The 57,671-nt window shown below is 39.9% G+C and carries 62 protein-coding genes and 1 pseudogene (2 of these 63 cut by a window edge); 3 read left to right on the plus strand and 60 right to left on the minus strand.

The annotated features are described in order from the left end of the window. From KP78_RS14440 to KP78_RS14460, 6 genes are all read right to left on the minus strand, one after another. Window positions 1-74 carry the start of an SLOG family protein gene (locus KP78_RS14440; protein ID WP_041090071.1) on the minus strand. The gene continues 493 nt to the left of window position 1, outside the view, so the window shows 74 of its 567 coding nt (coding positions 1-74); it begins with the start codon at window positions 72-74; the stop codon falls past the left edge of the window. Between the two features lie 93 nt (window positions 75-167). Next, window positions 168-383 (minus strand): CotD family spore coat protein, encoded by a 216-nt coding sequence (locus KP78_RS19395; RefSeq protein WP_084220096.1) that lies wholly within the window; start codon window positions 381-383, stop codon window positions 168-170. A gap of 476 nt (window positions 384-859) precedes the next feature. After that, window positions 860-2,092, minus strand: coding sequence for a ribonuclease H-like domain-containing protein (locus KP78_RS14445; RefSeq protein ID WP_235420952.1), 1,233 nt, complete (start codon window positions 2,090-2,092; stop codon window positions 860-862). A 23-nt stretch (window positions 2,093-2,115) separates the two neighbouring features. Next, window positions 2,116-4,401, minus strand: coding sequence for a DEAD/DEAH box helicase (locus tag KP78_RS14450; protein WP_041090073.1), 2,286 nt, complete (start codon window positions 4,399-4,401; stop codon window positions 2,116-2,118). 85 nt (window positions 4,402-4,486) lie between these two features. Next, a complete protein-coding gene (locus KP78_RS14455; RefSeq protein ID WP_041090074.1) occupies window positions 4,487-4,969 on the minus strand; it encodes a YppG family protein in 483 nt (160 codons plus the stop codon). Between the two features lie 54 nt (window positions 4,970-5,023). Continuing rightward, window positions 5,024-5,386, minus strand: a complete 363-nt coding sequence (locus tag KP78_RS14460; RefSeq protein ID WP_041090075.1) for a DUF1798 family protein — start codon at window positions 5,384-5,386, stop codon at window positions 5,024-5,026. Window positions 5,387-5,588: 202 nt separating this feature from the next. On the opposite strand from KP78_RS14460, the gene recU reads away from it, so the two are divergent. Beyond that, window positions 5,589-6,206, plus strand: coding sequence for a Holliday junction resolvase RecU (recU, locus tag KP78_RS14465; protein ID WP_041090076.1), 618 nt, complete (start codon window positions 5,589-5,591; stop codon window positions 6,204-6,206). Between the two features lie 35 nt (window positions 6,207-6,241). Further along, window positions 6,242-8,950 carry a penicillin-binding protein 1A gene (locus KP78_RS14470; RefSeq protein ID WP_041090077.1) on the plus strand — a complete coding sequence of 903 codons (2,709 nt, stop codon included), beginning with the start codon at window positions 6,242-6,244 and terminating at the stop codon, window positions 8,948-8,950. Between the two features lie 45 nt (window positions 8,951-8,995). Here KP78_RS14470 and KP78_RS14475 read toward each other — a convergent pair whose 3' ends face one another. From KP78_RS14475 to KP78_RS14555, 18 genes are all read right to left on the minus strand, one after another. Then, window positions 8,996-9,511, minus strand: a complete 516-nt coding sequence (locus tag KP78_RS14475; RefSeq protein WP_041090078.1) for a YpoC family protein — start codon at window positions 9,509-9,511, stop codon at window positions 8,996-8,998. After that, window positions 9,508-10,173 carry an endonuclease III gene (gene nth, locus KP78_RS14480; protein ID WP_041090079.1) on the minus strand — a complete coding sequence of 222 codons (666 nt, stop codon included), beginning with the start codon at window positions 10,171-10,173 and terminating at the stop codon, window positions 9,508-9,510. The genes KP78_RS14475 and nth overlap by 4 nt, the downstream gene beginning before the upstream one ends. A gap of 15 nt (window positions 10,174-10,188) precedes the next feature. Beyond that, window positions 10,189-10,896, minus strand: a complete 708-nt coding sequence (locus KP78_RS14485) for a DnaD domain-containing protein (protein WP_041090080.1) — start codon at window positions 10,894-10,896, stop codon at window positions 10,189-10,191. An 83-nt stretch (window positions 10,897-10,979) separates the two neighbouring features. Continuing rightward, on the minus strand, window positions 10,980-12,263 hold the full coding sequence (gene asnS, locus KP78_RS14490) for an asparagine--tRNA ligase (RefSeq protein WP_422723716.1): 1,284 nt from the start codon (window positions 12,261-12,263) through the stop codon (window positions 10,980-10,982). A gap of 96 nt (window positions 12,264-12,359) precedes the next feature. Further along, a complete protein-coding gene (locus KP78_RS14495) occupies window positions 12,360-13,556 on the minus strand; it encodes a pyridoxal phosphate-dependent aminotransferase (protein ID WP_041090082.1) in 1,197 nt (398 codons plus the stop codon). A gap of 16 nt (window positions 13,557-13,572) precedes the next feature. Further along, window positions 13,573-14,049, minus strand: a complete 477-nt coding sequence (locus tag KP78_RS14500) for a cell wall elongation regulator TseB-like domain-containing protein (RefSeq protein ID WP_041090083.1) — start codon at window positions 14,047-14,049, stop codon at window positions 13,573-13,575. A gap of 12 nt (window positions 14,050-14,061) precedes the next feature. Beyond that, on the minus strand, window positions 14,062-14,232 hold the full coding sequence (locus tag KP78_RS19400) for a YpmA family protein (protein WP_084220098.1): 171 nt from the start codon (window positions 14,230-14,232) through the stop codon (window positions 14,062-14,064). 88 nt (window positions 14,233-14,320) lie between these two features. Next, window positions 14,321-17,107 carry an ATP-dependent DNA helicase DinG gene (dinG, locus tag KP78_RS14505; RefSeq protein ID WP_052474853.1) on the minus strand — a complete coding sequence of 929 codons (2,787 nt, stop codon included), beginning with the start codon at window positions 17,105-17,107 and terminating at the stop codon, window positions 14,321-14,323. A gap of 70 nt (window positions 17,108-17,177) precedes the next feature. Then, entirely contained in the window at window positions 17,178-17,564 is a 387-nt protein-coding gene (panD, locus tag KP78_RS14510; RefSeq protein ID WP_041090084.1) for an aspartate 1-decarboxylase, read from the minus strand. A gap of 2 nt (window positions 17,565-17,566) precedes the next feature. Continuing rightward, complete coding sequence (gene panC / locus KP78_RS14515; RefSeq protein WP_041090085.1) at window positions 17,567-18,415, minus strand: pantoate--beta-alanine ligase; 849 nt, start codon at window positions 18,413-18,415, stop codon at window positions 17,567-17,569. Further along, the gene (gene panB / locus KP78_RS14520) at window positions 18,412-19,251 is read right to left on the minus strand and encodes a 3-methyl-2-oxobutanoate hydroxymethyltransferase (RefSeq protein ID WP_041090086.1); all 840 of its coding nucleotides are present in this window, start codon (window positions 19,249-19,251) and stop codon (window positions 18,412-18,414) included. Before panB ends, panC begins: the two co-directional genes overlap by 4 nt. A gap of 248 nt (window positions 19,252-19,499) precedes the next feature. After that, window positions 19,500-20,480 (minus strand): biotin--[acetyl-CoA-carboxylase] ligase, encoded by a 981-nt coding sequence (locus KP78_RS14525; protein WP_041090087.1) that lies wholly within the window; start codon window positions 20,478-20,480, stop codon window positions 19,500-19,502. After that, window positions 20,465-21,655: a CCA tRNA nucleotidyltransferase gene (locus tag KP78_RS14530; protein ID WP_041090088.1), complete on the minus strand. Its 1,191-nt coding sequence runs from the start codon at window positions 21,653-21,655 to the stop codon at window positions 20,465-20,467. Before KP78_RS14530 ends, KP78_RS14525 begins: the two co-directional genes overlap by 16 nt. Next, window positions 21,652-22,794 (minus strand): N-acetyl-alpha-D-glucosaminyl L-malate synthase BshA, encoded by a 1,143-nt coding sequence (gene bshA, locus KP78_RS14535; RefSeq protein ID WP_041090089.1) that lies wholly within the window; start codon window positions 22,792-22,794, stop codon window positions 21,652-21,654. Before bshA ends, KP78_RS14530 begins: the two co-directional genes overlap by 4 nt. Then, entirely contained in the window at window positions 22,791-23,501 is a 711-nt protein-coding gene (gene bshB1, locus KP78_RS14540; RefSeq protein ID WP_041090090.1) for a bacillithiol biosynthesis deacetylase BshB1, read from the minus strand. Before bshB1 ends, bshA begins: the two co-directional genes overlap by 4 nt. Window positions 23,502-23,516: 15 nt before the next feature. Then, complete coding sequence (locus KP78_RS14545; protein ID WP_041090091.1) at window positions 23,517-23,891, minus strand: methylglyoxal synthase; 375 nt, start codon at window positions 23,889-23,891, stop codon at window positions 23,517-23,519. Window positions 23,892-23,911: 20 nt separating this feature from the next. Further along, window positions 23,912-24,709 (minus strand): 4-hydroxy-tetrahydrodipicolinate reductase, encoded by a 798-nt coding sequence (gene dapB, locus KP78_RS14550; RefSeq protein ID WP_041090092.1) that lies wholly within the window; start codon window positions 24,707-24,709, stop codon window positions 23,912-23,914. Then, entirely contained in the window at window positions 24,706-25,050 is a 345-nt protein-coding gene (locus tag KP78_RS14555; RefSeq protein ID WP_041090093.1) for a nucleotide pyrophosphohydrolase, read from the minus strand. Before KP78_RS14555 ends, dapB begins: the two co-directional genes overlap by 4 nt. A 100-nt stretch (window positions 25,051-25,150) precedes the next feature. Here KP78_RS14555 and KP78_RS14560 point away from each other — a divergent pair, with 100 nt between their 5' ends. Beyond that, window positions 25,151-26,020, plus strand: coding sequence for a YitT family protein (locus tag KP78_RS14560; protein WP_041090094.1), 870 nt, complete (start codon window positions 25,151-25,153; stop codon window positions 26,018-26,020). A gap of 35 nt (window positions 26,021-26,055) precedes the next feature. On the opposite strand, the gene KP78_RS14565 is transcribed toward KP78_RS14560, so the two are convergent. From KP78_RS14565 to prsW, 36 genes and pseudogenes are all read right to left on the minus strand, one after another. Then, window positions 26,056-26,733, minus strand: coding sequence for a zinc metallopeptidase (locus tag KP78_RS14565; protein ID WP_041090095.1), 678 nt, complete (start codon window positions 26,731-26,733; stop codon window positions 26,056-26,058). 58 nt (window positions 26,734-26,791) lie between these two features. Continuing rightward, the gene (locus tag KP78_RS14570) at window positions 26,792-27,502 is read right to left on the minus strand and encodes a sporulation protein YpjB (RefSeq protein ID WP_041090096.1); all 711 of its coding nucleotides are present in this window, start codon (window positions 27,500-27,502) and stop codon (window positions 26,792-26,794) included. 51 nt (window positions 27,503-27,553) lie between these two features. Then, window positions 27,554-28,153, minus strand: a complete 600-nt coding sequence (lhaT, locus tag KP78_RS14575) for a lipoprotein heptaprenylglyceryl N-acetyltransferase LhaT (protein WP_041090097.1) — start codon at window positions 28,151-28,153, stop codon at window positions 27,554-27,556. A 55-nt stretch (window positions 28,154-28,208) separates the two neighbouring features. After that, on the minus strand, window positions 28,209-28,976 hold the full coding sequence (locus tag KP78_RS14580; RefSeq protein ID WP_041090098.1) for a menaquinol-cytochrome c reductase cytochrome b/c subunit: 768 nt from the start codon (window positions 28,974-28,976) through the stop codon (window positions 28,209-28,211). A gap of 44 nt (window positions 28,977-29,020) precedes the next feature. Then, on the minus strand, window positions 29,021-29,695 hold the full coding sequence (gene qcrB / locus KP78_RS14585; RefSeq protein ID WP_041090099.1) for a menaquinol-cytochrome c reductase cytochrome b subunit: 675 nt from the start codon (window positions 29,693-29,695) through the stop codon (window positions 29,021-29,023). A 17-nt stretch (window positions 29,696-29,712) separates the two neighbouring features. After that, complete coding sequence (locus KP78_RS14590) at window positions 29,713-30,222, minus strand: Rieske (2Fe-2S) protein (RefSeq protein ID WP_041090100.1); 510 nt, start codon at window positions 30,220-30,222, stop codon at window positions 29,713-29,715. 151 nt (window positions 30,223-30,373) lie between these two features. Then, on the minus strand, window positions 30,374-30,835 hold the full coding sequence (locus KP78_RS14595) for a YpiF family protein (RefSeq protein WP_041090101.1): 462 nt from the start codon (window positions 30,833-30,835) through the stop codon (window positions 30,374-30,376). A gap of 114 nt (window positions 30,836-30,949) precedes the next feature. Then, window positions 30,950-31,495 (minus strand): ReoY family proteolytic degradation factor, encoded by a 546-nt coding sequence (locus tag KP78_RS14600; protein ID WP_041090102.1) that lies wholly within the window; start codon window positions 31,493-31,495, stop codon window positions 30,950-30,952. Between the two features lie 45 nt (window positions 31,496-31,540). After that, on the minus strand, window positions 31,541-32,803 hold the full coding sequence (locus KP78_RS14605; protein ID WP_041090103.1) for a tetratricopeptide repeat protein: 1,263 nt from the start codon (window positions 32,801-32,803) through the stop codon (window positions 31,541-31,543). A gap of 191 nt (window positions 32,804-32,994) precedes the next feature. Further along, window positions 32,995-34,281 (minus strand): 3-phosphoshikimate 1-carboxyvinyltransferase, encoded by a 1,287-nt coding sequence (aroA, locus tag KP78_RS14610; RefSeq protein WP_041090104.1) that lies wholly within the window; start codon window positions 34,279-34,281, stop codon window positions 32,995-32,997. 15 nt (window positions 34,282-34,296) lie between these two features. Further along, window positions 34,297-35,400, minus strand: a complete 1,104-nt coding sequence (locus tag KP78_RS14615) for a prephenate dehydrogenase (RefSeq protein WP_041090105.1) — start codon at window positions 35,398-35,400, stop codon at window positions 34,297-34,299. Between the two features lie 13 nt (window positions 35,401-35,413). Continuing rightward, window positions 35,414-36,499, minus strand: a complete 1,086-nt coding sequence (hisC, locus tag KP78_RS14620; RefSeq protein WP_041090106.1) for a histidinol-phosphate transaminase — start codon at window positions 36,497-36,499, stop codon at window positions 35,414-35,416. A gap of 62 nt (window positions 36,500-36,561) precedes the next feature. Next, the gene (gene aroH, locus KP78_RS14625; protein ID WP_041090107.1) at window positions 36,562-36,939 is read right to left on the minus strand and encodes a chorismate mutase; all 378 of its coding nucleotides are present in this window, start codon (window positions 36,937-36,939) and stop codon (window positions 36,562-36,564) included. 1 nt (window position 36,940) lies between these two features. Further along, the gene (gene aroB, locus KP78_RS14630) at window positions 36,941-38,035 is read right to left on the minus strand and encodes a 3-dehydroquinate synthase (RefSeq protein WP_041090108.1); all 1,095 of its coding nucleotides are present in this window, start codon (window positions 38,033-38,035) and stop codon (window positions 36,941-36,943) included. 1 nt (window position 38,036) lies between these two features. Beyond that, window positions 38,037-39,209: a chorismate synthase gene (aroC, locus tag KP78_RS14635; protein ID WP_041090109.1), complete on the minus strand. Its 1,173-nt coding sequence runs from the start codon at window positions 39,207-39,209 to the stop codon at window positions 38,037-38,039. Between the two features lie 142 nt (window positions 39,210-39,351). Continuing rightward, on the minus strand, window positions 39,352-40,137 hold the full coding sequence (locus KP78_RS14640; RefSeq protein WP_041090110.1) for a CheR family methyltransferase: 786 nt from the start codon (window positions 40,135-40,137) through the stop codon (window positions 39,352-39,354). A 128-nt stretch (window positions 40,138-40,265) separates the two neighbouring features. Then, complete coding sequence (gene ndk, locus KP78_RS14645) at window positions 40,266-40,712, minus strand: nucleoside-diphosphate kinase (protein ID WP_041090111.1); 447 nt, start codon at window positions 40,710-40,712, stop codon at window positions 40,266-40,268. 93 nt (window positions 40,713-40,805) lie between these two features. Next, window positions 40,806-41,768, minus strand: a complete 963-nt coding sequence (hepT, locus tag KP78_RS14650; RefSeq protein WP_041090112.1) for a heptaprenyl diphosphate synthase component II — start codon at window positions 41,766-41,768, stop codon at window positions 40,806-40,808. Window positions 41,769-41,794: 26 nt separating this feature from the next. Further along, window positions 41,795-42,505, minus strand: coding sequence for a demethylmenaquinone methyltransferase (locus KP78_RS14655; protein WP_041090113.1), 711 nt, complete (start codon window positions 42,503-42,505; stop codon window positions 41,795-41,797). Between the two features lie 2 nt (window positions 42,506-42,507). Beyond that, window positions 42,508-43,314, minus strand: a complete 807-nt coding sequence (locus KP78_RS14660; protein WP_052474854.1) for a heptaprenyl diphosphate synthase component 1 — start codon at window positions 43,312-43,314, stop codon at window positions 42,508-42,510. Between the two features lie 217 nt (window positions 43,315-43,531). Next, window positions 43,532-43,756 carry a trp RNA-binding attenuation protein MtrB gene (gene mtrB, locus KP78_RS14665; protein WP_041090114.1) on the minus strand — a complete coding sequence of 75 codons (225 nt, stop codon included), beginning with the start codon at window positions 43,754-43,756 and terminating at the stop codon, window positions 43,532-43,534. 41 nt (window positions 43,757-43,797) lie between these two features. Further along, entirely contained in the window at window positions 43,798-44,415 is a 618-nt protein-coding gene (gene folE, locus KP78_RS14670; protein ID WP_052474902.1) for a GTP cyclohydrolase I FolE, read from the minus strand. 200 nt (window positions 44,416-44,615) lie between these two features. Then, window positions 44,616-44,888, minus strand: a complete 273-nt coding sequence (locus tag KP78_RS14675; protein WP_041090115.1) for an HU family DNA-binding protein — start codon at window positions 44,886-44,888, stop codon at window positions 44,616-44,618. A 379-nt stretch (window positions 44,889-45,267) separates the two neighbouring features. Next, entirely contained in the window at window positions 45,268-46,746 is a 1,479-nt protein-coding gene (gene spoIVA, locus KP78_RS14680) for a stage IV sporulation protein A (RefSeq protein ID WP_041090116.1), read from the minus strand. A 121-nt stretch (window positions 46,747-46,867) separates the two neighbouring features. Next, window positions 46,868-47,587 (minus strand): hypothetical protein, encoded by a 720-nt coding sequence (locus tag KP78_RS14685; RefSeq protein WP_041090117.1) that lies wholly within the window; start codon window positions 47,585-47,587, stop codon window positions 46,868-46,870. A gap of 24 nt (window positions 47,588-47,611) precedes the next feature. Next, entirely contained in the window at window positions 47,612-47,809 is a 198-nt protein-coding gene (locus KP78_RS14690) for a DUF2768 domain-containing protein (RefSeq protein WP_041090118.1), read from the minus strand. Between the two features lie 148 nt (window positions 47,810-47,957). Then, entirely contained in the window at window positions 47,958-49,016 is a 1,059-nt protein-coding gene (locus KP78_RS14695; protein ID WP_041090119.1) for an NAD(P)H-dependent glycerol-3-phosphate dehydrogenase, read from the minus strand. A gap of 34 nt (window positions 49,017-49,050) precedes the next feature. Beyond that, entirely contained in the window at window positions 49,051-50,361 is a 1,311-nt protein-coding gene (gene der, locus KP78_RS14700) for a ribosome biogenesis GTPase Der (RefSeq protein ID WP_041090120.1), read from the minus strand. 223 nt (window positions 50,362-50,584) lie between these two features. Continuing rightward, a pseudogene (gene fni, locus KP78_RS14710) lies at window positions 50,585-51,657 on the minus strand (type 2 isopentenyl-diphosphate Delta-isomerase). A gap of 12 nt (window positions 51,658-51,669) precedes the next feature. Continuing rightward, window positions 51,670-52,812, minus strand: coding sequence for a 30S ribosomal protein S1 (rpsA, locus tag KP78_RS14715; protein ID WP_041090122.1), 1,143 nt, complete (start codon window positions 52,810-52,812; stop codon window positions 51,670-51,672). A gap of 129 nt (window positions 52,813-52,941) precedes the next feature. Further along, window positions 52,942-53,520, minus strand: a complete 579-nt coding sequence (locus tag KP78_RS14720) for a lysophospholipid acyltransferase family protein (protein ID WP_041090123.1) — start codon at window positions 53,518-53,520, stop codon at window positions 52,942-52,944. Further along, a complete protein-coding gene (cmk, locus tag KP78_RS14725; protein WP_200889237.1) occupies window positions 53,517-54,185 on the minus strand; it encodes a (d)CMP kinase in 669 nt (222 codons plus the stop codon). Before cmk ends, KP78_RS14720 begins: the two co-directional genes overlap by 4 nt. A 183-nt stretch (window positions 54,186-54,368) precedes the next feature. After that, entirely contained in the window at window positions 54,369-55,016 is a 648-nt protein-coding gene (locus KP78_RS14730; protein ID WP_041090125.1) for a flagellar brake protein, read from the minus strand. An 84-nt stretch (window positions 55,017-55,100) separates the two neighbouring features. Beyond that, on the minus strand, window positions 55,101-56,423 hold the full coding sequence (gene ypeB, locus KP78_RS14735; protein ID WP_041090126.1) for a germination protein YpeB: 1,323 nt from the start codon (window positions 56,421-56,423) through the stop codon (window positions 55,101-55,103). A gap of 19 nt (window positions 56,424-56,442) precedes the next feature. Next, window positions 56,443-57,186 carry a spore cortex-lytic enzyme gene (gene sleB / locus KP78_RS14740; RefSeq protein WP_052474903.1) on the minus strand — a complete coding sequence of 248 codons (744 nt, stop codon included), beginning with the start codon at window positions 57,184-57,186 and terminating at the stop codon, window positions 56,443-56,445. Window positions 57,187-57,333: 147 nt separating this feature from the next. Further along, on the minus strand, window positions 57,334-57,671 hold the final stretch of the coding sequence (gene prsW, locus KP78_RS14745; protein WP_041090128.1) for a glutamic-type intramembrane protease PrsW. The gene runs 352 nt beyond the window's last position; only the last 338 of its 690 coding nucleotides appear in the window; its start codon lies off the right edge, out of view — the gene reads right to left on this strand; the stop codon is at window positions 57,334-57,336.

Genomic DNA, 57,671 nt, shown 5'->3' on the forward strand with positions numbered 1-57,671 from the left:
AAAAGCGCAGGATCTGTCTGTTTAAAGACACCGATTTCTTGAGACTTATAGCCACTAATGGTCAAAACCTTCATAAACGCACACCTTCTTATTCTAAACATAAAATAGAAAAGGCTGACATGATAGCCAGCCAAGACATATTTGTATCCCCTGTGATAGGGATCAAATTAAAAAGGACGGTTGCAATGAAAATGCTGATTTGCCGCTGTCTGCTGAAAGTTTTGTGATTGCGGGAAATAGTGTTGGTGTTGATATAACTGGTGAAGTACTGTTGTATTTTGAATAGGATGGATATGCGGAACTTCAATTACCTCAGTTATATGATTTGTGCAACACATTGTTGGATGTACGATCGGTGGTAAAAGTCTTCTTGGACAATGCACGGTTGCTCCCCCTTCCTTGGTTTCCTTTTCAGGATAACCTTGCTTACTTTAAGGTATGAAGGAAAGGTGCTGCTTGACCTATGCAAACCGCTCAATTATTACAAAGAAGTCAACTGATCACCAATTGTCGAAAAAAAGAATGCTGTAAATCCTATAACAAAGAAAAATAATATTAATATCAATTTTCTCATATTTTCAACCCCATTATATTGTATAGTATTAATCTTACAATGTAATAGACGTCCTCTCAAGTCAGCATACCTTCTCTACTTATGAACATTTTGTGACAATTTTTTTATGTTAAAACGATTTATAAATTTGTTTTTTATTTCAATACTCTCTTATTTTTTAAAATATCTACCAGCAAGCAATGAAAATCGTCGAAACGATAAAAAACTTCCCTTAATCGGTCGAATACGCAGTAAGTAAAACATCAAACAGCGGCGAATCCTGCGCTTGCCCGGGAAATGAATGATTTATTCTTTTGGAAATAAGACGCAATATTTTCGCTCTAATCGATGCAGACGATGTTCTGCTGCTTGTATAAAAGCATCAAGGGGAATTTTTTTTATCGATCCATCTTGATACGCTGCTTCACAGGCTGCTTTTGTGAGCTCGATCGCTTTTACTATATCTTTTACAGTATGCTCATATATTTTAGCGAGTTCGATCATGGATTCTCGTTTTTCCCTTGCTGTACCATGAGCAGCAACTTCATGCCATAAATTTATGGCTCTACTCGTATTACCTTTTCTCTTCTCAGTATAAGCCAGTTCGTGAGCAGCAGCATAATTTTGTTTGTTCATTTTTAAGGCATTTTCCAAGTGGATCGCTGCAGATTGCGAATCGCCTGCTGCATGCAGCCATTTACCAGCGAAGACTTTTTCTTCGCTCGTTTGTTTTTTATCACTACCTAGCAGCTGGTGTGACAGATGGGTATAGAGGCTAATAAGAGACAAAATATCCTTCTCGTTATGGTCTAATACTTTTAGCATGCCTTCTGGATCATTTCTTTCAACAAAATCAAAGAAAATGGCAGGTGCTAAATAACCTGGTAAATCATCAATCCTTTCAAATTGTAATATATGTTTTTCCACTTCTGAAAGCTTTACCGAATCCAGTGTATGCTTCCACATACGCCTTGATGCATGATATAAATCAAAATGACCCACTGCTGGCAATTTTGGTACATGTTCTTTAATAAGTGTATGTCTGGTTTGCAGCTGTGGCCAGTCAAAGGATTTTCCATTATATGTAACAAGGGTGGTGTAATCTACATTTTCTAAAAAACTTACATATAATGGTATTTCACTCCCCGGCTTCGGAAGAATATGCTGTTTTAACGTGACGCCTTCGCTTGTAAATTGAGCATAGCCTAAAAGAAAAATTGTACTGCCTACACCTCTAAGGCCTGTAGTTTCCGTATCAAAAAAGAATAAATCTTCAGCCTTATGTCTTTTCGTTGAAAGAGGATGCGCAACAGCTGAATACTGCCAGGCTTCAATCACTTTTTTGCAATCTTCAAGCGCGTATTTCCCATGCTTATAGGATAGGGGAAAATGAACCTCTCGTATTAGACAGTAGTCGTTATCCAGCCAAAAAGGCGACACTTGATTGGCCTTCCATGTTGATAGATGATCAATATTATTTTCGTTTTTTTCCGATGCGGTAGAAGCTGTAGCACTTTTTAATGAAATATACGGTTTCATACGCTGTAATTTGTTTTTCAAGCTCATTTATCATCACCTGCTAAAGATTCAATAAACAATGTCATTAAATCAGTTGTATCTTGCTTTGCTGTCCTTGATCCTGTGTCTGTACCTATACAAGACGGACAGCCGTTTTGGCATTGACAGCTGGTTACCATTTCCTTCGCTTCAGAGATAACCGTATATCCTAAATCGAACACTTTCTCACTTAATCCAATTCCTCCAGGGTACCGATCATAAACAAATAGAGTTGGACGCTGATTATGAGTTGCTTTTACCTGCGGAACGAGATGAATGTCCTGCGGGTCACTCATCACATGTAATGGGATGATGGCCTTTAAGGAATGGGCCATGCCGATTAAGCCCTGTTCGATTCGATCTTCAGTCAGTTCCTTTAACTCTTTATGAAGCGAAAACCAGGTTGCACTAGTGTGCAGCTCTTCTTCTGGTAAGTGGATCGGACCGGAACCAATGTTTTCATGGGTATCAAATTTTATTTTTTTAAAGATTGTCGCCATTGCTCTAACGGAAACATCTCCATATGAAACAGAAGCAAGTGCTGTCTTTTTTAAACAGTCTTCCTCCAACACAGTCAGCTGTACAGCGAGATTAGCGTCCGTGAAATAGTCAATATCAACTTCTCCCACAAACGCTTTTTTTTCATCCCAGTCCAAATATTCCACTTGGTACTGTGTGCCCTGATGCAAATAAATGGCTTCATCATGGAGCAGTGTCATGGCACTAAAACGATCCATTTCTCCAATTACTTTTACGTGAGCTCGATCTGATTGATCAATGATGACCACGTTTTCCTGTGAAGCTGAACGCAGGCTGATATCGTGAGCAGGAAACGCATCACTCATCCAATGCCACTTATCCTTCGAACGATGCAAAACACGTTCTTCTACAAGAAAATCTAATAACTCTTCCAAATCATGCTCACCAAAGGTATCACCTTTTGAAAAAGGCAATTCGAACGCAGCACATTTTAAATGATCAAGTAATATCACCAGGTTGTTCGGGTTGATCCTGGCCGTTTCAGGTGAGGTTTCAAGAAAATATTCTGGATGCTTCACAATATACTGATCAAGCGGACTTGAACTAGCCACCATCAGTATTAAAGCTTCCCCTTGCCTTCTTCCCGCTCTCCCCGCCTGCTGCCATGCGCTCGCAATTGTGCCCGGGTAACCAGTCATGATGCAGGCTTGAAGCTGACCGATATCCACCCCAAGCTCCAAAGCATTCGTACTCACTACTCCGTAAACTTCACCATCTCTTAGACCCTTTTCAATCTCTCTGCGCTGTGTTGGCAAGTATCCGCCTCTGTATCCTCGAATTGATTTGGGACCAAGCTCATTTTTAACAAGGTCTTGTAAATAGGATAAAATGATTTCAACCCGAACTCGGCTTTTTGCAAAAATAATCGTTTGAATTTTCTCCTTAAGTAAAAGCCCTGCGAGTTTTCTCACTTCCAAGGTCGCGCTTTTTCGTATATTTAATTGATGATTTACAATAGGTGGATTATAAAAAACAAAATGTTTTTTTGCAGAAGGTGCCCCATTTTGGCTAATCAGGGTTATCTTTTTTTCTGTTAAGCTTTCTGCAAGCTCCTTTGGATTGGCAATTGTGGCTGACGTACAAATAAATTGAGGATCACTTCCGTAAAACGCACAAATCCTCTTTAATCGCCGAATGACATTGGCTACATGACTACCAAAAACTCCTCTATATATATGAAGTTCATCCAGCACGACAAACTGTAAATTTTCAAACAGCGAGACCCACTTCGTATGGTGTGGGAGAATGGCAGAATGCAGCATATCAGGATTCGTTATCACAATTTGACCTGCACGGCGGACTTTTTGCCGTATTGATGCAGGAGTGTCACCGTCATATGTATAACTTGTAATACTTGCATCCGCTAAGTCCAGCCACTCATTTAATTCTGTTTTTTGATCCTGAGCAAGCGCTTTTGTTGGAAATAAATAGAGTGCTCGAACAGAGGGTTTCTCCAAAATAGATTGAACAACAGGGAGATTATAACAAAGTGTTTTACCAGATGCGGTTGGTGTGATCGCTGTTATGGAATGACCATTTTTAATCATGCGATATGCTTCTTCTTGATGAGTATATAATTGACCAATCCCTTTATGATTGAGCGCTTCAACTAATTTAGGGTGAACAGAAGCAGGAATGGGAGCATACATAGCTTCTTTTGGTTCTATCGTATGCCATTTTACTATTTGCTGCTGAATTTCTCGGTCTGTTTGAAAAAACTTCACCAGATCAGCTAACGATTTTTTCTTCATCTTTCTCACCTCTCTATCAGTATAACGAACATATATTCGATCCCACAAGCATAACGCCAGCAATTAATTGCTGGCGTTTCAATTTTTATACTTTGGGGAATATTGAACCGATTCCCTTAACTAAAGAACCAAATTGCTGTGCGGTACTCATCATTTGTCCTGCTGTTGTCATAATCTTATTTACATCATAATGGCCTTTTTCAGTTTTAAAAGCCTCTATCCAAGAAGACTGTGATTGCGGTCTGCCACTTGGCTGAAAATTTGCCGGCATACCAAAAGGGGGCATTACTGGCGGCATCATAAAATTAGAAACGCCTTGTTGAGAAGAATAAGGCTTAGATGGTCCTTCTGAAGCACTGTTGGAATCCGTGTCCCCTTGTTGTGCTCCAAAAGGCTTTGGAGTCCCCTGCTTAACAGAATAAGGGTTTTGAATTCCCTGTTGAGGACTGTAAAGATCCGTTCCCGCCTGATGAATATTGTAAGCTTGAGGAAGCATATATGGAGGAAACGGATATCCCATATTCATAGGATAGTTCGCTGGCGGCTGATAATTATATATCCTGTACATCTTCATTCACCCTTTTTTCTATACACTATTCTTGAATAGGATTAGGGGTGTCTATCATTTGTGCATAACATTCTCTACCTGTTCAAGAACAAAAAAACTGGACTGAACATAGCTTTTAAAGCGATTGTAGCTTGTTTCAGGAAAGAAGCACTGAACGGTTAGTAACTCAATATTTTCAACCGTTGCCTTAATCTGGTTGGCATGAAGATTTTTCTGGTGATTCGCCTGTAAAAATGGGATAACAAGATCTTTCCACTCATTTGAAAGTTTATGTGCTCGGTCTGCAAAAGGCTTTACCTCTTGAAAGAAGTCGCCTTTATCCATTGCTATCCGACGTTTATCATACTCTTTCTCAGCTTCTTCTACCGTGTTCAGCAGTTCTTTCGTTAATTCCAACATTATTTGTTTATCATGCATTAGGTTGCACTCCTTTACAATTTCCAAACCTATTGTACCAAAAGATTATTTGGTTTTGGAATGAAACCTTTTGGACTAGTTATTCGTCTAATACTTTCAGTAGTCGACAAGAATCCTCTCATGAATCATACTTATGTCTAGTCTGTGTATTAAGTGCCGGCTGCCTGTCAATCTGATATGATTAGTATGTGAGGTGTTTTCTATGGAGTTTCATTATCCAAACGGTAAAAAATTTATATCAAAAAAAGCGGAGACTGAACGAACCTCCATTCCATTTGTACACAACGCAAAATCTCATGGGAAACGCGGGATGACATTAGAGGAGGATCTAAACGAAACAAATCAATATTATCTGGATAGAGGAAAAGCGGTTATCCATAAGAAGCCAACGCCCGTTCAAATTGTGAATGTCGATTATCCGAAACGAAGTGCTGCCGTAATAAAAGAAGCTTATTTTAAACAAGCTTCGACTACTGATTATAATGGTGTTTATAAGGGGTTTTATGTAGATTTCGAAGCAAAGGAGACGCGCAATGAAACTTCCTTTCCTTTGAAAAATTTTCATCCCCATCAAATTAATCATATGGATCAGGTTGTGACACATCAAGGACTTGCCTTTGTCATCATTCGTTTTTCTTTAACTGAAGAAATCTTTTTACTGCCTTTTAAGCAGTTAAAATTATACTGGGATCGCATGGAACAAGGCGGTCGCAAATCAATAACAAAAGATGAAATACAATCAGATGGGTTTGCACTAAAACTAGGGTTGCAACCAAAAATTGATTACCTTAAAATTGTGGATCATATACTGCCCGTATAAAATGGCAGGATTTGTTGAAAGTGAGGAAGATAGGTATGGCTGAATATACATCCCGAGAAGAAAAAAGACGGGCTCAGCAAGCTTCGAAGAAAAAAGGAAACTCAAAAAAGAAACCAAAAAAATCATTATGGAAACGTCTTATACTCGTTGTTTTCCTTCTAGGATTAGCTGGACTACTGGGTGGCGGAGGATTATTTGCCTACTATGTATTTCAAGCCCCAGAGCTGAATGAAGATGATTTTATCGATCCAGTAGCAACCGAATTCTATGATATGGATCAGAATTTAATTGGGAAAATTGGTGCGGAAAACCGGGAACTTGTGAATTATGAAGACATCCCTCCTATGGTCGAAAATGCTGTATTAGCGACAGAAGACGTCCGTTTTTACGAGCATAAGGGTGTTGATGTGATTCGCTTAGGAGGCGCTGTGCTCGCTAATATTACACGCGGGTTTGGTGCTGAGGGTGCAAGCACACTTACACAGCAGGTAATTAAACAATCTGTATTATCAGATGAAAAGTCACTTGAGCGGAAAGCACAGGAAGCATGGCTTGCGTTTCAGCTCGAGCAGGAATACAGCAAAGAAGATATTTTAGAAATGTATCTCAATAAGATTTACTACTCCGACGGTATTTATGGAATTAAAACAGCGGCAGATTACTATTACGGAGTTGAATTAAATGAGCTTGAGCTTCATCAAGCAGCTCTTTTAGCCGGGATGCCGCAGCGTCCAAATGCGTATAATCCATATGAAGATCCCGACTTAGCAAAGGAAAGACGAGATATTGTCCTTCGTCTTATGAATCAGCACGGAAAGATTACTGAACAGGAAATGCAGGATGCTCAGGCAAAGGATATTATGGATGGCATTGTTGAACGTGAGGAAGAACGCAACACATTCGCAACTATTGAAGGTTATGAGGCATTTATTGATGTTGTAATCGATGAAGTTGAAGAGCTTGGAGATTACAATGTATATGAAGATGGATTAAAAATATACACAACGCTCGATCCAGATGCTCAAACAGAGGTAGAGAATGTATTAGATGGAGATATTATTAATTTCCCTACAGACATGGAAGATGCTGATGGTGAAGTTGAACGGTCTCAAGCTGGTGTTACTCTGTTAGATACAAGTACCGGAGCTATTCGAGCGATTGGCGGCGGCAGAGACTACGGGCTACGTGATTTTAATCACGCGGTTGATATTAAACGCAGTCCGGGATCAACAATCAAACCATTGTTAGACTACGCACCTGCCATTGAGGAGCTAAAGTGGTCAACCGCTCATATTGTCATAGATGAACCATTTGCTTACGAATCTGCACCAGACGTTCGCCCAAATAATTTTGATGGCAGATTTCTAGGTCCTATTACAATACGTCAAGCATTAGCTAATTCTAGAAACATCACTGCTATTAAGGCCTATAACGAAGCAGGACATGAAAATGCAACCGAATTTATTCATGGGCTAGGTTTACACTTTAAAGATGACTGTTCAGAGGGATCAGGAGGACTTTGTGAGAGTGCTTCAATCGGTGCGATCAATGATGGTACCAATACATTAGAAATGGCCGGTGCATATGCTGCATTTGGTAATAACGGAATTTATAATGAACCGTACGCGATATCTGCCATTGAATTGCGTGATGGATCAACTATTGATACGGTTCCTGATTCTAATGTAGCAATGAGTGACTCTACAGCCTATATGATTACCGATATGCTTAAGGATGTTATAGAAGATCCTTCTTATGGTACTGGCAGGGATGCAAGAATATCTGGGACGCCTGTCGCAGGTAAATCCGGAACGACAAACTACCCTCAAGAGTTCCGTCAAGAAAATAATATTCCTTCTGACGGGGCACCTGATTCTTGGTTTTCAGGGTATACGACTCAATATACTGCCACTGTTTGGCTTGGTTATCCAAGAACATACAGCAATTATTTATCACCATCAGAACGGGTTGTTTCTCAAGAAATATTTAGAGAAGTAATGGAACGAGTTTCTGCTGAAATTGATACACCAGACTTTGAACGTCCTGGAAGTGTTGTGGAAGTGGAAGTGGAAATTGGAACTAATCCACCGAAGCTTGCCAGTGCTTATACACCAGATAGCCGAAAAAGGATCGAGCTATTTATTAAAGGAACAGAACCTACTGAGATTTCAGAAGAATTTGTTGCTCCTGACCTAAATGCTCCTAGTGATTTAAAGGCTGATTACAATGAAGAATCAAGTTCATTAACATTAAGCTGGGATCATGAACAAGAAGAGAATGATAATCGTTCTGTACAATTTGAAGTCAGCTACAGTACAAATGGACGACCTTCTCAAGCTCTTTCAACTATTGATCAGAATGGACTTAATATTGAACTGGTAGAACCAGGATCAAGCTATGTATTCAGTGTAGTCGCCATAGCCGATGGTGAGCGAAGTGATCCAGCCACCCTCAATGTTCAAATCGATCAACGAGAAGAAGAGCCTGAAGAAGATGTAGATCCTGTTGAGGAGGAAACTCCACCACCGGATGAAGAGAGTGAATCTGACAACGGTAACGGCCGAGGAAATGGCCGAGGAAATGGGCAGCCTGAAGATGATGATAACGGAAATAGTCCAGATGATCAAAGTCCACCAGATGGTACTGGGGTTGATGATGAATCTACTAATCCTGAAAATCCAGAAGAACCAACAGATCCTGAGGACGCAGATGGTACGAGTGAAGAAATCCCAGATGGTGCTTAAAATTTTTAACCCTCGAATTCAGAAAACGCACGCAGCAATTATTTGCTACGTGCGTTTTCTTTTTTTCATTACACGATCTTTTTCAATCGCTTTATGCAGCTCTGTAATTAGTTCTCCAAGCTGGATATAAGAAAAATAAACAGCAGGCCGATTTACAATAAAAGATACTCTTTCAACTGGATTAACAAATGAAATAGACAGACCCGGAACTGCACTTTCCCATTCCTTCAGCTGAACCGAACGCCCATTTGACCAGAACAGCATCATGAATAGGATTGCTATTGCTTTAATCATTAAGGGTTCTGATTCTTTACTCCGCTCCTCAAAAATAGGATAAAGCTCCTCCTGCAGTATTTTCCATTCTCCCAATAAAATTGGGAGCCAATGTTCAAATTGCTCCCATGGTGGGTAGTGGGCAAAGTATTCTGCCTGTATATCAGGAAAGAACAACGGTTCAAAAAGAGTTCTTTCACTTTTTTCTTCTGAAAGAACTAATTGATCAGTTGAAAAAAAAAGAGGATTTAAATACCTTTCCCTTAACACAATTAAATGTTCACTCATACACTCGTTTCCTTTTCCATTATCTTTGTGCGTTTTTTCCCTTCACGACATACTGAAAGCAGTGGACAACTATCACATTGAGGTGATTGGGCTTTACAGTGATATCGTCCAAAAAAGATGAAACGATGATGTGTATCAGACCATTTCTCTTTTGGGATTTTTCTCATTAATGTTTTCTCTACCTCAAGCACACTGTCTTTCCACCTGCATATGCCTAGTCGTTTTGAAACTCGCTCAACATGCGTATCCACAGCGATAGCAGGTTCACCAAAGGCCACCGAAACAACAACATTTGCCGTTTTTCTGCCTACCCCAGGCAATGTAGTAAGTTCAGCGTGCTCTCTCGGAACCTCTCCCCCATAGTGTTCAAGAAGTCTTTGGCAAAGATTGCGAATGTGCTTCGCTTTATTGCGATATAACCCTATTGATCTGATATCCGACTGTAGTTCCTCAAGCGATACCGCTAAATAATCTTCAGGGGTTTTATATTTTTGGAAAAGTGATTTCGTCACTTTATTGACGAGTACGTCGGTGCACTGTGCCGATAACAGTACAGCTATGGTTAATTCAAAAGGGTTATTGTGCACTAGCTCACAATGTGCATCTGGAAACATCTTTTCCATTTTATCTAAGCAAAATCGAATATCAGCTTTGGTTAACATAGTCGTTCTCCCTCCTTATTGTTCAAGCCAGTTATAAAAAGGGACTTTTTTTGTCTTTGCAGTTTCTTGCATCTGCTCTGGCTTCGATGTGGCGGTCGTTTGACGAAACTTCTCGCCTTGCTTTCTTGCTTGATCGACTGTAGTTATTCTCTGCTTCTTCCATTCAAACAAAATACGGTCAATATAGCGAAAATTTAACTTATTAGAAATAACAGCTTCCCTTAGTGCTGATTTAATTAATTCCGTGCTTTGATGATCCTGATCGATCCACATCGCAAGCGTTTCACATTCGAGAGGAGAAAGCGGACGACCAAATTCCTGTTCGAAAATGGTATATAGGTCTGTCTGGGATTGCAAAGTGTCTTCAAGTTTAGTCTGTCGCTGATCCGTTTCTAGCTTGTCCATTATCGTTTTCCACAGTGGAAATAGTGAATAATTTTCTTGACGTACTCCATCAACTGACGTTTCTTCAATGGTTAAAAATCCTCGTGTTATAAGCTTTTGAATTATAGAGAAACACTTGGTTGCTGTAATCGTCATACGGTTTGAAAGCTCTTCAGGTGTAGGAAAAGCATTTCCTTTCTCAATAAACGTGTGCAGATGCAGCAAAAGCATACACTCTTCCTCATTTAGGTTAAAAGAAGGGTAATGCTTAAGCAGAATGACGGGGACAGACACATGACCTTCTGCAAGCCAAGTTGTCCAAGATAATTGTTGATTCATATTCTTTCCTCCTTACCAGTCGTTGAAAAAGACCGAACAGTACGTTCTGCACCGTTCGGTCGTATCTGATAGTCATACCATGGTTAAGGATATAAACGGTTAAGCAAACGTGGAAACGGAATGGATTCGCGTACATGCTCAACTCCGCTAATCCAAGCAACCGTCCTTTCTAGGCCTAAACCAAATCCTGAATGCGGCACTGATCCATATTGCCTTAGTTCAGTGTACCACTTATAAGCTTCCGGATCGAGATTATGCTCTTCAAGACGCTGCTTTAATAGGCTTAGGTCATGAATACGCTCAGATCCGCCGATGATTTCCCCGTACCCTTCAGGGGCAATAAGGTCAGCACAAAGAACCACTTCTTCTCTAGTCGGGTCTGGCTGCATATAAAACGGTTTTAAGCTTGTAGGATAATGCGTAATAAAGACAGGCTTATCATAGCTTTCCGCAATTGCTGTTTCATGTGGTGCACCAAGATCGTCACCCCATTTAATATCTGTAAACCCTTTTTCATGTAAAAATTCAATCGCTTTATCATAGCTGATGCGAGGAAACGGTGCTTTAATATTTTCCAGCACTGACGTATCTCTTCCAAGTCTTGTCAGCTCAAGCTTACAGTTGTTCAATACCGATTGAACTACAAACGAAACATACTCTTCTTGTACAACTAGGTTATCTTCAAACTCATAAAACGCCATTTCCGGTTCGATCATCCAAAACTCGATTAAATGACGACGCGTTTTCGATTTTTCAGCCCTGAAGGTTGGACCGAATGAAAATACTTTTCCTAAAGCCATTGCAGCTGCTTCCATGTAAAGCTGGCCGCTTTGTGATAGATAAGCATCCTCATCAAAATATTTTGTGTGAAAAAGCTCCGAAGTTCCTTCTGGTGCACTTCCAGTTAAAATTGGCGGATCAACCTTTACAAATCCTTCTTTATTGAAAAATTCATAGGTAGCACGAATAATTTCGTTGCGAATTTTCATTACAGCATGCTGACGGTTTGAACGAAGCCAAAGATGACGGTGATCCATCAGGAACTCTGTACCATGCTCTTTTGGTGTGATTGGATAATCAATTGCTTCATGAATGACCTTCAGATCATTTACAAGAAGCTCATATCCAAATGGAGATCGCTCGTCGACTTGAATTGTCCCGGTAACGTATAAAGAAGTCTCCTGTGTTATGGATTTTGCTTTTTGAAAAATCTCATCACCTACGTCATTTTTAACAACCACTCCCTGGATAAAGCCTGAGCCGTCACGCAATTGTAAAAAGGCGATTTTACCGCTTGAGCGCTTATTTCCAAGCCATGCACCAATGGTGACTTCCTGACCAATGTGCTGGCTTACATTTGCTATCATTGTTTTCACGTTTAATTCCCTCCAAAAACTATGCCTTTAGTGCTTTATTTTAACCATGTTAATAACTGAAATGTTTACTATCTAATCAATCAACAATTAAGATCGCTTCGAATGCTCTATCACATATTGAGCTATTCTATCGAGTGCTGTTTCAAAGGATGTTAGATCGGTTGCATAGGATAGACGGATGTTATCGTCAACACCAAAGCCTGAACCCGGTATTACGGCTACATTTGCTTTTTCAAGTAAATCTGTTACAAATTCATCTACTGTAGAAAATCCGCATGCTTCAGCCGCTTCTTTCACATTCGGGAATAAGTAGAATGCTCCTTGTGGCTTGATGCATCTAAAACCTGGAATTGCATTAAGTGCCTCAAAGACTTTATTTAATCTTTCCTCAAAGGCAGCTCTCATCTCTTCAACCGGTTCTTGGGTTCCTGTGTAAGCAGCGATCGCACCAAACTGGGCCGTGGTGGTTGGGTTTGAAGTCGAATGACTAGCCAAATTAGTCATTGCTTTAATAATTTCTTTGTTGCCGCCAGCGTAACCAATTCTCCACCCTGTCATCGAGTGTGATTTTGAAACACCATTGATCACAATCGTTTGCTCCTTTATTTCATCTGAAATAGAAGCAATCGAAACATGCTTTGCATTGCCGTAGATCAACTTTTCATAAATTTCATCTGATACGATTAGGATGTTATTCTCCAAGCAAACCTTTGCAAGTGCTTCAAGCTCCTCAGCTGAATAGATCATCCCGGTTGGATTACTTGGTGAGTTAATGATAATCGCTTTAGTCTTACTGTTTATCACTTTTTCAAGCTGTTCCGGAGTAATCTTGTAAGATTGATCCTCTGTTCCTTCAATATAAACCGGATTTCCTCCTGCAAGTTTTACTTGTTCAGGATAGCTTACCCAATATGGTGCTGGAATAATAACTTCATCTTCTTCATTTAAAACCGCTTGAAATAAACAATAAAGTACATGCTTCGCACCGCTTCCGACAAAGACTTCACTCGCATCATAATTTATCTGCTGATCCTCTTTAAATTTATTAATAATCGCATTTTTCAATGATAGTAATCCAGCAGCTGGCGTGTATTTCGTTTCACCAGCTTTCATGGATTCATATGCTGCTTCTATAATATGATTGGGTGTATTAAAGTCTGGCTCACCTGCTCCAAGACCAATCACATCTTTCCCTTGTGCCTTTAATTCTTTGGCTTTTGCCGTAATGGCTAAAGTTGATGAAGGTGTTAAAGCTTTTACGCGATCTGCAAGCAATTGACTCATTCTGTTTTCCACTCCTCTAGAGGTTATTAATAGTTCTCCACCACTCACCTGTATCAAACAATACATAGTAGTAATTTAAATTCGCGTCCTGATCCTCATACTTAATTTCCCAAACAGGACCAACGCTTTCATAGCCAAGTTTAATCGAAGTCACTTTTGATAGAGAATCTTCTTGTTCAAGCATAGCAAATACTTCGTCCTGTGTAATACCGTCTTCAAGCTGCCTCGTAACTATTTCTCCTTCATCACGAGGGATCCATGCAACAATTTGTTCAGTGTCTCTGCTAATACCCGTCACAACCACGTAAGAGTTGGTCCCATTATATATATACTGATCATCAATCGATTGCATTTCAAGGTCATTCTGTGCAACCACCACTGCTTCTTCAATTGAAGAAGTTAAAGGCTGCCTTGCAATGACGTAGATTGATATAAAAAGAGTAATGACGACCACAGTCAATAAAGACAGGATAATCACGATCCATTTTTTCATGTAATCCCTCGTTTATGTTCGATAAATTGTAAATACAGCCTTTTCCTGATTCTCTTGATCCAGTGATAGGCCGAACATTAAATCTTTATGCTTCAGCGTTCTATTAAGCGCATCCACTACCTTATAAAGATCCGGTGTTTTTTGAATGGTTACAGTGGATAAAACTTCAATTTTACTCTCCATCTACTTTCACTCCGTTTTCATATATGCTAGTTTACCCCATTCATTATAACAGTTTTCATAAAGGTTCCGGGAATGAGATTATATATTTTTATAACCATTGTTCAATCTCATCAACAATCGAATTCAAGTCTCTCTCTTCTAACCGGACATCCGGGATCGAGGAGAGAAAATGACTGCCATATGAAGTTGTCAGCAAACGGCGATCAAATACAACAATCAATCCTCTATCCGTTTCATGACGAATCAATCGTCCAAAACCTTGACGAAAACGAATAATTGCTTTAGGTAATGAAACAGATAAAAACGGATTTCCTCCTCGTTTTTTCACATTTTCTGATTGAGCTTTTGTTAACGGTTCGTCCGGAGGCGAAAATGGCAGCCGCACAATCACTAGACAAGATAAGTCTTCTCCAGGAATATCGACTCCCTCCCAAAAGCTGCTCGTTCCAAATAAAATAGCTTTATCAAAACGCTGGAAGTTTCGTGTCAGCTTTGATCGGCTGCCTGTCGTAATTCCTTGCGCCATCAAAACAAAGTCTTCCATGAGCCCACTATCTTTCATTAGGTCATATGTGTTTCTTAGCATTTCATGAGAAGTAAAAAGAACGAGCATCCTGCCTTTTGTTGCTTGACCCATCGCAATTAAATGATCTGTAATCATTTCTATATACTCCTGCTGCGACACGCTCTTAATATCTGGCAGATCCTTAGGAACCATTAGGCGTACTGCTTTGTCATACTTAAATGGAGATGGCTGAACAGAACAATCAATTAAATCCAGCGGAATTCCCAATCCATTTAAAAAATAATCAAAGGAATCATTTACCGTTAATGTGGCAGAGGTTAAAATCACACAACTTTCCTTACTAAAGAAATGTTCCTTCATTTGCTGATCAACGTGTATTCGTCTAGAGGTCAACGATAAACTGCCTGGAAGTGATCTCAAATCTCCATCTAACCAAACCACGACATCATCTTCCTGCTTTAAAAAGAATGCGCGGACGGCGGTTATCCACTCTGACCATTCTAGTAAAAATGAGTAGATTTCTTCAGACAATACCTTTTGATAGTCAGTTAAACGTGAATTGCTCTTCTTCACTTGATCCAAATTCGCCTGAAGACATCGATCAATTTGCTTCATGCTTGATAATAATCGTTCAAACGCATAAGTAGCGGCCCGCCATTCAGACGTTTGGACAATATCACGATCAATGCTAAGACTGAATTTTTGTCGTCCCTGCCTGATCGTAGCAAAATTTCTAAACAAGCCAGTAAGTATTTGAAATGACGTATCAGCCTCAGCAGCTACCGTTGCAATCGAATCCTCTGATAAATGAACAATTCCTTCTACCAACGCTAATTCTTTTACTAGGCGGTTCATGCGACCGACTAAAAGATCTTGATCAGGTGCACCAAGTTGACCTATTATGTATTTCAAATTCATATAATCAAGCTGCTTGCCCCACTGCGCCCGACATGTATCTTCAAAATGATGAGCTTCATCTACAATTAGCAAATGATGATCCGGAATAAGCTTTTGCTTTCGAACAGCGTCGTGAACCAGCATAGCATGATTCGTTACAATGATTTGAGCCATATTCGCCTTATTAACAGCTCGTAAATAGAAATCACGTTTTTTCCAAGGATCTTTTTCCTCACCTAGAAACCATCCGTCATGTCGTATTCGATTCCAGAACAACCGGCCGCCACTGGTTAAATTAAGCTCGTCTACATCACCAGTAGTGGTTTCTGTCAACCATGTAAGAACCTGCATTTTTGTAAGCACCACATCATATTGCGCTTCTTCCTCTGCTAGAGACTGTTCAAATTTAAAAATATGCAAATAGTGCCGGCGACTTTTTAAAAGGGCGATCTGCAGCTTATGATGAAAAATCTCATTTAGCCACTTGGCTTCTTTTTGAATGATTTGTTCTTGTAATTGAACGGTTTGTGTACTTACAACCACGCGCTTGTGCTGCATGGCATAAAATGCTGCCGGCAGCAAATAGGCCATTGTTTTTCCAACACCTGTTCCTGCTTCAATTGCCAGATGTCTTTGATGCTCAATTGCGGATTGTACTTGGTGAATCATCGACAATTGAGCTTCACGTTTTTCATACGCAGGAAATGCTTTTTCCAGTAATGCTGACCAATCCCTTTTAAGTGAGTGTTCAGAGGGAGACAATACATCCATATTATCTTCTCTCTTCAGCGCTATACCGCGAATCACTTCAATATCAGGGGGTAAATTAGGCATGGCATGCCTTTTAACAGCAATCATGCTCGTTAATAGCTGTGAAATATCACTTTTTAAATGTACAGAGAGCTGTGACATTTTTTCGATCGTCACAAGCGGTAATTTCTCAAGCTTTTCGATGAAATGCTGTAATAGACAGGCAGTAGCCCATGCGTCACTGTCTGCCTGATGTGGTCTATCATGAAAAAGAGCAAACTGATTTGTTAAATCTGAGAGCTTAAAGCTGTCAGTTGTAGGCAATAAAACCCGTGCAAGTTCAACCGTATCAATTACCGGACCTTTCCATTCAGCATATCCTGATTCCTGAAGCTCATTTTGTACAAAAGGCAAATCAAAATGAACATTATGCGCAACAAAAACAGCTCCTTCAAGGCGCTCTACAATTTCTCGAGCAATCTCATGAAACGAAGGAGCATTCTTTACCATTTGATCGTTAATTCCTGTCAGTTCTTCAATAAACGGCGGAATGGGCTGATGCGGATTGATAAAGGATGAATATTGATCCACAATTTCATTGTTCTCTAAAACGACGATCGCTATTTGAATCATACGATCACCTTTTTTAGCTGCATTTCCCGTCGTTTCAATATCCACAACAGCCATTTTGTTTTTCAACATTGCCGTCACAACCTTTACTTCTATTCAAAAAGCTTGCTTACATTTTTTTACTTTATCCATATCTCATTCACTACGAGATAATGGTTGCTTCTGGTTCGTGATTAATCATCTCAACAATTTCATTATCCTCATTCATTATTGCAACCTTAGGCTGATGGTATCTTGCTTTTTCATCCGGGACCATCATATATGAAATTATAATGACAACATCGCCTTCTTGAACCAAGCGTGCCGCAGCACCATTGATACAAATAACCCCGCTGCCTCGCTTCCCCTTAATGATATACGTTTCAAAACGAGCACCATTATTATTGTTTACAATTTGGACCTTTTCATTAGGATACATACCTACAGCGTCTAGGATATCCTCATCAATGGTGATGCTTCCAACATAATTTAAATTGGCCTCTGTCACTCGAGCACGGTGAATTTTACCGTTCATCATTGTTCGAAACATTCTTAACCCTCCTCTAACGTAAACACAACATTGTCAATTAATCGAGCCTGTGAAAATTGCACCGCTAGCGCAATGATCACTGTGCCTTTAGCAAATTGAATTTTCTCAAGATACGGATAACTCAGCATTTCTATATAATCAATTTTTCCGCTCGTATTATTTAAGATGATTGATTCAGTCTCTTTCAGTATTTCCTCTGTAGAATGATTTTTTGCAAGTTTTTTTGCATGCGTTAATGCTTTGAACAAGAAAGGGGCCTCTTCGCGTTCCTGATTACTTAAATAAACATTTCTAGAGCTTTTCGCCAAACCGTCTGACTCTCGTACCGTGTCAATAGCAACAATTTTCACTGGATAGCGATATGCTTCGACAAGCCCCTGCACAACCGCTACCTGCTGTGCATCCTTACGGCCAAAGTAGGCGACTGTAGGCTGAACGACATGAAATAAAATTGAAAGGACTGTTACAACACCATCAAAGTGACCAGGTCGTGAAACACCACATAAACGATCTGTACGTTTTACTGCCACCATTTTCACGGGCAGTTCTTGTGGGTATAGCTCCTTAGCAGTTGGGCAAAATAACACGTCAACTCCAGCAGCTTCTGCATGTTTTTGATCCTGTTCTATATTACGCGGATAAAGTTCAAAATCTTCATTTGGTCCGAATTGCAATGGATTGACAAATATGCTCATCACTGTAATGTCACACGCTTGAGTTGATTGTTGAACAAGTGTTAAGTGTCCCTCGTGTAAAAAACCCATCGTTGGAACAAACCCAACTGATTTCCCTTCCACTCTCCACTTTCCTGCTTGCTCTTGCATTTCGTTTACAGATGTTATAATTTTCACCCTGATGATCCCCCGTACAATGCAATTCGTTCTTCTTCTTTCATAGAAAAAGAATAGTCATAATTCGGAAATGTACCGTTTCGAACTTCTTCAATATATTTATTAAGCCCCTGCTCCATTTCGTCTGAAGCATTGGCAAATTTTTTGACGAATTTAGGTAATCGATGATCCCCGTAACCAACAAGATCATGATAAACGAGTACTTGGCCATCTGCTTGAACACCTGCACCAATACCAATGGTCGGGATTTCTATCGCATTTGTAACCTGCTCGGTTATTTCCTGAGGTATACATTCTAGAACGACTGCAAAAGCACCTGCCTGCTGGCATGCTTTTGCATCAGCGATTAGCTGTTTCCCTTGCTCAGCTGTTTTCGCCTGAACTTTATAGCCACCGAGCACTCCCGCTGACTGTGGAAGCAATCCTAAATGTGCCATAACTGGAACACCAGCATTGGTTAGTGCTTCGATCATTGTGATTACCTCACCGGCTCCTTCTACCTTTACAGCATGAGCTCCTGTTTCTTGCAGCAGCCTTGTAGCAGCCTTTAATGTTTCTTCTTTTGATAAGTGATACGTCATAAAAGGCATATCAATAACAATAAATGTATGAGAGGCTCCTCGTTTTACTGCTTTGCCGTGGTGAATCATATCATTTAATGTAACTGGTACAGTTGAATCGTAGCCTAATACAACCATTCCAAGTGAATCACCTACAAGAATTAGATCCGTTCCGACTTTTTCCACAAGCTTAGCCGTGGGGAAATCATAAGCTGTTACCATCGTAATCTTTTCATTCTGCTGCTTCATCTTAATGAAATCTGTCGTTTGCTTCATCGTTCACTCCTCCTTATTAAATAATGAGAGGGTAACGAAACAACGCACTGGCTGATAAACAAAAAGAAACCCCTCATTTAGACAGAAGGATTCCAATTAGATCATTCATTGTTTCGATCCTCCGTCCCTGTCGCGCAATGGATCAAGGCAGAAATAACTATTAACTTTTGAACCTTCGGGTGCAGTTCATTTGATACTGCCCACTGCAAGTATACCAGATGATAAGGTTTTTTAGCGATCATTTCTACTTATAACCACTCAATATCTGCAGAATAAATTGGATGAACTACACCATCCTTGTCTTCGAGCAATAGGACCCCCTCATCTGTGATGCCCAAAGCAACGCCCGAAATGGAGTCGTGTAATGTTCGAGCAGTTATATGTTTACCGATCGTAACGGCGTAGCTTTCCCATAACAGCTTGATGGGTTCAAAGCCTTTATCCATATACATCTTATAGTAGCGCTCAATATGAAATAACACACGTTGAACTAATTTAGCTCTGGAAACGGGTTCTCCCTTTGCAAGAGCGAGCGAGGTAGCAATTTCATGAAGTTCTTCCGGAAAATCAGCTTGCTTTTGGTTAACATTCATACCCATTCCGATAATTAAAGAATAAATTCTTTCACTGTCTGCTTGTAGTTCAGTTAAAATTCCCGTTATTTTTTTGCCGTCTATTAGAAGATCGTTTGGCCATTTTATCTGCACCTGCAGTCCACAAACTTCTTCAATTGCCTGAACAATCGCTACCGATGTAATTAATGTAAATTGCGGAGCTTTTTGAGGTGGCAGTTCAGGGCGAAGAAGCAAACTCATCCAGATTCCCGTGCCTGGTGGTGAATACCATTGCCTCGACATCCTGCCACGACCAGTCTTTTGTTCCTCAGCGATCACAAGCGTCCCTTCTGGAGCTGATTCTTGGGCTAATTGATGTGCAATTTTCTGAGTCGAATCTAACGTCTGGTAAAAAACGATATTTCTTCCGAGTTGTTCGGTTTCCAAGCCCAGTAAGATATCATTTTCTGTGACTAAGTCACTTCTCCCAACAAGACGATATCCTTTTTTTCTTCTCGATTCAATGGTAAATCCATCCCGCCTTAGTTCTTCGATATGCTTCCAAATAGCTGTTCTTGTACAGGAGGCTTCATACGCAAGTTCTTGACCCGAGACAAATTCATCTTTGTGTGCCGTCAATGATGACAATAAAGCTTCCCTTATTTTTGATGCCATTGCTTCACCCACTCTTTTATTTCATTTTCATTATTTTCAATGGAACCTTCTATCACCTTTTGTTCGATATCTTGGATTAAAGCGCCAAGCCAACGACCCGGTTTTCCTCCTATCCAAGCCTGCAGTAATTTCCCATTTACTTTTAACTCAGCCCGGTTTTTAATGGGAAGTGAATCCCACATGTCGTGAAGCGGCTGTTTTTCATTTTTGCAAGCTGTTAGATACAAATATAGGCTTTGAGTCTGTAATGCAAGCGGTAGGCCGGTTTGATAAAGGGAAAAGGGTGTGTATGGATGAGAATATCGTTTGTTCATCTGTATAATAAGCTGTTCAATCTCTTTTACACGCTTCATGGAATGTCTCCACATTTTTAAATACGAAGGCACATCTCTAATATTTAGTCGGATGACGATAAGCGCCCATCGTTCTATTAAGGATAATCCTTCCATGTCATCCATTAACAATTGATCAAGCTTAGCGGTATGATCAAAGCCCGGGAGAAATGGAAGCAAATCGGTCTCGTGTAAATACTTCAGTGCGTCTTTAACATTTGGACCATTGAGTAATTTATCGAACTCCATTCTTTTTCTTTCAACCGCTACATATGTAAGAAGGGCTTTTTGACGACTCATCGCTCTAATGGCTTCTTTATCAATGGAAAATCCCAACTGAGATGCAAACCGAGCCGCGCGGAGCATTCTAAGCGCATCTTCAGAAAAACGCTCAGCAGCTGTTCCAACTGTACGAATTACTCTTTCATTTATAGCGGCCCTGCCTTCATAAAAATCGACAAGCTCACCTGAAGTAGATAATGCCATGGCATTCATTGTAAAATCCCTGCGTTTTAAATCTTCATCCAGTGAACGAACAAAAGACACTTCATCTGGTCTTCTATGGTCACTGTATGTTCCTTCTGAACGAAAGGTTGTAATCTCAAACGCTTCTTTATTAACTAAAACGAGTACAGTCCCATGCTCTATACCGACATCAACGGTTTTTGAAAAGATTTCTTTAATCTCTTCTGGTGTTGCAGAAGTCGCAATATCAATATCGTTAATTTGTCTATCTAGAAGACAGTCTCTCACACATCCTCCAACAAAATAAGCTTCATAGCCCTTGGATTCGATTTTTTCAAGAACTGGCATTGCTTTTAAAAATGGTGCTGATAGCCTCATAGAGATACCACCTTATGGTTTAGTACCTCCATGTATAGTTTCTCATATTGTTTGACGATTTCACTCGAACGAAACCGATTTTGAACTGTCCATAAAGCGTGACTTGACATTTTTTCATACAACTCATCATCTGTTAATAGTTCATATGCCTTTTTAGCGATTGTTTGAACATCCCCGACTTCGCATATGTAACCATTCTTTTCATCTTCAATCACTTCCGGTATACCGCCTACATTTGTTCCAATACAAGGTACACCGCACGCCATTGCTTCTAGGGCGACCAGTCCAAAGCTCTCTTTCTCAGACAGCAGAAGCTTCAAATCACTAATTGAATAAAGTTCTTCTAAGTTATCTTGTTTTCCAAGAAACTTCACGTCATCATCGATCCCTAGCTCTCTCACTTGTTTACAAATCGTTGACATTTCAGGTCCATCCCCTACGAGCAGAAGCTTTACCTTCATTTGTTTGCGCACTTTAGCAAATGCCTCAACAACATCCTGCACCTTTTTAACTGCTCTGAAATTGGAAACATGAATCATCACTTTTGTATTTTTCTCTATCCCGTATTCTTCTTTTAATCGAGTAGATGGATTTTTCTTATACACTCGTTCATCAATAAAATTATGGATCACGTCTAATGATTTATCAGGTGCAATCAATTCATGTGTTTGTTTAGCAAGTGCATGTGATACGGTTGTTACTCGATCGGACTGTTCAATACCAAACTTTATGGCATCAGTTAATGATGGATCATATCCAAGAACAGTAATGTCCGTTCCGTGTAATGTGGTCACAATACCAACAGAGGACTTGGCCATCTGCTTTCCAATAATTGCGCAAACCGCATGGGGGATCGCATAATGGACATGCAGAATATCTAGCTTTTCTCGCTTGATGACCTCCGCCATTTTACTTGCTAGCGCAATATCATAGGGAGGGAACTGAAAAACAGAATAATGATTTACTTCTACCTGGTGAAAATATATATTTGAATACATTTTATTTAATCGAAACGGAACACTCGATGTAATAAAGTGAATTTCATGACCATTTTCGGCTAGAAGCTTACCTAGTTCAGTCGCAACAACACCAGATCCTCCAACTGTTGGGTAACAGGTAATTCCAATTTTTAACTTCATCGTTCATCTCCTAGCAGATCATAATCAAGTACCACTGGTTTTGCCGACATAAATCCTTCCGCATAGGCAACCTGCACTTCTTTTCCAAATAAACGGTCACGGGCTTTGACTCCTTCCACATATCCATCTGTTAGTGGCGTCTCTACACCCTTTTCTGGCTGAAATTGACTTTTATAAGCTAATAAACTCTTCATCTTGATGTCCATTTCACTAGAAATATCTACAACAAAATCAGGATGATGAAAGCCATTAATCATATAATAGTAAAGGGACAAACTTTTATGGGCAGGCCTATTAAGATTTGTCTTATAACGATGAATACTAGCAGAGAATGCAGCCTCAGTAATCAGACGCGACGCATTTCCATGATCCGGATGCCGATCAACCTCGTAAGGAGCGAACAGAATACGCGGTTTGTATTTACGAATTACATCTACGACCGCATTAATTTGCTCTGGTGTCGATGTAATTCCGCGATCAGGAAGAGAAAGGTTAATTCGTTTTGTAACACCAAGTATTTCTCCTGCTGTGGAAGCCTCGTTTTGTCTTATTTCGGGAGTTCCGTTTGAAGACAGCTCAGCTTTTGTTAAATCGCATAAAACCACCCGGCTGCCCCTTTTTGACCATTTTACGATTGTACCGCCCATGCCAATCTCGATGTCATCCGCATGAGCACCAAATGCAAGGATATCTACGGGCTGATTCATGTTAGACCCTCTTTTCTATAATTCATTACGAATAATTGCTTGTATTAATACGTTAGCAATTCCTTCATTCGTTGCAATTGGTATATTGTATACGTCGCCTAATCGAATTAAGGCCGACACGTCCGGTTCGTGAGGTTGCGCAGTTAGCGGGTCGCGAAAGAAAAACACCGCATCCAATTGCTGATTGGCAATTCTAGATCCAATTTCCTGATCGCCTCCAAGCGGGCCTGATTTAAAACGATGGATGCTTAGCCCCACTTCATCTTGAATTCTGGTGCCTGTTGTGCCTGTAGCAAAAAGTTCATGTTTTATAAACTCCTGATCATGCTTTTGAACGAATCGAATTAAGTCATTTTTCTTTTTATCATGCGCAATTAGAGCAATTTTCATCACGGATCCCCCTTTTCGAATTAATCTAAAATGTTTTCAAGACCGTAAACGAGTGTTTCAAGGTTCATAACCGTTTCGACACATACTTTTACACCAGACATAAAAGAAGCGCGGTCGTGTGAATCGTGACGGAGCGTTAGCATCTGACCTTCTCCACCAAACATCACCTGCTGGTGTGCAACAAGACCTGGAAGACGAACACTATGGATTCTCATTCCTTCGTAATCAGCACCTCTTGCACCTTGAATCGTCTCTTTTTCATCTGGGTGGCCCTGTTTTTTTTGCTCTCTTTGCTGCGAAATCATCTGAGCGGTTTTTACAGCTGTACCAGATGGAGCATCTAGCTTTTTATCATGATGCAGTTCAAGTATTTCTACATCTGGAAAATACTTCGCTGCCATTGCTGAAAATTTCATCATCAACACAGCACCAATTGCAAAGTTAGGTGCAATAATAGTTCCAACCTTCTTTTCTTCAGACAAAGCTTTTAATTCTTTTAATTGAGACGCAGTAAATCCAGTTGTACCAACGACCGGACGCACACCATGAAGCAGGGCTGTTTTTGTATGTATGTATCCTGTTTCTGGAATAGTTAAATCAATTAAAACATCTGGAGAGGTTGAAGTGAAGCACTCTTCTAGCTGGTCATAGACCGGGCATTGAACAGAAGAAAATCCTTCAATTTCATTTAAATCTCTCCCACCGTTTCTGTGATCCAGAACGCCAACGAGTTCAAACTCCGCAGTGTTCATGATCAATTTTACAGCTTCTCTTCCCATACGCCCTCTCGGTCCTGCAATAACAACTTTAATACTCATTTCTGTTCCTCCGTTTCTTTACGTGTCCAACGGTCTTTATCGCGTGTTGTAAACTTTTCCATCACTCGTTCATGAGATCGCTGTAAACTAATATTTTGCTCATTCGCAAAGCATGCAATTACAAATAGCAAATCACCTAACTCTTCTTCAATAGTACTATCATCTTCTGAGCTTTTCTTAGTTTTTTCACCATAATGATGGTTCACTTCCCTTGCGAGTTCACCAAGCTCTTCGGTCATTCTTGCTATCATAGCTAATGGACTAAAATAGCCTTCTTTAAATTGACCGATATAATCGTCAACTTCTTGCTGAAGCTGTGCAATGGTTTTCTCATTTGACATTGTTTTCACTCCAATTCATTGGTACGCTGAACCCGTATTGCCTTCTACCATCCCATTGTCTATAATGACTGACGTATAGCTTTTCTAAGGAGGGATTTACATGCCGTTTGGTTTAAAGATAAAAAATTGTTTGTTTATCATTTTTGGATCCTCTATATTCAGCTTCGGTATCGTTCATTTTAACATTCAAAACAACCTTGCTGAAGGGGGTTTTACAGGCATTACGCTTTTATTATACTTTATTTTTGATTTTAAGCCTTCTATAACGAATTTATTGCTTAATATTCCTATTTTTATTATTGGGTGGAAGCTGCTTGGCAGAAAAGCTTTTCTATACACGATCCTTGGGACAATCAGCGTTTCATTTTTCTTAGAGCTATTTCAACGCTATCAGTTACACATTCCTCTTTCAGATGATTTATTTTTAGCTGCTCTATTTGCTGGTGTTTTCATTGGCGTTGGCCTCGGGATTATTTTTCGTTTTGGCGGAACAACCGGCGGCGTCGACATTCTTGCACGGCTTGCTAAAAAATATATAGGCTGGAGCATGGGAAGAACAATGTTTATCTTTGACGCTGCTGTTATCGCTCTTTCAATGGCCACCTATTTACATTACCGAGAAGCAATGTATACCCTTGTAGCAGTTTTTGTTGGCGCAAGAGTCATTGATTTTATGCAAGAGGGAGCCTATTCAGCAAAAGGTGCGATGATTATCTCCCTCCATCAAGAACAAATTGCAAAAAAAATCACACTGGAAATGGATCGCGGCGTTACAGTGCTGACTGGCTACGGTCATTATACAAAAGAGCAGCGTGGTGTTTTATATTGTGTTGTAGGACGGAATGAAATTGTTCGATTAAAAAACCTCATTACTTCGATTGATCCACATGCATTCGTATCTGTAACGGATGTACATGATGTTTTGGGTGAAGGATTTACGCTTGACGAACATAAACGTCCAATCGAATAAAAAATGACTGCCATTTAAATGGCAGTCATTTTTTATTACTCTTCTTGGTTCATTCCAATAAACATTAAGATGAAACGAAGAAGCTCAAGAAGCGCAACTAGCGCAGCAGCTACATAGGTCAGCGCAGCAGCATTTAATACTTTTTTCGCATGGGGTTCTTCTTCATTGCGAATTAATCCTATGCTGACCATTTGATTCATCGCTCTGGATGAAGCATTAAACTCAACCGGCAAAGTAACAAATTGGAACAGTACTGCTGCAGCAAAAAAGATAATTCCTAGTAGATAAAGCTGAGCAAACCCGAGTAGTGCACCTCCGAGGATGAGGAAAATCGAGAGGTTGGATCCAAGATTTGCAACTGGAACTAATGCATGGCGAAAGCGCAGGAATGAGTAGCTTTCAGCATCTTGAATAGCATGTCCTACTTCGTGAGCAGCAACGGCCGCCCCTGCAACAGACATGCCATAATAATTATCTTCAGAAAGTACAATCTCTTTCGAGCTAGGATTGTAATGATCACTTAAGAATCCTTTTCCGGGCTTAACCGTAACGTCATAAATTCCGTTTTCCTGCAAGATTCTACGCGCTACTTCAGCACCGGTCATATTTGCTGTTGTTTGGATCTTTGAATACTTTTTGTACGTACTCTTCACACGCCTACTTGCCCAAAATGGCACAATTAAGATGATCGCGAAGTAAATAAGAAATCCCATTATGACCCTCCAATAATTTATGTTCTGATTAAAGTTTACATGCAGGAAAGAATACCTGTCAATCATTTCGATCCCGAATTTTCTTTCTATTGCGCTCACCTTCATAATTTCGCCATGAAACGAACAAAAGTGTTGTGAATATTATTCCTCCGACAAAGAATGCAACGATCCATAGAGATGAGTGGTTAAAATTATCTTGGACCTGGATATCTGATAAGACTGGAACAGACCCATACGTGTAACCTTGAAGATTGTTATCAAGAAGTGGAATAAATGTAGATGAGGTCAGCTCAGTAACATGAGCCCAATCATTTTTTTCTTGAGCTGCTATTAACGTAGGAAGCATAGCGTGATAAAGAAGATCTATTTTCTTTTTTACCTCTGGATCCTTTGTCGCTTCATAACGATCCGATGCTGCCTCTAGATCTCTGCTTAAAAAAGAGAAATAACTTAATGTATCCTGATCAATGTATTCTGCCAGCGATGTAAAAGACCACGCTGCAAATAGTTTATATTGTTTAGTGTGTGCTGAAGAAGATAAGGTATCTAATAAATACCGTACCTGCATATATAATACTTCCCGCTCTTCATCTGTTACTTGAACTTGCTTTAGCCAATGATCAACCTCTACTATGGCTTCTTCATATTGCCCAAACGACACATACTGTATAATTTGCTGAAATGGTTGAGATTGCCCTGCCGCGGAGTGATAGGGAGCTACCACCAATATTATAATAAGCAGGACACAATATAAATTTTTTAGCCTCATCTGTCATCCCTCCCTATCCTACTCTATGCAGGATAGAAGAGAAAAAGAAGGCTATACACGAAGACTTCGCTCGCTTCTTACTCTTCTAATACAGAACCAATAGGCGATGAACAGTGATAGTATGCTTAACCAAAACGTAAAATAACCAATCTCTTGTATGTATAGTTCAAGCTGTCGATATCTTGGATATTGCATATAAACATAATCAATTACATCATTGTGAAGTGTCCAAACACCAGCAATGGCAAGATGCCACCATTTAAAACGGTAAAATGGTGCATAAAGTAACCCTTGAACAGCCATGGCTAGGTGAGAAGCGATGAGCATGTACCCCGTCCAGTGAAGGGTTCCTGAGACCACCAGTGTTAAAATATTCATTACAACAGCCCATATCCCATATTTGAACAAGGTAACGATAGCAAAAGCTTCCATAAGACTCCAATTTTTCCCCATTAGAAAAGCAAGCAGGACAAATGTAAAAAAGAGACTTGCTGTCGGGCTATCAGGGACAAATAGTAAGAAAATCGGCTGCGTGTCTATCAGCTGTTCTTTATACCAATAATATCCATAAACAGAACCCACTATATTCACAACAAATAACAGCCAAAGAAACGCCCGGTTGGATAGCCAAGCATAAATAAACTCTTTCATCTCTAGCTCCTTTCAAAAAAAAGAGCCAGTTTATACTGGCTCCTCTTTATTAACATTATTCATTTGATATTTCGGATACAAAGGCGGCAAGCTCTTGCAGCTCTTCGTCCGTTCCTTGGAACAGGTCAGCTGGCATTGAGCCAATACCATTAACTGCAATGTCAGCAATCTCTTCAGGAGTATGAGCACTGCCAACTAACGGAGGCGCAGCTGCACCACCTTCTAGGTTTTCACCATGACAGTTAATACATCCTTGCTCTTGATAAATTAAGTAGCCGGCTGCTTCTGTATCCACTTCCGCTTCTGCCACAATTTTACCTTGTTCACGCTGATGCTCCCAATCATGATAGGCAACTGATTCCCAAGTAAGGAATATCGTTGCCGCTACACCAAGAAGCATCAATCCAGTCGCAATCGGACGCTTAGCAGGACGACGCTCTGGACCGCGATCAAGGAATGGTGCAAGTAGTAATGCACCAAATGCAATACCCGGAATAACAAATGCACCTATCACATTGTATGGACCTGATGCAAAGTCATATTTAAGTAATTGATATAAAAATAAGAAATACCAGTCAGGCAACGGAATATATCCAGCATCTGTTGGATCTGCAATTTTCTCTAAAGGCGGGTTATGGGCCACTGTTAGTGAAAGAAATCCAATTAAAAATACTGCCCCTACAAGCCACTCTTTTAACAAGAAGTTTGGCCAGAAGGCTTCCGTTTTGCCAGGGAACTCCGAATAATCTTTTGGAATATTCGGTCTGCGATTTGCTGGGACACGCGAGTCACCAACAAATTTCATCCCTTTTCCACGATGCATAGCTTTCCCTCCTTTATTTGACTATGTTTTAACAAAACTTGTTTTTATAGTGGGCCAGAAATACCTTGTTTACGAATCATGATAAAGTGCGCTGCCATCAAACCAAGTAATGCACCTGGCAGGAAGAATACATGAATCGCAAAGAAACGAGTTAATGTTTGCGCTCCAAGAATATGCGGGTCACCGGCTAGGAGAGTTCTGATCTGCTCACCAATAAATGGTGTAGCAGCGGCGATTTCAATCCCTACCTTTGTTGCAAATAACGCTTTCATATCCCAAGGCAATAAGTAACCTGTAAAACCAAGCCCCAACATAACAAAGAAAATAAGTACTCCTACGACCCAGTTCAATTCACGCGGCTTTTTGTAAGCACCAGTGAAGAAAACACGTAAGGTATGTAGAAACATCATTACAATAACTAAACTTGCTCCCCAATGGTGCATACCACGCACAATGGTACCAAAGGCTACTTCATTTTGAAGATAATAAACCGATCTCCAAGCATTTTCGATATCCGGAACATAGTACATGGTTAGAAACATGCCGGAAAGAATCTGGATAACGGTAACAAAAAAAGTCAATCCGCCAAAGCAGTAAACAAACGCTGAAAAATGATGAGCTGGATTTACGTGCTCAGGCACTTCATGGTCAGCGATGTCACGCCATAATGGCGTAATGTCTAATCGTTCGTCAACCCAATCATAAATCTTATTAAGCACCAATTACGCCCCCTTTACTATGCTATAGTGTTCGGTATTACTTTACCCAGTTGTAAAATACCAGCATCATCTGTTCTAACTTCAAACATATCTAATGGAGCTGTTGGCGGTGTACCCGGGATATTTTTACCAGATTTTTCATACAAGCCGTTGTGGCATGGGCAGAAGAAACGATTTGGATCGCTTTCTCTTCCTTCCCAGTTAACCGTACAGCCTAAATGCTTACAAGTTGGGTTAAGTGCTACAACTTCTCCAGCCTCATCTAAATATACCCAAGCTGTTTGAGTCACGTCGGACGTATACCAAGCGTCTTTCTGCTCATAAGTAAAGTCCACACGAGTAGGTACATCTGATAAATCATCTACACTTGTTCCAGTAGAAATAAAATCTCCACCGTCCTCAGCTGTAAGAACTGGATCGATAGCAAAACGCACCATCGGCATTAGCATTCCTGCCGCCATGAAACCGCCTACACCTGTAAGTGTATAATTTAAAAATTGACGGCGTGAAACACGTTGATTACTCATCTATTTTCCCCCCCTCTATCGTCAGGTCAGTCCATCGGACATTTTTCGCACAAATATATAACTAGGACATATTCATGATATATCAATATATTATCAAGGTCAATAATGCGTTGAACCTTTTCAATTTTACTATGTGACGTTTTCTTGAACGTTATACAATTTGCCATTTTTGAACGATTGTTGTCACAAGCTGTTTTACCTGATCCTCAATGATCGTTCGCTTGTAGGGTTCGTCCATATGCTCTAAAGGAACCGTTGGGAGCCAGATGACTTCAGCGTTAATATTTTGTTCCCTCTCTTTCCACGATGAGTCTGAAGTTAAACAAAATACATGTTTAAATCCTTGCGCCTTCAGTTCATTCGTCCACTTTTGCAAACGAAGCTGGTTTTCTTCTCCTTCCTCCACATTCATATATGTATAAGCCGGCAAAAGCATCATTCGCCCTTTAAATTGTTTTTCTAGCACCACAGTAAGCATTGACATGAATTCGCCTTGACTTGCCGCTTGTTTCATCTCTTTGTCCAAACTTACAGGCAGCAGCGGAACTATTGCCGTATCAATGTAATCGCGTTCCTTTAAAAAAACCTCAACCTCTTGTGAATTCCAAAGCATAATGAATCCCCTTTCTATGTAAATATCTTTTCCTATTTTACCAGTTCTGTTACTAAAACACATCGATTGACACAAAAAAGATGATCAAATAGATTGATCACCTTTTCCTTTATATTACATCAGAGAAACATTTTTCAGCTCTTCGGTAAGACGATTAAATGTTTCAATATCCTGCTCATCCAAAGCGCGGTCAATTTCATCCAGCAGCTTTTGCTTTCTAAACACCATAATGCTTTCTTTAAGAAATTGTTCAGCAACAATTCGGTCCTTTTCCGTAATACCTAAATACTTTGGCATAAAAGGATTCTCCTCCATGACTGCCGCATACTGGTGAGCGGCATGGGAGGCATGGAAGTTTAACTGAATAAAAATGTCTTCATCCCGATGAAGGCGTATATCATGGAAAGATTTTTCTGCATCTGTTGTCATTACACTTCCTTTATAAAAGCGAAAAGCAACATCATCCACGCATTGAGTAGACATGACAATCCCTCGCGGACAATACTGTGCCTCTTCAACAAAGTGCACATTTTCCATTAGTTGGTCGTGACTCATCAGATAATTTAATATCCAAACGGATTCCCTGCGCTTTAACTGATAATGATTTAAAAACCAACGAATAAAATCTTTCTTTTCATGTATAGACACTGGTGTCGTCATGCGTTTCCCCCCTCTACTCAAAAGTCAGCAATGCAGCAATATAAGTCAGTACTGTTCAAGTCTCTCAACCTGCTCAAGCCATTCTTCATTTGAAGGATCCTTTACAAGAAGCCTTTGATAGATCGCTAGCGCTTCTTTCGATCGACCTTCCTCTACAAGAAAGTCTCCAAAATCTTCAAGGAAATCTATATGATCATTATACACCACATATGCTTGTGTATATTCATTTGATGCTTTACCGTACTCTTCAAGCCATACATATGCTTTTGCAGCATCCCAATGAAACTGCGGATCGCTTTCTCCAGCTGCTTCAACGTGCTGAATCAGTTCAATAATATCTTCAGCGCGCTCCTGTTTTATCAAAATACGATTCAATAGGAGTGCAGCTTCCAGGAAATTAGGATCTATGGCGATTGCTTCTCTTAAAAACCTTTCTGCTTCGGATTCATTGCCTTGTTTTAATGTGATTTTCCCTGCAAACAAATACAACTCTTTATTAAACGGATCTGCTGTTATTCCATTTTCCGCTGTTGCTCTTGCATCATCTAACTCTTCCTCGTGCTCATATGCTTTTGCAAGAAGTAGATAAGCAGAATGATATTCAGGATCAAGCTCTACAAGTTCTGCTAATATCTCGATGGCTGTAGCGTAATGAGCTGCTTGAAACGCCGTATAACCATAACCAAAAAGTGTGTTTATTTCACGGCTGTCTTTCAATGCTTTTTCATAATATGGCAATGCATCCTCAAACGCTCCACCTGCACTATAGCATTCCCCTAAACGTTGAGAAAGCTGTACACCTACAATTTCCTCCGTACCGCTTTTCACAACTTCATTATAATGCCGGATTGCTTCTAAAAAACGCCCCTGCTCATTGTAAAGCTCAGCTAGAGCAAAGTGTATAACCGGCTCGTTTGGAAGCTTTTTTTGTGCAAGCAGAAGCTTTCTCTCACTTACTTCGTAGAGTCCTTGCATTTGATATAAGTCTGCTGATAAAAGTAAAGCTCTAGGATAAAAATCATCCCTCTCATCCAGCTTATCTAAAAGCAAAATCGCTTCTTCTGTTTCATCCATTTCCACTAATGTTTCAGCTAATAAAATTCGCAGTTCTCCTTCATCCGGATAAGCAGTAATCAGATCCTGAAACAATTCTTTCGATTCTTTTAGAAAACCTAGTTGAAAAAGCTCTTCAGCTAATTCAAATTTTTCGTCATCTGTACCAGTTAATTTTATTTTTGAAAATTCTTTCATTGCTTGTGATAAATCACCTTTGTGCAATGCATTGATCATCCGATTAGAAGCATCCACTTTTGGTCCCTCTTTTCATTCATTTTGTAACCTATCATACATCCTAAAAAAAAATTGACCAATAAGCAACTGATACATCCTATTCTATATTTTCAAATCTCTTTGACAACCTTATTCGATGCTGGTTGTCTAAAATCCTTTGTAATCCAAAAAAAACTGAATGATATCTTATCGACATCATTCAGAACCTTTTAGACGAATATTGACTCCAAATCATCAAAGAAATTAGGATAAGAAACATTAATGGCTTCCACATCATCGATGGTAACCTCATCATTTGCCAGTAAACCAGCGACAGCAAGCATCATTCCAATGCGATGGTCTCCTCTTGAATCCACATGTCCACCGTGGAGCTGAGTTGGACCATTGATGATCATCCCATCCGAAGTCGCCTCAATTGATGCACCAAGCTTTTTTAATTCTCCTACTACTGCATCAATTCTGTTTGTTTCTTTTACTTTAAGTTCCTCGGCATCTTTTATAACAGTCGTTCCATGTGCTTGAGTCGCCAATAAAGCAATAATTGGAATTTCATCGATTAACCGAGGAATCACTTCTCCGCCAATCTCAGTTGCATTTAATTGACTATGGCGAATTACCATAGATCCTACTGGTTCTCCCGTTGAAAGCTTATGATCAATTGATAGATCAGCTCCCATTTTTTGCAGCACATCAATGATCCCTGTTCGAGTTGGATTCAACCCTACATGATCCAGTTTAATTACACTATTTTTTGTGATGGCACCAGCTACTAGGAAAAAAGCTGCGGATGATATATCTCCTGGAACATTAACCTCTTGTCCAGTAAAGGTTTGCCCTCCCCTTACCGTGATCACATTGCCGTCTCTTGATGCTTCCCCGCCAAATTGCTTGATCATTTGCTCAGTATGATCCCGCGTCCTCTCCGGTTCTACAATGGTTGTGGTGCCTTCCGCTTGTAGACCCGCAAAGATTACAGCAGATTTCACCTGTGCACTGGCATGAGGCATTGTATAGTTAAAGGCTTGAAGGTTCCCGCCACGAATAGATATTGGTGTGAATTGTGCATCTTCTCGCCCATCAATTTTCGCGCCCATTTCACGCAGTGGGTTGGTAACACGTTTCATCGGACGTTTTCCGATCGATTCGTCTCCAATAAGAACAGAATGGAATGGACGTCCCGCCAAAATACCCAGTAATAAACGTGTTGTTGTGCCTGAATTTCCCACATCAAGTATAGCAGAAGGCTCTTTTAAGCCATTCCAGCCTTTTCCGTGAACAACAATGGTATCCTCATTTTCATCTATTTCAATCCCCATTTTACGAAAGCAATCGATCGTGCTCAAACAGTCCTCTCCCTTAAGAAAGCCACGAATGGTTGTCGTCCCTTCAGCAAGAGCTCCAAACATAATAGATCGATGGGAAATTGATTTATCACCAGGCACACGTATGGTCCCATTTATTTGTTTATCTTTATATAAAATCGTTTTACCATTCATTTCATTCACCTCGGTTTAGACAATAAATACTTCGTATGGTGTTTTTGTTGTAATACAGGCTTCTCCTCGACGCCGATCTTCTTCTGTTTGAAAACTAATAGAAAGGACACCATAAATATCTTCTCTTGTTTCCATTATACGTATGTTTACGATACTTATTGCTTCACGGGCAAGTAGACCAGTTATTTCAGAAATGACCCCAGGATAATCAGGCACATCAACGAATAGGTCATAAAATGAGGGGATCGCCCCTTTATGTAAAATTGGCATATTATCCCGAAACTGTTTCGCTTCTTCAAAGTAATTGTAGATCGCTTCACTATTTTGTTCATCAAGCAGTTCTACAACATGAGACATTTCTTCCTGCCATTGAATTAGAAGCTCGCGCAAAACATCCAAATTATGCATCGTTATATCCCGCCACATGGTTGGATCAGACGAAGCAATTCTTGATAAATCTCTAAAACCCCCTGCCGCTAAGCTAGAAACAAGCGGCTGTTGCTGGTGATATTTTTTCACTTGATGAACCAATGATGATGCGACGATATGCGGAAAGTGACTAACCATTCCGGTAATTTCATCATGTGCGGATGGTTCAACAATTAGAAACTTAGCTTTCGTGCCAGATAACCAGGCTTTTAATGTGTCAACGGCTTCTTTGTCAACGGATGGTTCAGGTGTGAGCAGATAAAATGCGTTCTCAAATAGAATGGCTTTGGCCGCAGAAACGCCGCTTTTATGAGAGCCAGCCATTGGATGACCTCCAATAAATGAAAGCCCTTTTCGAGAAAATGCATTTGCTTCCTGCATAATACGTTTTTTTGTACTTCCCACATCAGATATAATCGCCTGAGGAGAAATTACCCAGGTGCTCATTTCAGCTATAAGGCGTTCTGTTTGAGTGACAGGTGTACATAATAAGATCATATCTGCTTTCTTTACATCCTCTTTTAAGGAAATAGATTCTTTTGTAATCACGTCCATCGCTTTTGCAAGACGCATCTCTTTTTCATTTCGGTCATAACCAATAATGGTTGCATCAGGATGCTCCCGTCGGATTGCCAAACCTAGTGAACCGCCAATTAAACCTAGTCCTACGATTACGACTGTACCTTTCATCTCACCACACCTTTTACTGCTGAAGTAACTCTTTTAAGACTTCTATAATTCTTGAATTTTGCTCAGTGGATCCAACTGTAATTCTTAGGGAAGTTGGAAATCCCAGTGCTTGTCCACTTCGCACGATAAACCCTTGCTGTAATAATGCTCGAAACAGCTCATCTGCATCACGTTTGAAATCAATTAAAATAAAATTCCCTTGAGATGGATAATATTCAAGCGCTAACTCATCACAAAAAGTGTAGTATTGTGCTAAGCCTTTTCGATTAGCCATTCGGCATTCGCTGACAAACGACTGGTCAGATACTGCGATTTCTGCTGAAACCTGAGCCAATACATTCGTGTTAAATGGTTCACGTACAGGTTCAATCGTTTGAATCAGCTCTTCAGATGCCATACCATAACCTACGCGAAATCCAGCTAAACCGTATGCCTTTGAAAAAGTACGAGTAACAAGCAAGTTAGGATATTCACTTATAAGTGCAACCGCATCATAATAATCTGGTGCAATCACATATTCATAGTAGGCTTCATCTAAGACAATTAAGACATGAGAAGGAACCTTGTTAAGAAAGTCACGTAAATCATCGTTATTAATATACGTGCCTGTAGGGTTATTCGGGCTACACAACCAAAGAACCGCTGTTTGCTCATTAATTGAAGTAAGCATATTCTTGAGATCATGCTCTCCCTTTATTAGCGGAATTTCAATTACTTCCGCCCCTTCAATGATGGCATTATGGCGATACTGAGGAAAGGTTGGTACAGGCATAATCGTATTTTTACCTGGTTCAAGCAGCGCACGGGAGATGATTTGGATAATCTCGTCAGAACCATTTCCAAAAATAAATTGCTTTGGCTGCAAATGATAAAATCCAGCGAGTGAATCACGCAACTTAGTCGCATACCCATCTGGATAAATAGCATGATTAACGCCATTTTCTTTAAACCAATCATCAATCTTAGGAGAAAAACCAAATGGATTTTCATTTGATGCAAGCTTTACGATATTATCTAAACCAAATTCCTTTTTCACTTCAGCCGCTGGTTTCCCAGGTTTATACGGTGTTAAATTACGGATTTGCTTTTTCCATTGCATTGATTACACCTCATTACAATAATAAAATATTTACCTACGATATTCTGTCCTTACTTAACAGATTATTTGCTAGACTTAGTATTCGCTAAATCTGGTCTTAAAACAATCGCTTGTTCTTGATAAATATGATTGATTTCATCCTGAGGCTTAGCTGTATTTACATGCACCATGATACGAATACATAGTGGAAGCCCGCCTTGTACCGGAATTTCTTGCATGCACATAATCGGAACAAAATCCCAGTTCGAAAAATGACGAACAGCTTTGGCAGGAAAGGCCGTTGTGAGGTCAGGTGTTACTGAAATAAATAAGGAAGCTATATTCTCCGGTTTAATGCTGTTCTCCTCAATTAACTCTTTTAAAAGGTTTTCTGTTGCTGTAAGGATCAAATCTTCACGATCTTCCAATACCGTTGTCGCACCACGTATTCCGCGAATCATTTTATTCCTCCCTTCCAATTTGACGAATGAAGCGATCCGCTTCTTCCAATAGCTCTTTTGTGACTTTTTTCAGGTGAGGTACCCCTGTTTCTTCCAGCAAAACAAATCGTATTTCATTCGCAATGGTTTTTTTATCCTGCGCCATACGATCATATAATTTAGTGAAAGAAAGTTCTTCTGGTATGGATAAAGTATATCCTAGCCTCTGAATCCAATCGATAAACAGCGAAACATTAAAGTCACAGTGATTAACTTGTTTACTGATATATAACGCATAAACCACACCGACCATAATAGCTTCTCCATGGGTCCATTTCCCGTACCCAGCAGCAGCTTCAATTGCATGCCCGTATGTATGACCAAAATTCAAATAGGCACGTACTCCGGTTTCTCTTTCGTCCTGACGTACAATCTCAGATTTAATCTGAACACCTTTTTTTAGACAATAAGCTAAAAATGAAGGTTCGATATCCTCAAGCGTAGAAAGATTTTTCATTAGTTCTTCTAGAAATGCAGGATCTGCAATCAATGCATGCTTGATTACTTCAGCAAAGCCTGATCTCACCTCTTTAATTGGAAGCGTACGAAGAAATGATAAGTCATACAGAACAGCGGACGGCTGATGGAAGCTCCCCACCATATTCTTCCCTAAAGGATGATTAATCGCTACCTTCCCGCCGACTGCACTATCATGAGCTAAAATGGTAGTCGGAAGCTGAATAAATCGAATGCCTCTCATATAGGTCGCAGAAACAAAGCCAGCAAGATCTCCAGTCGCCCCGCCGCCACATGCAATAATTAAAGAATGTCGGTCCAAGCCTGCTTCTAGTGCGGCACCTAAGCATTGTTGATATACATCAAAGGTTTTGGCTGCTTCTCCTGCCGGAATAACATGCCAAAACACATGCTGATGGTTAGGTACATGTTCTTTAATCCGGCCTTCATATTGATCATACACAGCTTTATCGACAATATAGAAAACGGATGTCACAGCAGGTGTTAAAGAAGCTACACGGGATGGTAATGAAAGTAGTACATTTTCACCTATCTCGACCGGGTAAGTCGCTTCACCTGCATGAACTTCGATAATATCCATATTAAAACTCCTTAGTATATTCTCGATATTGCGCGATCGAGACTTGAAGCTGTTCCATACGGTCACTTTCAAACTGTTCCGTTATCGCACACGCCAGCTCCCATGCAATGGCAGCCTCTGCAACTACTGCTGCAGCTGGTACCGCACAGCTGTCAGAACGCTCAATACTGGCTGTAAACGTTTCTTTTGTTTCAATATCAACACTTTCAAGCGGCTTATACAGCGTTGGTATCGGCTTCATAACACCTCTTACTACTATTGGCATCCCAGTAGTCATACCGCCTTCAAACCCGCCTAGGCGATTGGACTTGCGTGTATAACCTTCTTCTTCAGACCAGATTATTTCATCATGGACCTGACTTCCAGGTAATCTAGCCATTTCAAAACCAAGACCGAACTCTACTCCTTTAAACGCATTAATACTCATAATGGCAGCAGCTAGCTTTGCGTCAAGCTTACGGTCGTAATGTACATAGCTACCGACACCCGCTGGCATCCCTTCAACAACCACTTCTACAACGCCGCCAATTGAATCTCCATTTTTCTTAGCATTGTCAATTGCCTCTTTCATTTTTTCAGAAGCTAATGGATCAACACATCGTACCTCACTTTTTTCTGAAAGCTCTTTAATTTCAGCCACAGATAATACTTTTGATGTGTCAGCCATTACACCGCCAATTTCTTTTACGTGACAGGAAATTGTAATTCCAAGGTCAGCTAGCAGCTTTTGAGCTACACCACCCGCTGCTACTCGAACAGTTGTTTCACGAGCTGATGAACGTTCTAAAACGTTTCTCATATCTCGATGACCATATTTAATACCACCGTTTAAATCCGCATGTCCTGGTCGAGGTCTTGTCACTTTTCTTTTAATTTCGTCGGCATCCGTATCATCAAGGGGTTCAGCCCCCATTATCTTTGTCCAGTGTTTCCAATCATTATTTTCAACAACAAGCGCTACAGGGGATCCAAGCGTTTTACCATGCCGAACTCCACTCATGATTTGTGCTTGGTCTGTTTCAATTTGCATTCTTCTTCCTCTGCCGTAACCCTTCTGTCTTCGTGCCAGATGCTGATTAATATCATCAGATACAAGGGATAAGCCCGCTGGGAGCCCTTCAATAATTGTTGTTAATTGAGGCCCATGTGATTCTCCTGCAGTTAAATATCTCATATCACTTTCTCCCTTCAACTCGTTAAAGCAATTTTGATACAATATATCATACTTTCTATAAAAGTGTTAGTCAATCCATGCATGTTTACTCATCTTTTAAAATAAAAGGACAGTGAAGCGCAAACGTGTCCAACTGTTTAAATTACACTTGTTTTCTGTAAAAGAAGGTATCTGCCGTTTCCAACTTGTATACAGAAGGATTGAATATTTGCTCTGTACTCCCAACAAAAAACACCCCACCAGGACGCAAGGCATCGCTAAATTTACGATAAAGGATATCCTTTGCTTCATCAGTGAAATAAATCATCACGTTACGACAAACAATTAAATCGAATTGTTTGTCAAAGGGATCATTTAATAAATTGTGCTGACGAAAGCTTACCGTACGTTTTACTTCATCAGACACTTTATAAAATGCTCCTTGCTCTGTAAAATGCGTTTGTTTTATTTTAATAGGAACCTCAGCTAATGCGCGCTCAGTGTATAAGCCAATTTTCGCCTTCTCGATCGCATTTGCATCTAAGTCTGTGGCTAAAATTGAAATTTCTGATAACGACATAAATTGCGATAGTACCATCGCAAGTGAATAGGGCTCCTCACCAGTTGAACAGGCCGCGCTCCAAACTTTGAGCTTTCGTCCGTTCTTCATTAGTGAAGGCAATATTTTTTGCTGAAGCACTTCCCAGCGTTTTCCGTTTCGATAGAATTCAGATACATTGATCGTCATTCGATCCAAAAAATCGTTTAATACTTTTTTATCCTTTGTCATGGCTTGATAAAATTCCATAAATGTCTTGAAGCCTTGTTTTTCGTATAGAGAAGTCAGCCTTCGTTTCATTTGAGCTTCTTTATAAAGTGACAAGTCAATGCCTGTTTTTTGTTTTATTGAATGAATAAACTCGATATACTCATCTGACACCGGTAACATCCCTCATTTATATTTAAATAATCCTATAGTAATAGTATAGAAAAAAAAGCTTATACACGCTATCTATTTTACAATACTCCTAAAAGTTTTATATAAATAAAAAAAGCACCTGTTAAGGCGCTGTTTTGTTAGTAGATCCACTGGTCGGCTGCTCTTTCATAAGCAACAAATGCATCATTACCGAAAAACAAGGCAATTTCTCGCTCTGCACTTTCAAGTGAATCAGAACCATGAATGATATTTTTACCGACGGTTAAGCCAAAATCACCGCGTATGGTGCCAGGCTGTGCTTCACTCGGCTTTGTTGATCCCATCATTTGACGAGCGGTTTTTACTACATCTTCACCTTCCCACACCATTGCAAATATAGGTCCTGACGTAATAAAATCAACCAACTCACCAAAAAATGGACGCTCAGTATGCTCTCCGTAGTGCTCCTTAGCAAGTTCATCAGAAATGATCATTAGCTTGGCACCAGCTAATTTAAAACCCTTTTTCTCAAAACGAGCGACAATCTCTCCAATTAATCCTCGTTGTACACCGTCTGGTTTAACCATTAAAAACGTTTTCTCCACGTCCCATCCCCCCAATTATGTATAAATAACCCCTTAAAGGCCCCTTAAAAGAGTAACATTCATCAAGGTATTTGGCAACGTTTTCATTACAAATTAATACTTTCTTTTTCCGATAAATAATGCAATGTCACGAAGTGATTTTTTTGCCCGAGAAGAGGGGAGCTCGTCCAGCTCTATCAATGCCTTTTTCAAATAGCGCTGACTTAATTCACTTGCCCGTTCAACTGCACCGGAGGAGATAATTAAAGAAATAATCGACTCTAGTTCACCCCTCGGCATTACATCATGAACACGCTCTATCCTTTTCCTTAACGCAGGATTTTCAAGTGCATATAAAGCAGGCAATGTTACATTTCCTTGCAAAAGGTCTCCTCCTGCTGGCTTCCCAAGCTCTTCTTCTGTAGAGGTGAAATCAAGAATATCATCTGTAATCTGATAAGCCATCCCTACATAATAACCAAAACGAAATAAGCGCTCGTGTACATCAGGAGAAACCTTTCCCGAGACTGCACCTAGCTGACAGCTTACGGCGATAAGGAGGGCCGTTTTACGCTTAATGCGCCTTAAATAATCTCGTAGATTTTGATCGAAACGATATTTATCCTGAATTTGCGCAATCTCCCCGATACAAAGCTCAACGATCGCGTTAGACAAGATTTGATGCGCAATTGGCTGCTCAATTTCAGTCATATAATCCAATGCTCTAGCAAACATGTAATCTCCGGTGTACATCGCCACCTGATTATTCCATTCAGCTTTAATTGTTGTTCTGCCACGTCTAATCTCTGCATCATCAATGACATCGTCATGCACAAGCGATGCCATATGGATTAACTCTAAGGCTACTGCTACATTTTTGACCACGTGTATATCGTATTCTCCTGTTTTCGCTGAGAGTAATACAAAAACCGGACGAATTCGTTTCCCCCCTGCCTCCAATAGGTGAAGAGATGCATCCTTCAATAAGGCCGTATCTGAATCAATTGCCATATTTAATTCTTTTTCGATCTCTTCTATATCCGTTTTTAGAAACGAATAAAGCATTTTCAGTTTCATTCGATTTCCACCTAGCTACACATTTTTTACTTCGATACTACTTTTTTAAATCCCATATGCATGGCTGCTACTCCACCGCTAAATGGTTTATACTCAACAGAGCTGAAACCCGCTTCTTCAAAAAGAACAGCTAGCTCCTTCATACCCGGAAAGTCTTTAGCTGATTCCTGCAGCCAGGAATACTCTTGAAAACTTTTAGCGAATATTTTTCCGAAAAGCGGCATGATATACTGGAAATAAAGATAATAGCCTTGTCTGAATATCGGTATCGTTGGCTGAGACGTTTCTAGGCATACGGCCATTCCACCTGGTTTTAACACACGATTCATTTCCTTTAATACCTGTAAATAGTCAGGGACATTCCGAAGCCCAAAACCAATCGTAACGTAGTCAAAAGAATGATCCTCATATGGCAGTTCCATTGCATTTCCGTGGACTAAGCTAATTTGCGGATACGATTTCACCTTTTCTTTACCGACGTTTAGCATATTTTCACTAAAATCGATACCAACTACACGTCCTTCTGTACCTGTAGCTTCAGCTAATGAAATGGTCCAGTCGGCAGTTCCGCAGCATACATCTAATGCAGAGAATCCTGCTTGAACGTTCATTCGTTTCATTGTTTCCTTACGCCATCTTACATGCTGCTTGAAACTAATAACCGAGTTCATTTTATCGTATTGTCCATAAATCTTTTCAAAAACGTGGTGAACACGCTGTTCTTTAGTCGGTTGCATAGCTACCCTTCCTCTGCATAAATTTTGGGACGTTCTGGTGAAGAGTGTAACAAAGTGAAAAGAGAGGGGATCGCACTTTGAATGTGATCAGGCAAAAGACGCAGCTTCTGCTCAAGACTTTCTTTCAGCTCATCAACAGCTTTCGCGTAGTAATCCCAAACCTTCCCTTCCACTGACGTAGTGCGGTCACCTTGTTGTGCAAGATAATTGCGCAGGAAAGAAAAAAGGATTGAATACTCCCCATGTTCGTAAAGTCTTTGTTCCCCAATTAATCGCTTGAGTACTAAAAGGTCCTCAGCAATATGGCTGAATTGCTCCAAACCTCGATGCTTATAAAACTTCGTAATAATGGCACTCTCAATTTTTTTCAGACTAGTAATAAATTCCTCAAGTGAAGTCATGTTCAGTGAAGCAAGTTCTATTTTTTGTTCATTAATTTCTTGAATAGCATGAGCTATACTCCGAATAAGCTTTATATCCGGAATTTTAGCTAGGATTTGATAGTATAGTCCACTGTAATAGTCTCCGGCTAACACAGTCAATTGACGAACCCGAAGCAGATCTTGCTGTTCCTTTGAAACCTTTTCATGAGTATCAAGCGCTGTTTGAATGAGCATAGCAGTTGAAACGTATGATCGATCAAGATCCGTAAAGCTTCCAATCATTTGATAGGGGAAAATGAGTAAAAACAGTCGATCTTTATCGATTAACGGTGCGCCAATGGATTGTTGGAGGTAACCGTGACGAATTTGATCTTCAATGTATTGGAGCGTTTCTTCCATCCAATGATTTATTTCATTTGTCTTCATCGGTTTTTCCCCACTCCCAACGTTTTCACGAATCTTTTATCGTGTTAAAGTGTTCTTTTCAGCACATATGATTATACCACAAGCAAATGATATGATGCTATTCGACTAAATGTGTTTTTAATTCTAGAGAAAAAAGACGGCAATCGAGGAGAAAGCTGTTACCCTCTTTGCCGACCTTTTTGTCCAATGTTATAAAAGATGTTAATGGCACTTGAACCTATTTTTTCGATTCGCTTTCTAATTCTCCATGACTTGTTAAAATCGATGCTTTCCCTCGAACTTTAACAGCAGAGGTGTGATCAGTAAATTGCGCAATCATCACTTCTCCTTTATCAAGCTTTTCAGAGTGATGAAACTTGGTATCTGTTCCACGGGTTAAACCAATGACACTTACACCATCTTCCAATGCTTTGATTGCAACAAAATCTTTACCATGGGTCATGATTAACGACTCCTTCTCTACATTTTGCTCACTGGCGATTTTTATGACTTCATCAAAGCGATTACTTCGTTTCGTTTTACAGAATCTTCTTCAAAAACACCTCTTGATGCAATGGTAATCGTCATCGCACCAGCTTTTTTTACACCACGCATTGTCATACACATATGCTCCGCTTCAACAATTACCATCGCACCATGGGGACTAAGCATTTCCATAATGGCATCAGCTACTGTTGAAGTAATACGTTCTTGGAGCTGAGGTCTGCGTGCAGTTGCTTCTACTGCTCTAGCAAGCTTACTTAAGCCCGTCACTTTTCCATCCTTGGGTAAATATGCTACGTGTGCTTTTCCGTAGAACGGAACTAGATGATGTTCACAAATAGAATAAAAAGGAATATCTTTTACAAAAACAAGTTCCTCATGTTCCTCATTAAAAACAGTTTTAAAATATTCCTTTGGATCAATATGCAAGCCTTCAAATACTTCTTCATACATTTTTGCTACACGCTTTGGTGTATCCAGTAATCCCTCTCGATTTGGGTCTTCACCAACCGCTTCAAGTATAAGCCTGACCGCCTCCTCAATTTGAGGAAGGTTCACTTTATATATCTTTTCTTCTTTATCTGATATCGTTGATTTATTATCTTCAGTTCGTTTCATATGAGTCATTCACTGTTTCCTCCTAAAACCATCTATTAGTCGAGTTTAAACCCTTTTAGATTCACTTCATCTTAGCATATGGGGTGATGTCGCGCAAAGCCTAGTGCTTCACTGTTTATATCGGTTATGCTATGTATTCCAAAAAAAGAGAAGACCGCACATTGTGCGGTCTTCTCTGCCATGACGCAAAAGGTATGTACTTATTTTACAGCATCCTTAAGCGCTTTACCTGGTTTGAATGCAGGAACCTTGCTTGCTGCAATCTCGATTTCTTGACCAGTTTGAGGATTGCGACCTTTACGGGCAGCACGCTCACGAACTTCAAAGTTACCAAAACCGATAAGTTGTACTTTATCGCCTTTTGCAAGAGCATCCTGAACTGTTTCAAATACCGCGTCAACAGCTTTTGTTGCATCCTTTTTGGAAAGCTCTGCTGTTTCTGCTACCGCGTTGATGAGTTCTGTCTTGTTCACATCAATCACCTCCTCCCAAAGCTTTTACTTTCTTGGGTAAGTTTCATTACATTTGTGAACATTTTTAAGGTGTTTTATGCACTACATCTTGATAAAACACGCTATAAAGCCCATAGAATCAATGTTTAAGATCAATTCTGTTAAAAGATTATCATATAAAAAATGCATACGCAACAATAATTGAATAATTAATGGGAATCTCTTCATGTTTTAAGAATATTTTTTCTTTTTACAAACGTAAAAAGCTATCCAAAGGGTTTGGATAGCTGACAAATATCGGGAAAACCCTATAGCTGCAGGCACAGATCCATTTGTTCTATCACGAACAAATGGAATAATCTTTTTCACATAGAACTTTTAAAACTTTTCGATCCATCTCTTATAGAATGATTGCGATCATTCCGCCGGATCCTTCATTTATTACTCTCTCAAGCGTTTCTTTTAATTTATATCGAGCATTTTCTGGCATTACTGCCAGCTTAACTTGAATCCCTTCGCGAACAATAGAACTTAAACTTCTACCAAAAATATCAGAACTCCAAATCGATAATGGATCGTCTTCAAAATCTTGCATCAGATAATGAACAAGCTCTTCACTTTGTTTCTCTGTCCCAATAATCGGTGAGAATTCTGATTCTACATCTACTTTAATCATGTGGATCGATGGTGCAATGGCTTTAAGGCGAACACCATATCTAGCACCTTGACGGATGATCTCTGGTTCATCAAGACTCATATCCGCAAGCGCTGGTGCAGCAATTCCATAGCCAGTTTGTCGCACCATTTTTAGTGCATCGGCGAAATGATCATATTCTCTCTTTGCATAAGAATAATCTTGAATAAGTTCCAGAAAATGATCTTTAGTCGTCACCTTCTCTCCAATCATTTCATGCAAAATATCTTCAAATAAATGATCTGATGCCCTAATCTCAATATTTGCAACACCCTGCCCCATATTCATCCCGGCTAAATTTGCTTCTTGTACATGTTCGTATATTTCAAATTGCCTTACAACTCTGTCTACATCTCGAAGTCTTTTAATATCATGGATCACTTCAGCAACAGCTTCTTGGAAATGCTGGCGAAGCCAATGCTCTTCTTCAAGCACCATTACCCAGCTAGGCAGATTAACATTTACCTCAAGTACCGGAAACTCATACAGCGCTTCGCGCAAGATCATTAGTACATCAGTTTCTCTCATGCTCTCTACACTCATAGCAATAACAGGAATATCATATTTTAACTGAAGTTCTTTCCTAAGCTGATCGGTTTCAGCCTGATGCGGTCTTGCGCTGTTTAACACCATAATAAAAGGCTTGCCAACCTCTTTTAATTCAGCTACAACTCTCTCTTCTGCCTCTACATAGCTTTCTCTAGGGATTTCACCAATTGTGCCGTCTGTAGTCATCATGACCCCAATGGTTGAGTGATCCTGAATAACTTTCCTGGTGCCTACCTCAGCAGCTTCGTGAAATGGGATCGGCTCTTCGTACCATGGTGTATGAACCATTCTTGGACCATATTCATCTTCATGACCCTTTGCTCCTGGAATCGTATAGCCTACACAGTCCACTAATCGAATATTGACTTCAAGCCCATCCACAACTTGAATTCGAACTGCTTGATTTGGTACAAACTTCGGCTCTGTCGTCATAATAGTTCGCCCAGCAGCACTTTGCGGTAACTCATCCTGCGCTCTATTTCGTTCTGCTTCATTGGTCATAAGCGGTATAACGGCAAGCTCCATCATTTTTTTAATAAAGGTGGATTTTCCTGTGCGTACAGCACCTACAACGCCAATATATATATCTCCACCTGTTCGTTCCGCTATATGTTCAAATACATTTTGTTTTTCCATTTAAGCGCCTCCTCTAGTCGAACATTCTTCACACTGTTATTGTATGAGGACATGCTTAATTCAGAACAAAAAAACCAGTTATTCTTTATCGTTTATTTCAAACGATAAAGAATAACTGGTTTTAACTAGGATCTCTCGAATCACCGTAAACAATATCTCCATTTTCATCAACAAAATAAGGCATTGAATAAGCAGGAACAAACATCGATTCCTCAAGCAAAACAGAACGGATATCTTGTCCTTCTTCAAAGGTTGCATCGATGTCTTGAGTGGCATGATAAAGATCTGTAATATAGTCTACAAAGATTGTTCCGTCACCATTTGTCACAAATGGCAGCTCTCTGTTTGTATAGGGACTCATTGCCATCGGATCTTCCTTGTAACCTAGCTGTTCATAATCAATGCTATAAACATTATCACCAATCGCCGCTTTAAATGGAATCCCCCTATTTGCTTGAATTCTAATATTTAACGTTCTGATTTCTTCCGGTATACGCAAATCAAAAATTCTAACAGTAGGATCTTCTTCAACATCCGTTAAAACATATTGAAATACTCCGCCATTCTCATAAGCATTACCAGGAAGTTCTGCCAAATAACGTGGTTTAAGCATGGAAAAATCAATCATATATTTTTGATAAATAGGGGTGTCTTCTTCCACTGTTTTTATCGGCAAAAGACCCCCTGAATCTTCTTGGTATTGATCAACAGCTCCCTGCACGGCAGCAATTTGATCTTCATAAGGTATTTCATTTTCAGCTCTCTGCTGCGCAGGATACATACATCCAGCCAATACTGCAGCAGAACAAAGTAAGATGAATAGCAACATTATTTTTTTCATTTCATACACTCCTCGTTGTCAACATCATAATGTCGGACCGCTCAAGACAACGAATAACATAATGATTCCTGCCAAAAACATTAAAATATAAGCGATTAATGCAGTTATAAACTTAAAAAAGCGATTCGATATTTTGTAACGGCTGAAAAAAATTGCTAAAATGGCCAAAAACATAAAGCCCATAGAACCAAAAGAGATCCACATTTTCATTAGCGCTGACATTAAAATACCCTCCTGTACCTAATTGCAACAAGCATTAAATAAAGATTCTACTAAAGCCTTTTAAAACAAATTATATCACAGGAAAATATGTGGAACATTAATTCATAAATGGTTCAGAAAACGTTCACATCCAAAAAAGACTGAGAGCTTACTTGCTCTCAGTTTGATGATGTTCACCTAAGATATTCACGAGGTCCTCCATCTCATTTGTTTTAACTCGAGACATTAGCTGATCTACCGCTTCTTTAGGGCTTACATCGTTAAAAAGGACATGAAATAGAGCTTCTGTAATCGGCATAGACACATCCAGCTTCTGCGCTAATTGAAATGCTGCTTTGGTCGTCCGAACGCCTTCCACAACCATTCCCATGCTTTCTAATACTTCATCAAGCTTTTTCCCCTTCCCTAAAAGATTTCCAGCTCTCCAGTTGCGGGAATGAACACTTGTGCATGTTACAATTAAATCCCCAATACCGGTCAAACCTGAAAAGGTTAGCGGATTAGCTCCTAATGTTGTTCCAAGCCGGGCCATTTCCGCCAGTCCACGAGTGATAAGTGCAGCTTTTGCATTGTCCCCATACCCTAATCCATCCGTGATTCCAGCAGCAAGAGCAATAATATTCTTTAATGCTCCCCCTATTTCAACACCTACAACATCAAGATTCGTATATACGCGAAAATGCTGATTCATAAAGAGATCCTGAACCATTTCTGCAGCTTGGATTTGATCAGATGCAGCAGTGACAGTCGTTGGATGACGCAGAACAACCTCCTCTGCATGACTCGGACCTGATAATACAACTAAATCCTTCAAGATCGTTTCTGAAAGTGACTGCTTGATGATCTCAGATATACGTAAGTGAGTATCTGGTTCAATCCCTTTACTTACATGCACGATCGTTTTTGAACCGTGACAAACTTTATTTACTTGCTCCGCTACTTCTCTCATGGCTTTTGTAGGAACAGCAAAAACAATGATCTCTGTATTTTCAATCGCTTTGTCCAATTGATAAAAACCTTTAATCGAAGAGGACAATTCGACATTTGGTAAATAACGCTCATTTCGATGAGTTTCGTTGATCACATCTGCCTGTACCTTATTATGTGTCCATAGTCTTACATCATGCCCATTATCCGCCAGGACAAGTGCCAGGGCTGTTCCCCAGCTCCCAGCTCCAAGTATTGCTACGCGTTGAGATTTTCCCATCGTGACCGCTCCTTTCTTCCATTAAACTACGGCTTTATTTTCTTGCTCGCGGAATTAATCGAATTGGAGTACCCTCAAAACCAAATGCTTCACGAATACGGTTTTCTAAAAATCTTTCATAAGAAAAATGCATAAGCTCTGGCTCATTTACAAACACAACAAACGTTGGAGGCTTAACTGCCACTTGTGTTGCATAGAAAATTTTCAATCTTTTTCCGTGATCAGTCGGTGTTGGATTCATAGCGACAGCATCCATCACTACTTCATTTAAAACACTGGATTGAACCCTCATAGAATGATTTTCACTTGCCATATTGATGATAGGCAGCAATGTATGAATTCTCTTTTTTGTTAATGCAGATAAAAAGACTACAGGTGCATAATCTAAAAACTGAAAATGCTCACGAATGGTACGTTCGAATTTATCCATTGTTTTTTCATCTTTTACAACCGCATCCCATTTGTTCACTACGATAATAACGGCACGGCCGGCATCGTGTGCGTATCCTGCTATTTTTTTATCCTGCTCTATAATACCTTCTTCACCATCAATCACGACCAGAACAACATCTGAGCGTTCAATCGCACGTAATGCACGAAGGACACTATATTTCTCAGTCGTTTCGTAAACCTTTCCTTTTTTCCTCATACCTGCTGTGTCAATAATCACATATTCTTGGTTGTCATATTGATAAGGTGAGTCAACCGCATCACGTGTGGTACCTGCTACATCGCTAACAATAACACGCTCTTCACCCAACAGTGCATTCACTAAAGAAGATTTACCTACGTTTGGACGTCCAATTAATGAAAACTTAATCACTTCTTCGCCGTAAGAGACTTCCTCAATCGGTTTAAAATGAGCAGCAACAGCATCCAGCAGGTCCCCAAGTCCAAGTCCATGTGAACCCGAGATTGGATAGGGCTCACCAAATCCTAACGCATAGAAATCATAAATTTGTTCACGCATTTCTGGATTGTCCACTTTATTTACTGCCAAAACAACAGGTTTACTTGAACGATACAAAATCTTTGCAACCTGCTCATCTGCCGAAGTAACACCTTCACGACCATTTGTCATAAAAATAATAACGTCCGCTTCATCAATCGCAATTTCTGCTTGTTGACGAATTTGTTCAAGGAACGGTGCGTCACCTATATCAATTCCGCCTGTATCAATGACATTAAATTCATGCGTTAACCATTCTGCCGAGCTATAAATCCGGTCTCGAGTTACACCGGGGATATCCTCTACAATAGAAATTCTCTCTCCTACAATCCTGTTAAAAATAGTTGACTTTCCTACATTTGGACGTCCTACTATTGCAACGACTGGCTTTGCCATGACGTTTCACCCTTTCTATATGTTCCAACTCTCTACAATTCATCATTATTATATCAAAAGGAAGTTTCCACATGCGACTACCGTAAGAAGACAAGAAGTTGGACTTCTCTTCTCTAAAATGACTCGCATAATTGTATCAATAAATAAGGCTTCCCGCAATCTATCCTTAACATAATAAAAAGCTGATTTACTCCAAATCCCCCCTTGGAGTAAATCAGCCTGCTTAGTTTCTAAATGTATTAAGTGATCTTCTTGCATATTCATCAGGGTTGAATCCCCTTGTATAAAGCCAATGATGTGTCTGACCGCAAATAATTAGCGGAGAAGATAAAAGATCATCTACGGTTTGGGCACCTAATGCCGTCATAATAAGCTTAAGCTCTGACTTTAACAATTCAATTTCATCAATTAATGCAGCCAGACCATTTTCGGTAAGGATCCTTATAAATGCTCCTGCTAAGCCTGCTGCACTAGCACCAAGAGCGAGCGATTTAATAATGTCCATGCTAGTATGAATTCCGCCAGAAGAAATAATTGGTAATGCAGCACAACTTCTTGTTTCAACAATTGAAGCCACCGTGGGGATTCCCCATCCATCAAAAAATGACAGTCCTCGATTTCGTCTGTTGTTTTCAATACGGGAAAAATTAGTCCCGCCGTAGCCCCCAACATCAATTGCTGAAATATTGGTCTCAGAAAGTTTAACAGCCGTTTCTCCACTAATCCCAAAACCTGTTTCTTTTACAAAAACGGGGACAGTCAGCTTATCTGCAATGTCTTGTATCCTGTCTAACGCGCCTTTAAAATCACGGTCTCCCTCAGGTCAGGCATCGCTAACTCCTGAATAACATTTAAATGAATCTGCAAAGCATTCGCTTCAATCATATCCACTGCGATTTTGGCCTGATCGACCGTAGCCTCGCTTCCTAAATTTGCGAAGATTAAACCATTAGGGTTGATTTTTCTTGTTATTTCGTACGATCTTCTTTCAGATGGGTCCTTTAAAGCAGCCATTTGTGACCCTACAGATAAAGCAACCCCAGTTTCTTTAGCTGCGAGGGCAAAGTCACGGTTTATAGACTCTGTCATCTCTCCGCCGCCGCCAGTCATCGCATTTATAAATAAAGGCGAACTTAGAAAAAGTTCGCCAATTTTTGTATGAAGCGATATTTTTTCGTACGATAGATTTGGAAGGCCTTGATGAACAAATAAAACATCATCAAAACCAGCACCACCAGAAGCGCCCGTGGACAAAGCGTAATTAATATGATCTAGTTTTCTTTTCGCTCTAGTCAATCTAACTCACCTTTATTTCAAGTCTTTTAGTTTATCTCCAATCATCTCACCAAGCTGAAAGCCTTTTGATTCTTCTGGAAGGCTATAGGATTGCTCTCGTTTACCCTCGCTGCGTTGCTCCTCTAGCTCTTTAATCGATAGGGATAGTCTTTGGTCATTTACATTCACGTCAAGCACTTTTACCTTTACTTCTTGGCCTTCTGTTAACACTTCATGAGGTGTGCCAATATGCTTGTGAGAAATTTGCGAGATGTGTACAAGGCCTTCTACACCAGGGAAAACTTCGACAAAGGCTCCATATGATACAAGCCTGCGTACTGTTCCATCTAGGACAGTACCTCTTGGGGCCTTGTCGCCAAGATCCGTCCACGGTCCTGGTAATGTTTCTTTAATGGATAATGAGATTCGCTCATTATCACGATCAACAGATAATACTTTAACCTGCACTTTCTGTCCTTCTTCCACTACGTCTGACGGCTTTTCTACATGCTGATGGGATAGTTGAGAAATATGAACAAGCCCATCGACACCACCAATATCTACAAACGCACCAAAATCTGTAATACGCTGTACTGTTCCATCAAGAACATCATCCGCTTGGATGCTTTCGAGCAGCGCTTTCTTTTGTTCTGCTTTTTCACCCTCCACTACAGCTCTGTGTGAAAGGATCAAACGGTTCTTTTCTTCATCCAGCTCAACTATTTTAAATGTAAGATTTCGTCCTTTATAATCTTCAAAATCCTCAACATAATAATCCTCTACCAAAGAAGCTGGAACGAAGCCCCTAACACCAAGATCGACAACAAGACCGCCTTTAACGACATCCTTCACTTCAGCCTCAAAGACTTCCTCTGCTTCAAAACGGCGTTTCATTTCATCCCAAGCTTTCTCTGCGTCAACTTTTCGCTTCGATAATACTAATAGCTCTTCCTCAACTTTAGTGACGACTAGCTCCAATTCGTCACCTTCTTTAACGACGTCAGATGCTTTTTCAACATGGAGGCTTGACAACTCACTGATTGGAATAATTCCATCTACTTTGCTGTTTTGGACATCAACAAGAACCTGCTTTTCCTCCACCTTGGTTACTGTACCTGTGATACGATCTCCCACATCAAGGGAGTTTAATTCAATTTGATTCATGTCCTCTGTCATATGTACTCCTCCTTAATCCATGACTACTGTGAAATATTTAAATGTGAATATTCTCACACTATCACCTTAAATTCAGAATATATAACTAACTTCTAATAAACAGAACATTTTGTCAAGCGAGAACTTTTATCAATGATTGTCGATAAGGCGTTGAATATGCATCATAATAAGCTCTGTTGTTTCTTCAGCAGATGCTTTTCGTTCACGCAGTTCGTCCATTGGAATCGGTTCACCATAAATTACTTTAACTCGTTTAAATGGTTTATAAGGGCCTATAATGGCACAAGGAACGACTGCAGAATTCGAGCGTAGTGCGAAAAACCCCGCTCCAGCCAATCCTTTCTTTAACTTTCCATCTCTACTTCTAGTACCCTCTGGAAACAATCCCAAAACGTTTCCTTCTTTTAATAAAGCAAGACCTCTTCGCAGCGCTTCACGATCACTCATTCCACGTTTTACGGGAAAAGCTTTAATTTTTGGCATTATATGCTTTAAGATCGGTGCGTCAAACAGCTCTGCTTTGGCCATAAAAGATACATCCCGAGGTGCGGTCATCCCAACCACTGGAGGATCAAGATTGTCAATATGATTTGCACACAGCAGAACGCCTCCTTCTTTAGGAAAATGTTCACGTCCGATCACATCAAAACGGTAGATGGGGGTCAAAATAACCGTCACTACAGCTTTTCCGAAAGTATATAGGTTCATGAGGCACCCCCACGCTCTTTGATCAATGCAATGATTGAATTTACTACAAGCTCAACATTCATTGATGTTGTATCAAGCTCAATGGCATCCTCAGCTTTTTTTAACGGAGAGGCTTCTCTTGAAGAATCAAGATGGTCTCTCTCTTCGATCTCCCGCTGCAATATTTCAAGGTCAGAATGGATTCCTTTTGAAAGATTTTCTTCATATCTTCGTTTCGCTCTTTCTTCTGCACTTGCCAGCATAAAAACTTTCAGCTCGGCATCTGGAATAACATGAGTTCCTATATCACGCCCGTCCATTACTACACCGCCATTTTTCACAAGCAATTGCTGACGTCTCACCATCTCTTTACGAACAGCAGCGTGTGTTGATACAAGTGATACATTATTTGTTACTTCAGTCGAACGAATGTCATTTGTTACTTCTTGTCCATCTAGAAATACACGCTGTCCATTTACACCTGGCTTTAACTCTATATTTGTATTCAACAACAAGGAGGTTAATTCCTCTTCATTTTCCAAGTTTTTATTATTTTTCAGTGCTTTAAGGGTTAGCGTTCGATACATTGCACCAGTATCGATATAAACAAATCCCAGCCGGTCAGCCAGTATTTTTGCCACTGTACTTTTTCCGGCAGCAGCCGGACCATCTAATGCGATACGCATCCTTGATAATTGTTGTTTCACCGTACATTCTCCTTCAATCACATATTCATCATTATTGTATCATAACCTACCGTGGATAAGCTTTTTTCATCTTTATTTCATTCAAATCGCGAATACTAAAAAACATCCTGCGACACATATCGCAAGATGCCAAAAATTTATTTGTTACAAATTATACTTTATCTATAAGATTAACCCTTTTTGCTTCAGTTGTAGCTGCCGTTCAAAAGAAAAGCGGAGCAAAAGCTGCCGCTCAACACCAGTAAGCTCCAAAAACCTTATCGAACCAATATGCACGGAGTTACGTATCCAACTGCGTACGAAGCGTCCAGTTGTTCGAATATAGTTGTTTTCTCCATTTTTCATTGGCAGCACTAATACAACCTCAAGCTCATCCCCTTTATTAAACATCGCAGCTTCTTTCATAACAAATGCGATCCCACCAGCGCTTATATCGTCCGTCACGGTGCGTATTGAAAGTTGTTCTTTTAAAATCGCCACATCGACCGCCGTTTCAACTCTAACAAACTGACGGCGTTGAATCCGAATAAGCTCATCATGACCTGGATAATAGAGAGCAACGGTAGGAATTATTCCGCTCTTTCGCCCTCTTACCTCAGTTTCAAATAGAAGAGCAGCCCGCTCATCCTCTGTAAAGCTTGCTTTCAGCTGCATGCCTTTTAACAGAAAAACAGTACGGTTTGTATTTACATTTATAGGGTAGTCAACAAATATTTTTGAATCAGTTACCTCAATTACTCTACATTTATATTTTTCATCAGTATTAACATGCATAGGCTCTAGCGTTATGACTATTCCCTCTTTAAGCATCGATTGTCACATCCTGTCCATAATCATTCTTCCACTTATTATGGCATGACGAAAGGAGGTTTTCCATCCCGAAATGGGGAAATCCTACAGTTTCTCAATTTTTTCTTCCTGACCACTGTCAGCATTCACATAAATTCGGAAAGTATCATCTCCTAAATTCCCTATAAACTCATAGCAAAGCACTTCATCCTGCAGTTCGTTTCTGATTAGTGCAAGCCTTGTTTCCTGTATCTCAAACTTAGAATGAACCATTTCAATGGCCGCTTCCTCCGATAGTGTTGGAGGACTTGTATGTCGTTTTTCACCATTTTGCAAATAATCCATCCCTAGAAAACCGATAATTTCCCCATTATCGAGGGCTACTTTAAGTTGGATAGAATCTGACATTACATATATTTGATCCGGTTCAAGTACACGTACAAAGGTTAAAAGCGCTACATGATCAACCTGTCTGCTAGTATCTAACACAATGTCTTTATACCCTTTTTCCTTTAAATATTCAGTGGCTTTTTCTCCAGCTTTATAAAGGCTAATGGTCGAATCTTTAACATCGCGGTTTACCATGTAATACAGTGGATACCCGCCTATTTTCGTCACATCCATCGTTGCACGATGACCTTGCTCGTTTTCCCAATAAACAGAATAAAATGGGTAGTTAGCACCTTTTAAGCTTTCACTGACTTCTACACCATTTGCTGGCAAGCTTCCTGTAAATTCTTTTATTTTTTCAATTGCTTCCTGTTCATTTATTTCTTTTCCTTTTAGATGGGATAATTGTTCTCTTCGTTTTTGAGCTGTTTCTTGATCTGACATAACAAAACTAGCTTCTGTGTAGCCTTTAATTGAACTGTCAACAGTTTTTAACCCATCGATCAAGCTATTATCCTTAACTTCATCATTGGTTGCCATCAGCTTTTCTACACCAACCCACTCAAGCTGCTCTTCAAGTACAGTTGACTGAATGTCTCTTAATTCGTTTTGGAGTTCAGCAGACTGCGCATATAATGATTCAAGCTTGCTATATTCTTCGTCGGAAAGAGGAGAAGCCTTTAAATCACGTACCGCTACCCGGTAACTAAATTCACCTATTTTCGTTAAAAAGGATTCCATTTCATTAAACGGAAGCATTCCCAATGGCAGCTGGCCAATATCGGAATGAATATTGGATGTTAGCCTCCATACATCGGTAAGCGTTGGCGTTAAACTCGCACCTGTATTCATGGCAAGCGTTGAGCCAATTTGGTCATGAAGAAGATCCATTTGATAGGTTAATTCATGAAAGGCTCGCTGATACTGATTTTCCACATGGGTTCTAAGCATGTCTTTTTCTGTTTTTTGATAGGCTCCCCATGCTACAGCAGAAAAAAGCCCAAAAAATAGAACAGAAAATAATAGTGTTTTTTTCATTTATTTTTCCTCCTTTTCGTTAAAGACAAAAAATATGAGCACCAATTTTTTTAATTTGTGGTCTTGACCAAATCCATTTACTCGTTGCTGTAACAGGATTAAAATAGTATAGAGCATTCTCTGATGGATCCCACCCGTTGATCGCATCCACTACAGCTCTTTTTGCTGTTTCGTTTGGTGTCAGCCAAATTTGGCCATCTGCTACTGCAGTAAATGCAAGCGGCTCAAATATGACCCCTGATACCGAATTGGGAAAAGCTTCGTCCTCAACACGATTAAGAATGACTGCTGCCACTGCTACCTGTCCCTCATATGGTTCACCTCTTGCCTCACCATGAACAGCATTGGCCATCAAATTGATATCATTTTCAGAATATCCCGCTGGAAGTGCTGATGACTTAGTAGGCTTTGAATCTTCATTTGAAACCTGCTGTTCTTTTGGAACCCCGCCATAATGGGTAAATTTTTTCCCTTTATCAATGTTGGATTTCACGTACTCTTTATCGTAATCTGAAACACTCACGAGTTTATCCTTTGTTGTTCCACCGGCAAGTCCATCCACTTCTAAACCATAATCCTTTTGAAAGTTACGCAGTGCCCAGTATGTTCCCCATCCAAAATCCCCGTCAATTTGGCCTTCATAATATCCGATATATTGAAGCCGTGATTGAAGTTCAATTACATCGTCACCAAATGCTCCTCGCTGGATTACTTGTCCGCTAAATGAAAATGACTGATTTGCTGCAGTCATTGAGATGATCATCAGCAAACTAAACAAAATGATTAATCGTTTCACTCATCATTCCTCCATTCTATAGTTCACATTTATTTCTGTTAGTTTGAGCAGCAATACGGACGGTTATCCAAAAAACAAAAAAGCTAGCTTCTGATTCCCTAGAATAATCTAGAGTCATAAGCTAACTTTTTTATCTTCTTGAAATTGTTTATGATGCAAATCAGTTAAAATATGAGCCTTTTTCACCTTTCGAAGCGCAAGCCACCATAGGAAAAACATAAAGGGGACAATAAAATAAACCCAATTTTTAGTACTAATTAAGATGTAATCATAAAAACCATGCAGACCTACAGGGGCAAGTATTGATATGAACATAATTTTTCTTTTGCTTTCAGCTGGTGAAAATTTTGCCTTCCCGACATAATACCCCATGATGACACCAAATAAAGCATGACTTGATACAGGGAAAATCGCTCTCCCAAATGCTGATTCCAATCCATGGACTGCGAGAA

It is taken from the genome of Jeotgalibacillus soli (assembly GCF_000829435.1).
Taxonomy (GTDB): Bacteria; Bacillota; Bacilli; order Bacillales; family Jeotgalibacillaceae; genus Jeotgalibacillus; species Jeotgalibacillus soli.

Bases quoted from the DNA above. Each gene is read 5' to 3' on its own strand.
- panB (WP_041090086.1), bottom strand. From the start codon at position 19,251: ATGAAGCAAACGACAGATTTCATTAAGATGAAGCAGCAGAATGAAAAG.
- aroA (WP_041090104.1), bottom strand. From the start codon at position 34,281: ATGAATGGTAAAACGATTTTATATAAAGATAAACAAATAAATGGGACC.
- spoIVA (WP_041090116.1), bottom strand. From the start codon at position 46,746: ATGGAAAAACAAAATGTATTTGAACATATAGCGGAACGAACAGGTGGA.
- KP78_RS14565 (WP_041090095.1), bottom strand. From the start codon at position 26,733: ATGGGATTTCTTATTTACTTCGCGATCATCTTAATTGTGCCATTTTGG.
- KP78_RS14525 (WP_041090087.1), bottom strand. From the start codon at position 20,480: ATGGCATCAAAAATAAGGGAAGCTTTATTGTCATCATTGACGGCACAC.
- KP78_RS14695 (WP_041090119.1), bottom strand. From the start codon at position 49,016: ATGGGAAAATCTCAACGCGTAGCAATACTTGGAGCTGGGAGCTGGGGA.
- KP78_RS14485 (WP_041090080.1), bottom strand. From the start codon at position 10,896: ATGAATCAACAATTATCTTGGACAACTTGGCTTGCAGAAGGTCATGTG.
- KP78_RS14730 (WP_041090125.1), bottom strand. From the start codon at position 55,016: ATGCTTAAAGAGGGAATAGTCATAACGCTAGAGCCTATGCATGTTAAT.
- KP78_RS19400 (WP_084220098.1), bottom strand. From the start codon at position 14,232: ATGGAGAGTAAAATTGAAGTTTTATCCACTGTAACCATTCAAAAAACA.
- KP78_RS14455 (WP_041090074.1), bottom strand. From the start codon at position 4,969: ATGTACAGGATATATAATTATCAGCCGCCAGCGAACTATCCTATGAAT.
- KP78_RS14495 (WP_041090082.1), bottom strand. From the start codon at position 13,556: ATGAGTCAATTGCTTGCAGATCGCGTAAAAGCTTTAACACCTTCATCA.
- KP78_RS14545 (WP_041090091.1), bottom strand. From the start codon at position 23,891: ATGAAAATTGCTCTAATTGCGCATGATAAAAAGAAAAATGACTTAATT.
- asnS (WP_422723716.1), bottom strand. From the start codon at position 12,263: ATGATAGCAAATGTAAGCCAGCACATTGGTCAGGAAGTCACCATTGGT.
- hisC (WP_041090106.1), bottom strand. From the start codon at position 36,499: ATGCAATGGAAAAAGCAAATCCGTAATTTAACACCGTATAAACCTGGG.
- ypeB (WP_041090126.1), bottom strand. From the start codon at position 56,423: ATGAAAAAAACACTATTATTTTCTGTTCTATTTTTTGGGCTTTTTTCT.
- KP78_RS14685 (WP_041090117.1), bottom strand. From the start codon at position 47,587: ATGAAAAAAATAATGTTGCTATTCATCTTACTTTGTTCTGCTGCAGTA.
- bshB1 (WP_041090090.1), bottom strand. From the start codon at position 23,501: ATGAATCAGCCCGTAGATATCCTTGCATTTGGTGCTCATGCGGATGAC.
- KP78_RS14530 (WP_041090088.1), bottom strand. From the start codon at position 21,655: ATGAGGCTATCAGCACCATTTTTAAAAGCAATGCCAGTTCTTGAAAAA.
- KP78_RS14615 (WP_041090105.1), bottom strand. From the start codon at position 35,400: ATGAAAGGTACAGTCGTAATCGTAGGACTAGGTTTAATTGGCGGTTCA.
- KP78_RS14555 (WP_041090093.1), bottom strand. From the start codon at position 25,050: ATGTCAAATGAGAAAACCATTGCACAGCTTCAGCAAGAAGTTGACGAT.
- folE (WP_052474902.1), bottom strand. From the start codon at position 44,415: ATGAAACGAACTGAAGATAATAAATCAACGATATCAGATAAAGAAGAA.
- lhaT (WP_041090097.1), bottom strand. From the start codon at position 28,153: ATGAAAGAGTTTATTTATGCTTGGCTATCCAACCGGGCGTTTCTTTGG.
- aroB (WP_041090108.1), bottom strand. From the start codon at position 38,035: ATGGATATTATCGAAGTTCATGCAGGTGAAGCGACTTACCCGGTCGAG.
- KP78_RS14570 (WP_041090096.1), bottom strand. From the start codon at position 27,502: ATGAGGCTAAAAAATTTATATTGTGTCCTGCTTATTATAATATTGGTG.
- rpsA (WP_041090122.1), bottom strand. From the start codon at position 52,812: ATGACAGAGGACATGAATCAAATTGAATTAAACTCCCTTGATGTGGGA.
- mtrB (WP_041090114.1), bottom strand. From the start codon at position 43,756: ATGACCCATGGTAAAGATTTTGTTGCAATCAAAGCATTGGAAGATGGT.
- recU (WP_041090076.1), top strand. From the start codon at position 5,589: ATGGAGTTTCATTATCCAAACGGTAAAAAATTTATATCAAAAAAAGCG.
- dinG (WP_052474853.1), bottom strand. From the start codon at position 17,107: ATGTTGAAAAACAAAATGGCTGTTGTGGATATTGAAACGACGGGAAAT.
- der (WP_041090120.1), bottom strand. From the start codon at position 50,361: ATGGCAAAGCCAGTCGTTGCAATAGTAGGACGTCCAAATGTAGGAAAG.
- KP78_RS14600 (WP_041090102.1), bottom strand. From the start codon at position 31,495: ATGACGACACCAGTGTCTATACATGAAAAGAAAGATTTTATTCGTTGG.
- panD (WP_041090084.1), bottom strand. From the start codon at position 17,564: ATGTTTCGAACAATGATGAACGGTAAAATTCACCGTGCTCGAGTGACA.
- sleB (WP_052474903.1), bottom strand. From the start codon at position 57,186: ATGATCATCTCAATGACTGCAGCAAATCAGTCATTTTCATTTAGCGGA.
- KP78_RS14475 (WP_041090078.1), bottom strand. From the start codon at position 9,511: ATGAGTGAACATTTAATTGTGTTAAGGGAAAGGTATTTAAATCCTCTT.
- KP78_RS14460 (WP_041090075.1), bottom strand. From the start codon at position 5,386: ATGCATGATAAACAAATAATGTTGGAATTAACGAAAGAACTGCTGAAC.
- KP78_RS14590 (WP_041090100.1), bottom strand. From the start codon at position 30,222: ATGAGTAATCAACGTGTTTCACGCCGTCAATTTTTAAATTATACACTT.
- KP78_RS14560 (WP_041090094.1), top strand. From the start codon at position 25,151: ATGCCGTTTGGTTTAAAGATAAAAAATTGTTTGTTTATCATTTTTGGA.
- hepT (WP_041090112.1), bottom strand. From the start codon at position 41,768: ATGAAACTGAAAATGCTTTATTCGTTTCTAAAAACGGATATAGAAGAG.
- dapB (WP_041090092.1), bottom strand. From the start codon at position 24,709: ATGAGTATTAAAGTTGTTATTGCAGGACCGAGAGGGCGTATGGGAAGA.
- KP78_RS14660 (WP_052474854.1), bottom strand. From the start codon at position 43,314: ATGAAGACAAATGAAATAAATCATTGGATGGAAGAAACGCTCCAATAC.
- nth (WP_041090079.1), bottom strand. From the start codon at position 10,173: ATGTTAACCAAAGCTGATATTCGATTTTGCTTAGATAAAATGGAAAAG.
- aroH (WP_041090107.1), bottom strand. From the start codon at position 36,939: ATGATTCGCGGAATACGTGGTGCGACAACGGTATTGGAAGATCGTGAA.
- KP78_RS14690 (WP_041090118.1), bottom strand. From the start codon at position 47,809: ATGTCAGCGCTAATGAAAATGTGGATCTCTTTTGGTTCTATGGGCTTT.
- KP78_RS14640 (WP_041090110.1), bottom strand. From the start codon at position 40,137: ATGTTACCGGTGTCAGATGAGTATATCGAGTTTATTCATTCAATAAAA.
- KP78_RS14595 (WP_041090101.1), bottom strand. From the start codon at position 30,835: ATGCTTTGGAATTCACAAGAGGTTGAGGTTTTTTTAAAGGAACGCGAT.
- KP78_RS14655 (WP_041090113.1), bottom strand. From the start codon at position 42,505: ATGCAACCGACTAAAGAACAGCGTGTTCACCACGTTTTTGAAAAGATT.
- bshA (WP_041090089.1), bottom strand. From the start codon at position 22,794: ATGAAGTTAAAAATTGGAATTACCTGTTACCCAACAGTTGGAGGATCT.
- KP78_RS14445 (WP_235420952.1), bottom strand. From the start codon at position 2,092: ATGAAACCGTATATTTCATTAAAAAGTGCTACAGCTTCTACCGCATCG.
- cmk (WP_200889237.1), bottom strand. From the start codon at position 54,185: ATGCGTATCGCATTAGATGGTCCGGCTGCTGCCGGAAAAAGTACAGTG.
- aroC (WP_041090109.1), bottom strand. From the start codon at position 39,209: ATGAGATATTTAACTGCAGGAGAATCACATGGGCCTCAATTAACAACA.
- KP78_RS14580 (WP_041090098.1), bottom strand. From the start codon at position 28,976: ATGCATCGTGGAAAAGGGATGAAATTTGTTGGTGACTCGCGTGTCCCA.
- KP78_RS14450 (WP_041090073.1), bottom strand. From the start codon at position 4,401: ATGAAGAAAAAATCGTTAGCTGATCTGGTGAAGTTTTTTCAAACAGAC.
- KP78_RS14500 (WP_041090083.1), bottom strand. From the start codon at position 14,049: ATGAAAAAATGGATCGTGATTATCCTGTCTTTATTGACTGTGGTCGTC.
- KP78_RS14720 (WP_041090123.1), bottom strand. From the start codon at position 53,520: ATGAACCTATATACTTTCGGAAAAGCTGTAGTGACGGTTATTTTGACC.
- KP78_RS14470 (WP_041090077.1), top strand. From the start codon at position 6,242: ATGGCTGAATATACATCCCGAGAAGAAAAAAGACGGGCTCAGCAAGCT.